General features: G+C 66.2%; 55 protein-coding genes (2 of these 55 cut by a window edge). 25 read left to right on the top strand and 30 right to left on the bottom strand.

Features of this window, described 5'->3' with window-relative positions:
- Nucleotides 1-552 carry the beginning of a WS/DGAT/MGAT family O-acyltransferase gene (locus tag ACZY0X_RS16165; RefSeq protein ID WP_463771829.1) on the bottom strand. Its footprint begins 858 nt before the window's first position, so the window shows 552 of its 1,410 coding nt (coding positions 1-552); its start codon is at nt 550-552; its stop codon lies beyond the left edge, outside the window.
- A 189-nt stretch (nt 553-741) separates the two neighbouring features.
- Here ACZY0X_RS16165 and ACZY0X_RS16160 point away from each other — a divergent pair, with 189 nt between their 5' ends.
- Nucleotides 742-1,239, top strand: coding sequence for an Rv3235 family protein (locus ACZY0X_RS16160; protein ID WP_463771827.1), 498 nt, complete (start codon nt 742-744; stop codon nt 1,237-1,239).
- Between the two features lies 1 nt (nt 1,240).
- Here the strand turns inward: ACZY0X_RS16160 and secA are convergent, their stop codons facing one another.
- From secA to ACZY0X_RS16145, 3 genes are all read right to left on the bottom strand, one after another.
- Complete coding sequence (gene secA, locus ACZY0X_RS16155; protein ID WP_463771825.1) at nt 1,241-4,072, bottom strand: preprotein translocase subunit SecA; 2,832 nt, start codon at nt 4,070-4,072, stop codon at nt 1,241-1,243.
- 164 nt (nt 4,073-4,236) lie between these two features.
- The gene (hpf, locus tag ACZY0X_RS16150; RefSeq protein ID WP_463772458.1) at nt 4,237-4,881 is read right to left on the bottom strand and encodes a ribosome hibernation-promoting factor, HPF/YfiA family; all 645 of its coding nucleotides are present in this window, start codon (nt 4,879-4,881) and stop codon (nt 4,237-4,239) included.
- Nucleotides 4,882-5,205: 324 nt separating this feature from the next.
- Nucleotides 5,206-5,841, bottom strand: a complete 636-nt coding sequence (locus tag ACZY0X_RS16145; protein WP_463772456.1) for a ComF family protein — start codon at nt 5,839-5,841, stop codon at nt 5,206-5,208.
- A 112-nt stretch (nt 5,842-5,953) separates the two neighbouring features.
- Here ACZY0X_RS16145 and ACZY0X_RS16140 point away from each other — a divergent pair, with 112 nt between their 5' ends.
- On the top strand, nt 5,954-6,727 hold the full coding sequence (locus ACZY0X_RS16140) for an SDR family NAD(P)-dependent oxidoreductase (RefSeq protein ID WP_463771824.1): 774 nt from the start codon (nt 5,954-5,956) through the stop codon (nt 6,725-6,727).
- Between the two features lie 110 nt (nt 6,728-6,837).
- Complete coding sequence (locus tag ACZY0X_RS16135) at nt 6,838-7,620, top strand: SDR family NAD(P)-dependent oxidoreductase (RefSeq protein WP_463771823.1); 783 nt, start codon at nt 6,838-6,840, stop codon at nt 7,618-7,620.
- A gap of 10 nt (nt 7,621-7,630) precedes the next feature.
- Here ACZY0X_RS16135 and lpqB read toward each other — a convergent pair whose 3' ends face one another.
- Genes lpqB through ACZY0X_RS16115 form a run of 4 tightly spaced genes read right to left on the bottom strand, consistent with a single transcriptional unit; the run spans nt 7,631 to nt 12,419 of the window.
- A complete protein-coding gene (lpqB, locus tag ACZY0X_RS16130; RefSeq protein ID WP_463772455.1) occupies nt 7,631-9,385 on the bottom strand; it encodes an MtrAB system accessory lipoprotein LpqB in 1,755 nt (584 codons plus the stop codon).
- A gap of 5 nt (nt 9,386-9,390) precedes the next feature.
- Complete coding sequence (gene mtrB, locus ACZY0X_RS16125) at nt 9,391-11,049, bottom strand: MtrAB system histidine kinase MtrB (RefSeq protein ID WP_463771821.1); 1,659 nt, start codon at nt 11,047-11,049, stop codon at nt 9,391-9,393.
- Nucleotides 11,046-11,732, bottom strand: a complete 687-nt coding sequence (gene mtrA, locus ACZY0X_RS16120; RefSeq protein WP_463771820.1) for a two-component system response regulator MtrA — start codon at nt 11,730-11,732, stop codon at nt 11,046-11,048. The genes mtrB and mtrA overlap by 4 nt, the downstream gene beginning before the upstream one ends.
- 57 nt (nt 11,733-11,789) lie before the next feature.
- On the bottom strand, nt 11,790-12,419 hold the full coding sequence (locus ACZY0X_RS16115) for a dTMP kinase (protein WP_463771818.1): 630 nt from the start codon (nt 12,417-12,419) through the stop codon (nt 11,790-11,792).
- An 88-nt stretch (nt 12,420-12,507) separates the two neighbouring features.
- Here ACZY0X_RS16115 and ACZY0X_RS16110 point away from each other — a divergent pair, with 88 nt between their 5' ends.
- Genes ACZY0X_RS16110 through ACZY0X_RS16095 form a run of 4 tightly spaced genes read left to right on the top strand, consistent with a single transcriptional unit; the run spans nt 12,508 to nt 16,970 of the window.
- Nucleotides 12,508-13,251: a WXG100 family type VII secretion target gene (locus ACZY0X_RS16110; RefSeq protein WP_463771817.1), complete on the top strand. Its 744-nt coding sequence runs from the start codon at nt 12,508-12,510 to the stop codon at nt 13,249-13,251.
- 6 nt (nt 13,252-13,257) lie between these two features.
- Nucleotides 13,258-13,545 carry a WXG100 family type VII secretion target gene (locus ACZY0X_RS16105; RefSeq protein WP_241400416.1) on the top strand — a complete coding sequence of 96 codons (288 nt, stop codon included), beginning with the start codon at nt 13,258-13,260 and terminating at the stop codon, nt 13,543-13,545.
- A complete protein-coding gene (locus tag ACZY0X_RS16100; protein ID WP_463771816.1) occupies nt 13,536-16,673 on the top strand; it encodes a WXG100-like domain-containing protein in 3,138 nt (1,045 codons plus the stop codon). The genes ACZY0X_RS16105 and ACZY0X_RS16100 overlap by 10 nt, the downstream gene beginning before the upstream one ends.
- Nucleotides 16,674-16,676: 3 nt before the next feature.
- The gene (locus ACZY0X_RS16095; protein WP_463771814.1) at nt 16,677-16,970 is read left to right on the top strand and encodes a hypothetical protein; all 294 of its coding nucleotides are present in this window, start codon (nt 16,677-16,679) and stop codon (nt 16,968-16,970) included.
- A gap of 43 nt (nt 16,971-17,013) precedes the next feature.
- Here the strand turns inward: ACZY0X_RS16095 and ACZY0X_RS16090 are convergent, their stop codons facing one another.
- From ACZY0X_RS16090 to ACZY0X_RS16080, 3 genes are all read right to left on the bottom strand, one after another.
- Nucleotides 17,014-17,508 (bottom strand): tetratricopeptide repeat protein, encoded by a 495-nt coding sequence (locus ACZY0X_RS16090; protein WP_463771813.1) that lies wholly within the window; start codon nt 17,506-17,508, stop codon nt 17,014-17,016.
- Entirely contained in the window at nt 17,508-17,717 is a 210-nt protein-coding gene (locus ACZY0X_RS16085) for a hypothetical protein (protein ID WP_463771811.1), read from the bottom strand. The genes ACZY0X_RS16090 and ACZY0X_RS16085 overlap by 1 nt, the downstream gene beginning before the upstream one ends.
- 312 nt (nt 17,718-18,029) lie before the next feature.
- Entirely contained in the window at nt 18,030-18,587 is a 558-nt protein-coding gene (locus ACZY0X_RS16080; RefSeq protein WP_463771809.1) for a TetR/AcrR family transcriptional regulator, read from the bottom strand.
- Between the two features lie 402 nt (nt 18,588-18,989).
- Between ACZY0X_RS16080 and ACZY0X_RS16075 the strand changes: the two genes are divergently transcribed.
- From ACZY0X_RS16075 to ACZY0X_RS16045, 7 genes are read left to right on the top strand one after another with little or no spacing between them, the layout of a single operon-like run.
- Nucleotides 18,990-20,237 (top strand): M24 family metallopeptidase, encoded by a 1,248-nt coding sequence (locus ACZY0X_RS16075; RefSeq protein WP_463771808.1) that lies wholly within the window; start codon nt 18,990-18,992, stop codon nt 20,235-20,237.
- On the top strand, nt 20,234-21,406 hold the full coding sequence (locus ACZY0X_RS16070) for an ABC transporter ATP-binding protein (protein WP_463771806.1): 1,173 nt from the start codon (nt 20,234-20,236) through the stop codon (nt 21,404-21,406). Before ACZY0X_RS16075 ends, ACZY0X_RS16070 begins: the two co-directional genes overlap by 4 nt.
- Nucleotides 21,403-22,572 carry an ABC transporter substrate-binding protein gene (locus tag ACZY0X_RS16065; RefSeq protein WP_463771805.1) on the top strand — a complete coding sequence of 390 codons (1,170 nt, stop codon included), beginning with the start codon at nt 21,403-21,405 and terminating at the stop codon, nt 22,570-22,572. Before ACZY0X_RS16070 ends, ACZY0X_RS16065 begins: the two co-directional genes overlap by 4 nt.
- A gap of 5 nt (nt 22,573-22,577) precedes the next feature.
- Entirely contained in the window at nt 22,578-23,477 is a 900-nt protein-coding gene (locus ACZY0X_RS16060; RefSeq protein WP_463771804.1) for an ABC transporter permease, read from the top strand.
- Nucleotides 23,474-24,301, top strand: a complete 828-nt coding sequence (locus tag ACZY0X_RS16055; protein ID WP_463771802.1) for an ABC transporter permease — start codon at nt 23,474-23,476, stop codon at nt 24,299-24,301. Before ACZY0X_RS16060 ends, ACZY0X_RS16055 begins: the two co-directional genes overlap by 4 nt.
- 56 nt (nt 24,302-24,357) lie before the next feature.
- Complete coding sequence (locus ACZY0X_RS16050) at nt 24,358-26,010, top strand: amidohydrolase (RefSeq protein ID WP_463771800.1); 1,653 nt, start codon at nt 24,358-24,360, stop codon at nt 26,008-26,010.
- Nucleotides 26,011-26,042: 32 nt separating this feature from the next.
- Nucleotides 26,043-26,969, top strand: coding sequence for an AEC family transporter (locus ACZY0X_RS16045; protein ID WP_463771799.1), 927 nt, complete (start codon nt 26,043-26,045; stop codon nt 26,967-26,969).
- A gap of 99 nt (nt 26,970-27,068) precedes the next feature.
- Here the strand turns inward: ACZY0X_RS16045 and ACZY0X_RS16040 are convergent, their stop codons facing one another.
- The 7 genes from ACZY0X_RS16040 to ACZY0X_RS16010 form a co-directional block, all read right to left on the bottom strand.
- Nucleotides 27,069-27,821, bottom strand: coding sequence for a sulfite exporter TauE/SafE family protein (locus ACZY0X_RS16040; protein WP_463771797.1), 753 nt, complete (start codon nt 27,819-27,821; stop codon nt 27,069-27,071).
- Nucleotides 27,818-29,590, bottom strand: a complete 1,773-nt coding sequence (locus tag ACZY0X_RS16035; RefSeq protein WP_463772453.1) for a CocE/NonD family hydrolase — start codon at nt 29,588-29,590, stop codon at nt 27,818-27,820. The genes ACZY0X_RS16040 and ACZY0X_RS16035 overlap by 4 nt, the downstream gene beginning before the upstream one ends.
- A gap of 144 nt (nt 29,591-29,734) precedes the next feature.
- Complete coding sequence (locus ACZY0X_RS16030; RefSeq protein ID WP_463771796.1) at nt 29,735-30,529, bottom strand: ABC transporter permease; 795 nt, start codon at nt 30,527-30,529, stop codon at nt 29,735-29,737.
- A complete protein-coding gene (locus tag ACZY0X_RS16025; protein ID WP_463771794.1) occupies nt 30,526-31,386 on the bottom strand; it encodes an ABC transporter permease in 861 nt (286 codons plus the stop codon). Before ACZY0X_RS16025 ends, ACZY0X_RS16030 begins: the two co-directional genes overlap by 4 nt.
- Nucleotides 31,383-32,486: an ABC transporter ATP-binding protein gene (locus ACZY0X_RS16020; RefSeq protein ID WP_463771792.1), complete on the bottom strand. Its 1,104-nt coding sequence runs from the start codon at nt 32,484-32,486 to the stop codon at nt 31,383-31,385. Before ACZY0X_RS16020 ends, ACZY0X_RS16025 begins: the two co-directional genes overlap by 4 nt.
- A 46-nt stretch (nt 32,487-32,532) precedes the next feature.
- Nucleotides 32,533-33,795, bottom strand: coding sequence for a M24 family metallopeptidase (locus tag ACZY0X_RS16015; protein ID WP_463771790.1), 1,263 nt, complete (start codon nt 33,793-33,795; stop codon nt 32,533-32,535).
- The gene (locus tag ACZY0X_RS16010; protein WP_463771789.1) at nt 33,792-34,793 is read right to left on the bottom strand and encodes a polyamine ABC transporter substrate-binding protein; all 1,002 of its coding nucleotides are present in this window, start codon (nt 34,791-34,793) and stop codon (nt 33,792-33,794) included. The genes ACZY0X_RS16015 and ACZY0X_RS16010 overlap by 4 nt, the downstream gene beginning before the upstream one ends.
- Before the next feature lie 286 nt (nt 34,794-35,079).
- On the opposite strand from ACZY0X_RS16010, the gene ACZY0X_RS16005 reads away from it, so the two are divergent.
- Nucleotides 35,080-35,778 (top strand): FadR/GntR family transcriptional regulator, encoded by a 699-nt coding sequence (locus ACZY0X_RS16005; RefSeq protein WP_463771787.1) that lies wholly within the window; start codon nt 35,080-35,082, stop codon nt 35,776-35,778.
- 170 nt (nt 35,779-35,948) lie between these two features.
- Here ACZY0X_RS16005 and ACZY0X_RS16000 read toward each other — a convergent pair whose 3' ends face one another.
- The 12 genes from ACZY0X_RS16000 to ACZY0X_RS15945 all read right to left on the bottom strand — a co-directional run bounded on the left by ACZY0X_RS16000 (nt 35,949) and on the right by ACZY0X_RS15945 (nt 47,713).
- Nucleotides 35,949-36,770 carry a class I SAM-dependent methyltransferase gene (locus ACZY0X_RS16000; protein ID WP_463771785.1) on the bottom strand — a complete coding sequence of 274 codons (822 nt, stop codon included), beginning with the start codon at nt 36,768-36,770 and terminating at the stop codon, nt 35,949-35,951.
- A 190-nt stretch (nt 36,771-36,960) separates the two neighbouring features.
- Nucleotides 36,961-38,289, bottom strand: coding sequence for a lipase family protein (locus tag ACZY0X_RS15995; RefSeq protein ID WP_463771784.1), 1,329 nt, complete (start codon nt 38,287-38,289; stop codon nt 36,961-36,963).
- A gap of 84 nt (nt 38,290-38,373) precedes the next feature.
- Nucleotides 38,374-38,646, bottom strand: a complete 273-nt coding sequence (locus ACZY0X_RS15990) for a hypothetical protein (RefSeq protein WP_463771783.1) — start codon at nt 38,644-38,646, stop codon at nt 38,374-38,376.
- Nucleotides 38,647-38,649: 3 nt separating this feature from the next.
- Nucleotides 38,650-39,537: an oxygenase MpaB family protein gene (locus ACZY0X_RS15985; protein WP_463771781.1), complete on the bottom strand. Its 888-nt coding sequence runs from the start codon at nt 39,535-39,537 to the stop codon at nt 38,650-38,652.
- Nucleotides 39,538-39,545: 8 nt separating this feature from the next.
- Nucleotides 39,546-39,776 carry a hypothetical protein gene (locus tag ACZY0X_RS15980; RefSeq protein WP_463771780.1) on the bottom strand — a complete coding sequence of 77 codons (231 nt, stop codon included), beginning with the start codon at nt 39,774-39,776 and terminating at the stop codon, nt 39,546-39,548.
- A gap of 220 nt (nt 39,777-39,996) precedes the next feature.
- Nucleotides 39,997-41,457 carry an adenosylhomocysteinase gene (ahcY, locus tag ACZY0X_RS15975; RefSeq protein WP_463771778.1) on the bottom strand — a complete coding sequence of 487 codons (1,461 nt, stop codon included), beginning with the start codon at nt 41,455-41,457 and terminating at the stop codon, nt 39,997-39,999.
- Between the two features lie 130 nt (nt 41,458-41,587).
- Nucleotides 41,588-42,220, bottom strand: coding sequence for a TetR family transcriptional regulator AlkX (gene alkX, locus ACZY0X_RS15970; RefSeq protein ID WP_463771777.1), 633 nt, complete (start codon nt 42,218-42,220; stop codon nt 41,588-41,590).
- Nucleotides 42,221-42,264: 44 nt separating this feature from the next.
- Nucleotides 42,265-42,447: a rubredoxin gene (locus tag ACZY0X_RS15965; RefSeq protein ID WP_241400431.1), complete on the bottom strand. Its 183-nt coding sequence runs from the start codon at nt 42,445-42,447 to the stop codon at nt 42,265-42,267.
- Complete coding sequence (locus ACZY0X_RS15960; RefSeq protein ID WP_463771775.1) at nt 42,444-42,617, bottom strand: rubredoxin; 174 nt, start codon at nt 42,615-42,617, stop codon at nt 42,444-42,446. The genes ACZY0X_RS15965 and ACZY0X_RS15960 overlap by 4 nt, the downstream gene beginning before the upstream one ends.
- A complete protein-coding gene (locus ACZY0X_RS15955; protein ID WP_463771773.1) occupies nt 42,614-43,897 on the bottom strand; it encodes an alkane 1-monooxygenase in 1,284 nt (427 codons plus the stop codon). The genes ACZY0X_RS15960 and ACZY0X_RS15955 overlap by 4 nt, the downstream gene beginning before the upstream one ends.
- Before the next feature lie 109 nt (nt 43,898-44,006).
- Nucleotides 44,007-45,653 carry a hydantoinase B/oxoprolinase family protein gene (locus tag ACZY0X_RS15950; protein ID WP_463771770.1) on the bottom strand — a complete coding sequence of 549 codons (1,647 nt, stop codon included), beginning with the start codon at nt 45,651-45,653 and terminating at the stop codon, nt 44,007-44,009.
- The gene (locus tag ACZY0X_RS15945; RefSeq protein ID WP_463771769.1) at nt 45,650-47,713 is read right to left on the bottom strand and encodes a hydantoinase/oxoprolinase family protein; all 2,064 of its coding nucleotides are present in this window, start codon (nt 47,711-47,713) and stop codon (nt 45,650-45,652) included. The genes ACZY0X_RS15950 and ACZY0X_RS15945 overlap by 4 nt, the downstream gene beginning before the upstream one ends.
- A gap of 158 nt (nt 47,714-47,871) precedes the next feature.
- On the opposite strand from ACZY0X_RS15945, the gene ACZY0X_RS15940 reads away from it, so the two are divergent.
- The 10 genes from ACZY0X_RS15940 to ACZY0X_RS15895 all read left to right on the top strand — a co-directional run.
- Nucleotides 47,872-48,669: a polysaccharide deacetylase family protein gene (locus tag ACZY0X_RS15940; RefSeq protein WP_463771768.1), complete on the top strand. Its 798-nt coding sequence runs from the start codon at nt 47,872-47,874 to the stop codon at nt 48,667-48,669.
- The gene (locus tag ACZY0X_RS15935; protein ID WP_463771767.1) at nt 48,666-49,442 is read left to right on the top strand and encodes an SDR family NAD(P)-dependent oxidoreductase; all 777 of its coding nucleotides are present in this window, start codon (nt 48,666-48,668) and stop codon (nt 49,440-49,442) included. The genes ACZY0X_RS15940 and ACZY0X_RS15935 overlap by 4 nt, the downstream gene beginning before the upstream one ends.
- Nucleotides 49,442-50,179, top strand: a complete 738-nt coding sequence (locus tag ACZY0X_RS15930; RefSeq protein WP_463771766.1) for an SDR family NAD(P)-dependent oxidoreductase — start codon at nt 49,442-49,444, stop codon at nt 50,177-50,179. Before ACZY0X_RS15935 ends, ACZY0X_RS15930 begins: the two co-directional genes overlap by 1 nt.
- Nucleotides 50,176-51,303, top strand: coding sequence for a C45 family autoproteolytic acyltransferase/hydolase (locus ACZY0X_RS15925; protein ID WP_463771765.1), 1,128 nt, complete (start codon nt 50,176-50,178; stop codon nt 51,301-51,303). Before ACZY0X_RS15930 ends, ACZY0X_RS15925 begins: the two co-directional genes overlap by 4 nt.
- Before the next feature lie 57 nt (nt 51,304-51,360).
- The gene (locus ACZY0X_RS15920; RefSeq protein ID WP_463771763.1) at nt 51,361-53,121 is read left to right on the top strand and encodes an ABC transporter substrate-binding protein; all 1,761 of its coding nucleotides are present in this window, start codon (nt 51,361-51,363) and stop codon (nt 53,119-53,121) included.
- Between the two features lie 180 nt (nt 53,122-53,301).
- Nucleotides 53,302-54,627: an ABC transporter substrate-binding protein gene (locus tag ACZY0X_RS15915; protein ID WP_463771762.1), complete on the top strand. Its 1,326-nt coding sequence runs from the start codon at nt 53,302-53,304 to the stop codon at nt 54,625-54,627.
- A 4-nt stretch (nt 54,628-54,631) separates the two neighbouring features.
- Nucleotides 54,632-55,423, top strand: coding sequence for an ABC transporter ATP-binding protein (locus tag ACZY0X_RS15910; protein WP_463771760.1), 792 nt, complete (start codon nt 54,632-54,634; stop codon nt 55,421-55,423).
- Nucleotides 55,416-56,141, top strand: a complete 726-nt coding sequence (locus tag ACZY0X_RS15905) for an ABC transporter ATP-binding protein (protein WP_463771758.1) — start codon at nt 55,416-55,418, stop codon at nt 56,139-56,141. Before ACZY0X_RS15910 ends, ACZY0X_RS15905 begins: the two co-directional genes overlap by 8 nt.
- Nucleotides 56,138-57,025, top strand: coding sequence for a branched-chain amino acid ABC transporter permease (locus tag ACZY0X_RS15900; protein WP_463771756.1), 888 nt, complete (start codon nt 56,138-56,140; stop codon nt 57,023-57,025). The genes ACZY0X_RS15905 and ACZY0X_RS15900 overlap by 4 nt, the downstream gene beginning before the upstream one ends.
- A protein-coding gene (locus tag ACZY0X_RS15895; protein ID WP_463771754.1) for a branched-chain amino acid ABC transporter permease crosses the window boundary here: on the top strand, nt 57,022-57,671 show its 5' portion. The gene runs 439 nt beyond the window's last position; the window shows 650 of its 1,089 coding nt (coding positions 1-650); its start codon is at nt 57,022-57,024; the stop codon falls past the right edge of the window. The genes ACZY0X_RS15900 and ACZY0X_RS15895 overlap by 4 nt, the downstream gene beginning before the upstream one ends.

Raw genomic sequence — 57,671 nt, 5'->3', positions numbered from 1 at the left:
GACCGCACCGAGGAGCAACTGCGTGTCGCCGGGTTCACGCCCCGGAATCCAGATGTCCTCGCCGAACTCCGGTGCCTTCTGGGCGCGGTCGGCGATGACGTGGCCGATCTCAAGTGCCGTCATGCCGTTGACGAGCGACTGATGGGACTTGGTGTAGATCGCGAGGCGGTTCTTGGCCAACCCCTCGACGAGGTACATCTCCCAGAGCGGTCGGGACTTGTCGAGCTGCCGTGACGCGAGTCGGGCGATGAGTTCGTGCAACTGCGCATCGCTGCCCGGAGTCGGCAGCGCCGACCGTCGAATGTGATAGGTGATGTCGAACTCGCGGTCGTCGACCCAGACCGGCCGCGCCAGGCCGAGCGACACCTCGCGCACCTTCTGCCGGTAGCGCGGGATCTGCGGCAGGCGCTTCTCGACGGTCTCGAGCAGCGTCTCGTAGCTCAGCCCGTTGCGGGGCTTGCGCAGGATCGAGAGCGTCCCGACGTACATGGGCGTCGACGTGTTCTCTAATTGGTAGAACGCCGCATCGGAGGCCGACAACCTGGTCACCATTGGCAGCGCCGACCTCCCCATTTCTGTCTCGCACGAACGGATCGGACGAACCTTCGCAACGGTAGCGGCCGAATCCCCCAGTGCGCAGCACAAAGGCGCGTCGGCGTGCCTGTCAACCGTGGGATCATAAGGGTATCTGCGACTCTCCAGCAGATGCCGTCCCGTTGCATCGACTGCTGGAGAGCTGCCGTGACCACATCGCGCATCCCGACCCGACGCACACCGTTGACGTCGCCCGTCATCGACTATGAGCCGCCACCGGTCGCGCCGGGCACCTGTCCCCAGCCGTCGCCGGCCGCTCTCCACCGACGCACGCCACGACACTTGCGGCCCGCACCTGTGCCCGCGCCCGACATCGGGCCGCCCAGGGCGGCCGCGGTTTTCGCCGCTGGCGCACTTCGCCGGGTCCTGGAGGTGGCCGACCGGCGCCGGCCCGTCACTCAGCTGCGCACGGTGCTCACGCCGTCGCTGATCGACACCGTGGCACTGCTGACCCGCACCCGCCCGGTCGACGGTGCTGCCGTGCTCCGGCGTGTTCGGCTGCAGGCAGTGGCCGTCTCTGCGGGTGAGACAACGGCGGCCGAGGTGTTCGCCACCTACACGCGCGGGGACCGGGTACGGGCCATCGCTGGTCGTGTCGAGGTGGTCGGCGGCCGGTGGGTCGTCGTCGCTCTTCAGATCGGCTGAATCAGCCCCGGCGGGCCTTGGGGCCACCGCGACCCTGCTTGCGGGCAGCTTCGCGACGCTCGCGCCGAGTGGAGCCGCCGGGAGCGGCGTGCTTGGGGCCGCCGCCCTGGCGCTGGACCTCAGCCGAACCGTCCTCGGACGGGCCCACGTAGGTCATGGGGCGCGAGTCGTCATCGTCGATCCCCTTGACGCGCAAGGCAGGTGGCGCCTCCTTGGTGGCCACGCCTCCCCCACTGGACTCCTGCGCCTTGGCCGCGGCGTCAGCCGCGAACTGGGCGAGGTTCGGCGGTGGCGCGACGGGCGCGACCTGGTTGGCCGGTTCGGCGACACCGGGCTGCACCTGGGCGTTGAACAGCAGGCCGACCGACTCCTCCTTGAGACCGTCAAGCATGGCCATGAACATGTCGTAGCCCTCGCGCTGGTACTCGACCAGCGGGTCGCGCTGGGCCATCGCGCGCAGCCCGATGCCCTCCTTGAGGTAGTCCATCTCGTAGAGGTGCTCGCGCCACTTGCGGTCGATGGTGCTCAGCAGCACGCTGCGCTCGAGGTAGCGCATCGCGGTCTCGCCGCCGATCTCGACCAACGCCGCCTCGCGCACCGCATAGGCGCGTTCGGCATCCTTGACGAGCGCGTCCAGCAGCTCCTCGCGGGTCAGCTCACCGGGTTCGCCGACGGCGCCGGAATCGATCAGATCGTGATGGTCGATGCCCACCGGGTAGAGCATCTTCAGCGCTGTCCACAACGCCTCGAGGTCCCAGTCCTCCGAGTACCCCTCCGCGGTGGCGCCGTCGACGTAGGCGGTGATGACGTCGACGAGCATCCGGTGGGCCTGCTCCTGCACGTCCTCACCCTCGAGGATCAACCGGCGCTCGGCATAGACGACCTTGCGCTGCTGGTTCATCACCTCGTCGTACTTGAGGACCTGCTTGCGGATCTCGAAGTTCTGCTGCTCGACCTGGGTCTGCGCGCTCTTGATCGCGCGGGTCACCATCTTCGCCTCGATCGGCACATCCTCGGGCAGGTTCAGCCGCGTCAGCAGCGACTCCAGCGTCGCGCCGTTGAAGCGCCGCATGAGTTCGTCACCCAGGGACAGGTAGAACCGCGACTCGCCCGGATCGCCCTGGCGTCCGGAGCGCCCACGCAGCTGGTTGTCGATACGCCGCGACTCGTGGCGCTCGGTGCCCAGCACGTAGAGGCCGCCGGCTTCGATGACCTCCTCGGCCTCCCGCTCGACCTCGGCCTTGACCTGCTTCAGCGCCTCGTCCCAGGCAGCCTCGTAGTCCTCGGGGGTCTCGACGGGGTCGAGGCCACGATCACGGAGCCGCTTGTCGGCCAGGAAGTCGGGGTTACCGCCGAGCACGATGTCGGTACCGCGACCCGCCATATTGGTCGCCACGGTGATCGCGGCGCGCCGGCCGGCCTCGGCGATGATCCCGGCCTCCTGCTCGTGGAACTTCGCGTTGAGGACGTTGTGCGGGATGCGCCGCTTGGTGAACTGCTTGGACAGGTACTCCGAGCGCTCCACGCTGGTGGTGCCGATCAGGACCGGCTGGCCCTTCTCGTAGCGCTCGCTCACATCGTCGACGACGGCGATGTACTTGGCTTCCTCGGTCTTGTAGATGAGGTCGGACTGGTCGGCGCGGATCATCGGCTTGTTGGTGGGAATCGACACCACGCCCAGGCCGTAGATCTCGTGGAGTTCCGCCGCCTCGGTCTGGGCGGTACCGGTCATGCCCGAGAGCCGCTCGTAGAGACGGAAGTAGTTCTGCAGCGTGATCGTGGCCAGCGTCTGGTTCTCGGCCTTGATCTCGACGTGCTCCTTGGCCTCGATGGCCTGGTGCATGCCCTCGTTGTAGCGGCGCCCCACCAGCACGCGGCCGGTGAACTCGTCGACGATGATGACCTCGCCGTTGCGGACGATGTAGTCCTTGTCGCGGGAGAAGAGCTCCTTGGCCTTGATGGCGTTGTTGAGGTAGCTCACCAGCGGCGAGTTGGCGGCCTCGTAGAGGTTCTCGATGCCGAGCTGATCCTCGACGAACTCCACACCCGCCTCGTGCACGCCAATGGTGCGCTTGCGGATGTCGACCTCGTAGTGCGTGTCCTTCTCCATCAGCGGAGCCAGCCGCGCGAACTCGAGGTACCAGTTCGACGCACCGTCGGCGGGACCGGAGATGATCAGCGGGGTCCGGGCCTCGTCGATGAGGATCGAGTCGACCTCGTCGACGACGGCGAAGTTGTGGCCGCGCTGCACCATGTCCTCAACGGAGTGCGCCATGTTGTCGCGCAGGTAGTCGAACCCGAACTCGTTGTTGGTGCCGTAGGTGATGTCGGCGGCGTAGGCGGCGCGCCGCTCGTCGGGTGTCATCTGCGACAGGATCACGCCGACCTCGAGCCCGAGGAACCGGTGGACACGGCCCATCATCTCGCGGTCGCGCTTGGCCAGGTAGTCGTTGACGGTCACGATGTGCACGCCCTTGCCGCCCAGTGCGTTGAGGTACGCGGGCAGCACTGAGGTCAGGGTCTTGCCCTCACCGGTCTTCATCTCCGAGACGTTGCCGTAGTGCAGCGCGGCAGCACCCATGACCTGCACGTCGAACGGGCGCTGGCCCAGCACGCGCCACGCCGCCTCACGGGCAACCGCGAAGGCCTCGGGCAGCAGCTCGTCGAGCTCGGCGCCGTCGGCGATGCGCTTCTTGAACTCGGCGGTCTTGGCCTGCAGCTCCGCGTCAGTCAGCTTCTCGATGTCATCAGACAACGAGTTGACGTAGTCGGCGACCTTCTTGAGACGCTTGACCATGCGGCCTTCGCCGATTCGGAGCAACTTCGTCAGCACAGCAATATCCCCTGCGGGTTCGGCGGCCTCCACGATGGACCACGTGTTTCGTCAAACGCCATCCATCGTAGGTGACTCGCCGCCGTCGGCGGTTTCACCGCGCGACCAGACACAAAAGTCCCGCGACACCTGGGGCGCCGGGGACCTTTGTGTCTGGTCGGGGATCAGGACAGGCGGATCAGCCCATAGTCGTAGGCGTGGCGGCGATACACCACCGTGGGCTTGTCACTCTGCTCGTCGTGGAACAGGAAGAAGTCGTGTCCGACGAGTTCCATCTCGTAGAGCGCATCATCAACGCTCATGGGCTTGGCGGGGTGCTCCTTGGTCCGCACGATGTGGCCGGGTTCGTGGTCGAAGGCGGCGCCGTCGCGCTCACTTGCCGACTCGGCGGACTCCGAGGGAAGGAAGGCCTCCGGCGCGATGACCTTGGTCGCCTCCGCGACCGAGACCGGCGTCTTGTCGCCGTAGTGAATCTTGCGCCGGTCCTTGCTGCGACGGAGTCGGTTCTCGAGTTTGGAGACTGCTGCCTCAAGGGCCGCGTAGAAGCTGTCCGCACATGCCTCGCCACGAACCACAGGACCTCTGCCCCGCGCCGTGACCTCCACGTGCTGGCAATTCTTCCGCTGACGTCGGTTGCGCTCGTGGTCGAGTTCGACGTCAAACAGGTAGATGGTGCGGTCGAAGCGCTCGAGTCGTGCCAACTTCTCGGCGACATAGGTGCGGAAGTGGTCGGGTATCTCGACGTTGCGTCCCTTGACCACGACCTCTGCGCTGGGCGCTACCACTGGCGGGTCATCGTCGACAACCATCGTCGATTGGCTGGATTGCACGGAATGTATTGACATACTTAGCAACTCGTTTCTCTTCGCATCGCACGCATGAGGGCGTGTGGGCTAGTCGGGAAACGCGCCGACGGGATCAGTAGGTCGTCGCCCACCGGCGCAAGGTGTCGAGTTCTCACCTCCTACCGCTGTGAGCGATGTGGCGCTGTATCTGCTCAACGCCGCCGTGAACACTCACGGTTGGTTGGCACCGACGGTAGTCCGAGTTCACCCATGTGTGCCACAAATTTCGCATACCCGTTTCGAGTTCTTCATGTGCGCTTGACGCCACCGTGACGGCACGGTCGACACTCAGGCATGGGCGATGGCGAGAACGGCCACGACGCGCGCGCCAATCGTTTGCAGGACACGGACACTCTCGGTCACGGTGGCACCCGTGGTGACGACGTCGTCAACGAGCACCACCTCACCCGAACCCTCACCCAGCGCCGACTTTCGCAACCGGATTCGACCGTCGACGTTGCGCTGCCGAGCACCCGCCGACAGGCCCACCGAGTCCTTGGTGAAGGCCCGCATCCGCAGGGCGTCGACGACCGTGACGCCCGGCGCGGCGGCGACCCGCGCCATCCGGGCCACCGGATCCCCGCCACGCCGGCGAGCCGCGGTCGCACGGGTGGGCGCGGGCACCGCGACCAGCGGCGTGGATACGACACCCCAGGTGAGTAGCCTTCCCAACCCGACACCCAGCGCGTCGCCTAGCGGGCCGAGGAGGTCGGTGCGCCCGTGCTCCTTGACGGCCAGGATGGCCTGGCGCCGCGTGCCCGCGTAGCGCCCGAGCGCGAAGACCGGCACGCCAGGGTCCAGTCGTGGGCTGACCAGAACGGGTTCGGCGGCCCTGGTCGCGATGGTGTGTGCACACGCCCGACACCACCGGGTCGACGGCGCGCCGCATCCGCCACACTCCAGGGGCAGGACCAGGTCGGCCAGCATGCGAGCAGTGTGGCGATCGCGTCTGACACATATCGGCGAGAACCGGTCCGCAGCCGATGCTGTACGACTTACAGTTGCGAATTCGTTAGATCGACTACATGGAGGCACAGTGGTGAACAAGGGCGGGCGCACCGCGCTAGTCATCGGCGGCGCGTCGGGCATCGGTTGGGCGTCGGCCAGGGCGCTGGCGGCCGAGGGCTACCGGATCGTGTTGGCCGACCTCAATGGCGACGGTGCCGCGGCGCGGGCGGAGGAACTCGGCGCCCCCCACACGTCGGCGACCGTCGACGTCACCGACGAGGACTCAGTCGCCGCGTTGTTCGAGGCGGCCGGACCGCTCGACGTCGCCGTCACCACGGCAGGGTTCTCCAACGTGAGCCTCATCGTCGACATGCCCGTCGACCAGTTCCGTTCGGTGATCGACGTGTGCCTGACCGGATCGCTGATCGTGGCCAAGTACGCAGGCCGACACCTGGTCGACAACGGTGCGCTGGTGTGGATCTCATCGCTCAACGGCCGCCAGGCGGCGGCGGGTATGAGCGCCTACTGTGCGGCCAAGGCGGGGCTGTCGATGCTGACGCAGGTGGCCGCGATGGAGTTGGCGGTGCGCGGGATTCGCGTCAACGCGGTCGCGCCCGGATTCGTGCACACCCCGCTGACCGAGGGAGCCGCCTTGGTGCCCGGCGTCGTCGACGAGTACATCGAGAACACCGTGCTGGGACGGGCGGGCCAGCCGGAGGACATCGCCGACGCGGTGGTCTTCCTGTGCTCGGAGAAGGCGTCCTGGATCACCGGCGAGGTGCTCGACATCAACGGCGGCGCCCACATGAAGCGCTACCCCGACGTGATGGGTCACGTGAATCGGTTGATGGGCACGGCGTGACGCGTTCGTTTCACGGCAAGCAGGCGGCGCGGACGCGAGGAGCAAAACAGGCGGCGCGGACGCGAGGAGCAAAACAGGCGGCGCGGACGCGAGGAGCAAAACAGGCAATCGTGACGGGTGCCGGATCCGGCATCGGTGCGGCCCTGTGCCGCGCGCTGGCCGGTGCGGGTGCGGAGGTGGTGTGCACCGATATCGACGGCGACGCCGCCGCCCGCACCGCCGAGCCGCTGGGCGCCCGGTCGGCGCGTCTGGACGTCACGGACCCGGTCGCGGTGCAGGCCGCCGTCGACGAGGTGGTGAGCCGGGCGGGGCGGCTGGACCTGATGTTCAACAACGCCGGGATCACGTTCGGCGGCGACACCGAGCTGCTGACCCTGGACCAGTGGAACGCCGTCATCGACGTGAACATCCGTGGAGTCGTGCACGGCGTGGCAGCGGCCTACCCGGTGATGGTCGCCCAGGGCCACGGTCACATCGTCAACACCGCCTCGATGGCGGGCCTGGCCGCCGCCGGTCAGATCACCAGCTACGTCATGAGCAAGCACGCCGTCGTGGGGCTGTCGCTGGCCCTGCGGTCGGAGGCGGCGGGCCGCGGCGTCGGCGTGCTGGCCATCTGCCCCACCGCGGTCGAGACCCCGATCCTGGACAAGGGTGCGATCGGCGGGTTCGTGGGCCGCGACTTCTATCGGATGGGGCAACGCAGCGCGACATTCGCCTCGGCCGACGATCTGGCGCGCGACACGTTGACGGCCATCGACCGCAACAAGGCGCTTCTGGTGTGGCCGCGGCAGGCCCGCACCGCATGGCGGGTGGCCCGCTTCGCACCGGGGTTCCTGCAGCGGATGTCGATCAAGTTCGTCGACAGGCAGCGGGCCGCGCAGGCCGCTCGGTGAACCGGCCGGGTCAGCCCGGCAGCACCGGTATCGCGCCGGGCGTCATCAGCGGTCGCACCTCGGCCCACGCCAGGTCACCCTCGGCGGCCGAACCCGAAAGGGCAAGCACACCACGCTGATCGGCGACATACACCGTCGACGGGTTGGCGGCCACGGTCGACACCGGGGCCAGCAGATTGCGGCTGGGGCCGTCGGAGTTCACCCCGTCGAGGTTGACGTAGGACACCGGGTGCTTGGGATCGGTGCGGCTGACGACGATGTCGTCGCCGGTGCGCCAGGCCAACGACACCGCAGTGGTGCCGAGCCCGAAGCCCAGCCGCCGCGGATAGGTCAGGGCGTACTGCCCGCCCTGGGTCTGCTCGACCCCGGCGAGGATCACCTGGCCCTCGATCACCATCGCCGCACGGGTGCCGTCGCGTGACAGCTGGAGTTCGTTGATCGGGCCGGGGAAGCGCGTGGCGACGGCGGCGGCGTCCACGGGGATGCGGGCGGGCTGGCCCGAGGCGGCCTCCTGAATGACGCGCACGACGTTGGCGCCGTCGATGACCACCCAGACCGCGAGGTCGAGTGACCAACTGGGCCGCGTCAGCATGCGTCCGTCGATGGCTTGGGCGGCATCGGATCCCACCGCGCCGACCCACAGCGACGACACCATGTCGGGGGCGCCCGGTCGCAGCGTCACCACCGACGCGACCTCCTGGCCGCTGCGCGACAGTGCTGCCGCCCTCTGGTCAGGTATCTGGCCGAACGACCCGGGCACTCGTGGCGCCCGCTGTCCGTCGAGTGACACCAGTGAGCCGCCCACCAGTGCGTGCAGACCGGCGGCGGCCCCCGGATCGGCGCCCGGGTCGGTGGCTGCCACGTCGGAGGTGCTCCAGCCCTCCGCGAAGCGGTCGTCAAGCGCCGCACCGTCGGCGTTGATGACGTAGGGCCCGTTGACACCCGCCCGTGACAGCGTCCAAATCACCTGGGCGGCAAGCAGTTGCCTACTGTGCGGGTCGGTGGTCGAGAGGTTCTCCAGGTCGACCCTGGCGCCGCCGTAACCGCGGCCAACGCCGGTCTTGCCGCCGTCGGCCCGGGTGACGGGACCGCGCAGTCGCAGCGGCGAGGCGAGCAGGTTGCGAACGGTGTTGTCCATCTCCGGGCGGGGCCCTGAGACCAGCTTGGTCACCAACTCGGTGGCCAACTGGTCGGGGTCGGACACCGCGACGTAGCGCGGGTCGGGCACGACGGTCTTGCCGGTCGGGTCGACGAAGTACAGGGTGTTGCGCTTGTAGGTCGCCTGGAACTGCTGCCAGTCCAGGAAGACCCCGTTGGGCAGCTTGTCGATGCGCCAGCCGCCGGGCGTCTTGATCAACTCGATCGGGCCGGGGTCTGGCAGCGCACCCTCTCCGGTCTCGAAAACCCCCATGTCCGACAGGGAGCCGAGAATGTCGGCGCGCATCGTCACCGTCACCTTCTCGGGCCCGCGGGTCTCTACGAACACGACGCGGTCGATCAGCAGCGCACTGCCCGCGTCGTCCCAGGATTGCGACGCCGACTCGGTGAGGAACTGGCGCGCGGCCAGGTGACGGTTCGCCGGATCCGCGGTGGCCTTGAGGAATTCGCGCAGCAGGACGTCGGGGTCCATGCCCGGGGTGGGCGTCGGCAGGCTCGGCGGGGCGGGTCGGTCGACCGTCCCGATCGCCTGCGGCGCAGAGGAACTCGGCACACCAGCGCAGCCCGCGAGCATTGTCGAGGCCAGCAGGAGGACCGCTGCCAGCAGCCGCGTCACGTGCGCTCCCCCACGTCCTGGTGTTCCCGGGCAGGTCGGCGCGGTGGACGGTCGGGGCCCGTGGGCTTGAGCGGAAGCGGGCTGGTGGTGACCTTGTGCCCGCGCACCAGCGGAAGGGTGAGCCGGAACAATGCGCCCTTGCCGGGCTCGCCCCACGCCTCCAGCCGGCCCTGGTGCAACCGGGCGTCCTCGATGCTGATGGCCAGGCCCAGCCCGGTGCCCCCGGAGCGGCGCACCCGGGACGGGTCGGATCGCCAGAATCGGCTGAACACCAGCTTCTCCTCGCCCGGGCGCAGCCCGACGCCATAGTCACGGACCGTGACGGCGACGGTGTCCTCGTCGGCGACCATCCGGATCCGCACCGGCTTGCGCTCGGCGTGATCGATGGCGTTGGCGATGAGGTTGCGCAGAATCCGTTCCACACGGCGCGCGTCGACCTCCGCGATGACCGCCTCGGCGGGCAGGTCGACGATGAGGTCGACGTCGGCGTCCTTGGCGAGGTGGCCGACGTTGTCCAGCGCGCCCTCCACCACCGACCGCAGATCCTCGGACTCGACCGACAGCTCGGCCACACCGGCATCGTGTCTGGAGATCTCGAGCAGGTCGGCCAACAGCGTCTCGAATCGGTCCAGCTCGCTGACCATCAACTCGGTGGCGCGGCGCAGGGCGGGCTCGAGGTCGTCGCTGTGATCGTGGATCAGGTCGGCGGCCATGCGCACCGTCGTCAACGGCGTGCGCAACTCATGGCTGACGTCAGATGTGAAGCGCCGCTGCAGATTTCCGAACTCCTCGAGCTGAGTGATCTGCCGCGACAGGCTCTCGGCCATATCGTTGAACGACACCGCCAATCGCGCCATGTCGTCCTCGCCACGCACCGGCATGCGCTCGGTCAGGTGCCCCTCGGCGAAGCGCTCGGCGATCCGCGACGCCGACCGCACCGGCAGCACGATCTGGCGGGCCACCAGCAGGGCGATGGCGGCCAGCAGGCCCAGCAGCACGACGCCACCGGTGGCCATGGTGCCGCGCACCAACGCGATGGTGTTCTCCTCGTTGTTCAACGGGAAGACCAGGTACAGCTCGAGATTGGTCACCGACGACGACGTCGGGCTGCCGACGATCAGGGCGGGACCCGAGAAGCCGTCGGCGCTCACGGTGGCGTACTGGTAACTGACCTGGCCGGCCTTGACGAAGTCGCGCAGCGGTTCGGGTATCTGGCTGATGGGGCCTGCAGCAGTCGCCGCGCGGGGGCCGTCGCCGGGCACCACGAGGACGGCGTCGAAGGCCCCGGCGAGACCGGCACCCGTGTCCGCCTTGCGGTCGATGAGCGTGTTGCGGGCCAACTGCAGGCTGCTGTCGAGCGAGCGGGCCTCCTCGCCACCGACGATCCCACTCACCGTGGTCCGGGCGCGGTCGATCTCCTCGGTCGCGGCACGGACCTTCACCTCGAGGATCCGGTCGGTGATCTGACTGGTCAGCACGAAACCCAGCACCAGGATGACCGCCAGCGACAGCCCGAGCGTCAGTGTCACCACCCGGAGTTGCAACGAGCGGCGCCATGCGAATCCAAGTGCCCGACTCAGCGCACCCATTCCGCGCAGAAGCGGGCCGGATGGCCCCCAACGGCCGCGGATGCGCCGCCTCGAGCCCCAGATCACGGGGGTCCGGCCTTGTATCCCACTCCTCGAACGGTCAGCACCACCTGCGGGTTCTCGGGATCCTGCTCGACCTTGGCCCGCAGACGCTGGACATGCACGTTCACCAGGCGCGTGTCAGCCGGGTGACGATAGCCCCACACCTGTTCGAGCAGCACATCCCGAGTAAACACCTGCCGTGGTTTGCGCGCCAACGCCACCAACAGGTCGAACTCCAGCGGGGTGAGCGAGATCTGCTCACCGGCCCGAGTCACCTTGTGCGCGGGCACGTCGATCTCGATATCGGCGATCGACAGCATCTCGGCGGGACCGTCGTCGTTGCGGCGCAGGCGTGCGCGCACCCGTGCGACGAGCTCCTTCTGCTTGAAGGGCTTCATCACGTAGTCGTCGGCACCGGACTCCAGGCCCAGCACGACGTCGACGGTGTCGGTCTTGGCCGTCAGCATCACGATCGGCACACCGGAGTCGGCGCGCAGCACGCGGCACACGTCGATGCCGTTCATGCCGGGCAGCATCAGATCCAGCAGCACCAGATCCGGCCTCAACTCACGGACCGCGGTGAGTGCCTGGGTGCCGTCGGCGACAACCGCGGTGTCGAATCCCTCACCGCGCAGAACGATCGTCAGCATCTCGGCCAGCGATGGATCGTCGTCGACGACCAGAATCCTTTGCCTCATGGTGTCCATCGTGTCACCAGATCGCGATAAACCTCGGTTACCACACCGGGCGTTTTGCCCGTTTGATCAGCGCGCGAGTTCGCGGGCGAGTTCGGCGGGGGTGGTATCGGGGCCCGCGACAGCCCACCGACCGCACCAGCCACCCTCGGCAAGCGCCGCGTACGCCTCGTTGGTGCGGCGCTGCAGACCGTCGTCGCGCTCGTAGGCGTCGCGGGCCCGGTCGGCCTCGAGTTCGGCCCGACGCTCAGCACGCTGGGCGGCGAGTTCGGTCGGCACCGCCAGCAGAACCTGCCAGTCCGGGGTCGGCAGCGCGAACCTGTCGAACTCGAGATTGCGCACCCACTCGACTACCTCGCCGTCGACGCCCTGGTGCAACCGGGCCGCGCTGTAGGCCGCATTGGAGGCCACGTAGCGGTCGAGGATAACGACGTCGTAGTCGGCGCGCAGCTGTGCGATCTGGTCACGGGCGTCGGCCCTGTCGAGGGCGAACAGCATCGCCATGGCGTACACCGACTCCGACAGGTCACCGTGCTGACCGTGCAGGGCCTCGGCGGCGACGTCGGCGTGGACCGACTGCTTGTAGCGCGGGAACGCCAGCGTCGCGACGGTCTTGCCGTCCGCCTCGAAGCTTGAGCGCAGTCCGTCAGTGAGCGTGCGCTTGCCGGCACCGTCGACGCCCTCGATCACGATGAGCACGCCGGGAAGCGTAACTGGTGCGTCCGACCCCCCTTCACCGCCGATAGGCTCGGATCAGCTGACCGTCAAGGGACTGGAGGTCTGTCGGGTGGGGCAGTCGGTCGAAGTAGTCGTCTCGGAGTTGAGTTCGGCATCAGCACGTCTGGAGGACGCCGCACAGCGGCTGCAGGACGGGTTGTCGAGCGTGGACGACGAGACGACGCAGTTGCTGGGTTCGGGGTGGAAGGGCGGGGCCGCGTCGGCATACGGGCCCGCGTGGGAGCAGTGGCACAGCGGCGCGGAGCAGGTCGTGGAGGGCTTGCAGCGGATGTCGGAGCTGTTGACGATCGCCGGCAGGGAGTACGCCAAGACCGATGAGTCGGGCGCCGAGGCGCTCAGCTCGACGATGCAGGGATCTGGTGGGTCGGCGGGCGGAAGTGGCGCCGCGGGCGGCCAGAGCGCTGGCGCAGCGAGCGGCCCGGGCGCAGCCCAGGGCATGGTTGGGCAGGGCGATGGCGCGAGCAGTGCCGGTGGCGCCAACCAGGCGGCGCAGTCCGGCGGTGGAGCGCAGCAGGCGATGTCGTCGGCCGCGCAGCTCGGTCAGGCCGCCTTCTCGCCGCTCTCACAGGCCGGGCAGGCCGTCGCCGGGCTGGCGCAGCAGGCCGCACAGTTGGCGACCGGATTGGCGCAGCAGGCCGCCCAGGATGCCGAGGACCAGCAGGACGACGAGCCCGAGCGCCCGGAGGACGCCGCGGCACCGTCCGGTGAACAGGCGACGGGAATCGCGCCAGTGGAGTCCGCACCCGTCAACCCCGGCGAGGCGATGCGTGCCGTCGAGCGGCCGGGCGAGTAGGAGTCGATGACGATGCTGGTGGTGGATTTCGCGCAGTTGCAGGCGGCCATCGATCACATGACGAGATTCGAGCAGGACGTCTCCGAGTGCCTCGACGACATTGACCACACCATGGCGGCATTGCGGGCGACATGGCATGGGGAGGCGTCGGATTCCCAAGCACAGGCACAGCAGCAGTGGGAGACGGGTGCCGAGCAGATGAAGACGGCGCTGGAGCAGTTGAGGAAGATCGCCCAGGCCGCGCACACGAACTACTCGGACGCGGTCAGCAAGAACGGGCAGATGTGGGAGTAGCCGGCGCGGGCGGCCGCATCGAGGTCGACCCGGAGGTCCTGCTTCATACCGGCCAGCAGATGGCGTCGATCGGAGCGCAACTGGGCATGCTGTCCGACGCGCTGGGCGCGGCGTTGGGCAGCGGGATCGCCTCCGGTATGGATCCGGCTGGCGCGAACTTCGGGATGAGTTACGGGCGTCAGGCGCAGGGCTTCGCCGACGCGTTGGCCGATGCCGCCAACTCCTTCAAGGCTGTCGGCTACATGTTGGAGGCGACGGGCTACAACTACAAGAACGCCGATGCCGCGTCGACCATCGGCGGATCGGGGCCCGCGGGTGGCGTGGGTTCCGAGCCCAGCAAGACCACGGCGGGGAGCGCCCCCATGGGGCCGAGTTCGGCCAACGTCTCCCCGCCGACCAAATGGACACTGATTCAACCGTTTCTGCGGATGATTCCCGGGTTCGGACTGTTCGCGAGCGCGGCGATGACGTGGCCGTCCGGCGATCCGTCCCTGTTGCGTCTGACCGCCGCGCAGTGGCGCAACCTCGCGACCGGTCTGTCGGCGTTCGACGACGACATCGCAGCCATCAAGGCCGCAACGTCGGCGCAGGACATCCCCGAGGGTGGGGGTATCGCTCAGGCCCTCGCCGACCTCGGTGACTACGTGTCGTCAATGTCAGAATCTGCGTCGACGATCGCGACGTCGGTCGACGATTTCGCCGCCGGCGTGCAGAACACCCAGGACGCCGTCCGCCGACTACTGGACCGGATTTCGCTCGACGGTCTGTGGGACACGGTGACGGGCTTCCTCACCGGCGACGGTGACGACATCCTTCGCGAGGTCGCCCGCAACGTCGGCGATGTGCTGGAGAACTTCCAGGACCAGGTCAAGGGCGTGGTCGGACTCCTGGGAGAGCTGGCGACCCTCATCGGCGAGGCAGCGACCGCATTCCAGAAGTGGATACGGCCAATCCTGGTCGAGACTTTCGGCGACGACGTGGGGAACGCGCTGGCCGACACCGTCACGCTGTACACCGACTTCCAGGTCGGCGTGGCCACCGGTCTGATCAACACCGTCTCGGGTGTGGTGTCGATGGCCGACCCCGACACGTGGAAGGGCATGGCCGACGTAGCCCTGTCGGTGGCCCAGGATCCCTCGTCGCTGCCCGGCGTGCTGGCGAACATGGGCAAGGAGTTCGTGGCCTGGGACAAGTGGTCTGGTGACCACCCGGGCAGGGCCGCGGGAGAGGCGGCCTTCAACATCGGGTCGCTGTTCGTCCCCGGCGGCGCGCTGTCGAAGACGGGCACCGTGGCCAAGGGTCTGCGGTACACCAACCGCCTGCTCGAGGAGGGTCGACTCCCCCGACTCGGGGATCTGCCCGGTGTCGGGGGCGGCAACCGCAGCCTGCCCGGATTGGACGACCTACCCGGAGCGGGCCCGGGACTTCCGGGTGTCCCGGAGTTCAGGCCCGGGGCAGTCCCCGACTCGATCGTCGGCCCGTCCATGCCCAATGGTGTTGACGCGCCGACAAACCCATCCGGTCCCGGTAGCGGTGTCCCGACCGGGCCGTCTGATCCGCCGGGACCGTCCGGCACCCCCGTTGGCGGCAATGGTCATGGATCCGGGCCCGGTGGTGGCGATGGTCCGCCGCCTGATTCGCCGGGGCAGCCCGTCAGTCCGTCGGGGGCGGGGCCGGGATCCGTGGACTCTCCGACCAGCCCGGCGTCGTCGGGTCCTGTTGACTCGCCGCACATCTCGGAGCCGTCAGCGCCGTCTACGCCGAGCCACACGCCGGAGACATCTAGTTCCGCGGGCATGCAGGATTCCAGCCGACCGTCATCCGAAACCGGTACATCCCCGGCCAGTCACACGCCGACGACTCCGGAGGCATCCGGAAACGGGCACGCAACTGGGCAACAGAGCGGTGGCGGTGGCGGTGGCGGTGGCGGTGGCGGCAGCGAGACGCCGAGTGCGCCGAGTGAGAGTCACCGGCCCAGTTCCGATGGCTATAACGGACGTTCGGATGGACCCACGCACGCGCCCGCCGACCACCAGCCCGCTCACACACCCGCAGAACAACCCAACGGACATGAGCGATCCGGAACCGACGGCAGCCAAACGCGCGAGCACCCCCAGCCTGTCGGTGATGGCAACCGGCAGCACCAGGAGTCCACTGGAACGACACCGGGCGGGATGGCCGGGGGCGGCATGCCCATGGCGCCACACGCCCCGGGCGGGAGTCACAGCTCGGCCGACGGTCAATCCGCTGCCGGAAGGACACAAGGCGCCGATGCCCCCGCCCGCACGCCCGACGCCAAGGCTCCGCAGCCAGGTTCTCCGGAAAGCCCACGGGCACAAGGGCCTGCCGCTGGGCCAGTCGCGGCCAATGGGCCTGGAGCACCGGTCAATTCCGCGGCGGGGCATCCGACGACGGGCGAAGCGGGCCAGCCGTCGCGTCCGGGAACCGAGGCACCGTCCTCGCGCGATCCGGCGAGCGACGCGCCGGCGGACGGGCCTCGCTCATCGTCACAAGGTGGCGATCAGTCGCAAGCTGATCTCGATTCTCGGGGTCTGTCCACTGACCCAGTAGATCGCGAACTAGCCGATGCATCCGATTCGTCTGCAGACGAACATGTCCGCGACCATCAGGACGATCGCGACCGACCTGAACACGAATACAAGCCGATTCTGGATGAGAATGGCCATTACGTGCCAGGCAGCCTGCCGCCATACGACCAACTACTCCACCTGACACGAACTGACCCCGACTCGGCCCACTACTGGTCCGGCCGCGATGCGAACGGGATGGGAGTGGGTCCCGACGGCTCTGGGATCGCCGAGCGCATTGCGGAGGGGGCCAACGGAACCACTCTGGAGATGACCCTTGAGCGGAATGGCGTCAACCCTCTACCTGCGTGGAATCGCCACGACCCCGAATCGGTGCGGTTCTGGGAAGAAGCATCTGCGGCATACGCGGAGAACGCAAGCGGCGATGTCACGGCGATCGTTGGCAGCGACCTACGACCCGGCAACATATGGCAGACGGTCGAGATTCCACGACTGATGGATAATCCAGACGTCATCCGCATCACCCAAATTGACCCCGACACCGGCGAAGCCACCGAAATACACTCGAGGAAGAGATAAGCGATGACAGACAATAGCTTCGACATTAGTGAAGCGCTGGCGCTGTACCTCAAGCACTATCCGGGTAAGAACGACACCGAGTTTGATGCGCACTACGGCGTAGACGTCGCGCCCGCGGCGAGGGCAGCAGTACGCCAGATGCTCGACGAAACCATGAGTTTGCAGCCCGACTGGTCTCAGATGTCCCTAAACGATGCGGGGGACTTCGTTGAGACCGAAATGCACTCGCGACATCCCGATCTCACAAGCAAGGCGCTCGAGTGCATCGGCAATTACTACACCTACTTGATGCGCTGATCAAGTAGTTCGCACTTCATTGTTCGTGGGGTTCATCGGGGCGCTAGGAGTACACCGCGAGAAGCATTTTGGGTCCTTTCGGTTCACACGACCTAGACCGCCGCCTGGCTGAGGGCATTCCTCGCCCGTCCGGCATTGCGCCGCTGATCGCTCGCCTAGCCGGGCGTCCTGTGTCCGCCAGCAGGCGCGCGTAGTTGTGGTGGGCCAGATGGCTGTGTGGATGGGTGGTCGCCGTCCGCCATGCCATCCAGAGCGCGTCGGGAATCCGGCCCAGCAATTCGAGCGCTCGACTGTAGACGCGCATCGCGTGCTCATTGTCCGGGGCGACCGAGAGAGCCGCGTGCGCGCTGCTCGCGGCCGCCGCGTAGTCGGACTGCGCCAGCTTGGCGCGGGCGTGGGCCGTCAACAGCCGCGGGTGATTCGGGTTGATGGCCAGCGCCGCCCCGACCGCCTCCTCGGCCTGCCGGTGATTGCCTGCCGCGATGTGGGTTTCGGCGATGTGAACCACCGCATCGACGTCGTTGGGCGCTGCCGTCATCACAATCTTCTACCCAAAGCGCATCTCGCCAGATCGCGGTGATCCACTTGATCCTCGGCAGCTGCCAACGCCGCGGTGCGGCGCCCCGTTGGTTCGGCGAAATTCTCACGGGCAGAACCTGTTTCGGCCATATCCAGATTCCGTTCGATGACGACGAGCCCGTGTTCGGAGTCAGACACAATCCCCCGGATCACCGGATCGTGGGCCACAACCAACTCCTCTCGCCGCTTCGTGTGAATCCTAGGTGAACGGGCGATCGCTTCGCGGGACTGCTCGAAGTATCTTCAGAGGAAGACGCCCGGGTACAGCAGTCGATCTCGTCGCGGGCGTCGGCCGTTCGACTCGGTCGAGGGCGAACAGCACTACGGTCCGCTTCGAAGGTCATGCGTAGCCCCGTCAGCGTGCACTCCGCCCGCACCGTCGACGCCCTCCATCACGATGAGCACGCCGCGTGCGGAGCAACTTGATGCCGAATCGAACGACCGAATGTAATCGGAGTCGACCGGCTAGCAGGACACTGTTCAATCTGCGGCGCGGTGTTCACCTCTTGGCGGTAGGCCTTCAGCGGGAAGGTGTGTGCAATTCAACTCACCGAGAGCGGCCCGCGCGTAGCTCAGTAGCTGTGTCGCCGCCGCCGACACCCCCATCTCCGGATGACCTGCCAGGATGCGGTAGCCGATACCGTCCTCAAGGCTGACCAGATTCCGAGCGATTGCTGTCGCGTCAACCGCCGCATCGTTGACGATCTCGTTGATGATGTGTTCGTACATCTGGACCTGGCGGTCGTAGAAGGCATTGAGCAGAGCCGAGAATTCGGCGTCCTGTCCTGCAGACGAGTTGAGAACAGCCAACAGTGATGCTTCGACATCCTCCTCCGATCGAGGAAGACCTGCGGCGATCGCGACATGCAGCTTGCACACCGGATCCGCCAAAGACTGCGTCGTCCGGATGCGCTGCTCGGTAAAACGGTCGAGGATGTCGACATAGGCAGCCACGATCAGTTCATGTATATCCGGATAGTGGTACAGGATGGTGCCGGGTGATACCTCCGCCTCGGCCGCGATCTGAATCAGCTGCACATGCAGCCCGTACTTGAGCAACGCGCCTCGCGTCGCGTCGACGAGCGATCGACGGCGATTCGTTCCGCGGTCTGACTTCGGTGGCCGGTTACTGGTCATAGTTCCTGATCGATCTTGACGCATTCTCGACTTCCTGGCGACATGTCCGGATCTCCGTGCTGACACCTCCACTCCTTAAACCCCAAACCCCACGCAAAAAACCCCAAACCCCACGCAAAACCGGCAAACCCTTGCGGGCCTCTGGGGGCCCTGGTAGAACACATCCATCTTGAAATTGAATTCAGATGCAAATTCTACGCACCTCGTTCGAACGGAAGTTTGACGCCAGCGTTGTGATTTCACCCACCGCCCATCGGGGCACTCCCCGGCACCCTCGCAAACAAGTGAAAGGCAAGGTCACCAATGGTGTTGACTCCGGAGGACATCGAGTTCGTCAAGGCGGATCTCGCAAGGCTCGATGATCTGCCCCGCGAACTCGCCTTTCCCGAAGAGGAGTACCGCGCCCGACATGAGCTCGTGCGGTCGCGCATGCAGGAGCAGGGCATGGACCTGCTTCTCATCAGCTCACCCGAAGGAATTGCGTGGATGTGCGGACACGCGCTTCGCTGGAACAAGGGCCAAGGTCCGACGGCTTGGCCGGCGCTGCAATGCCTCGCGGTGCGTGCCGACTCCGAGCGCCTGATCCTGTTCGAGACCGCCGACCACGACCATTTGATCCCAACGTATTCCGTGATCGACGACTACCGCACATCGGTCGAGGAGGATCTCGACCGCGTGCTCGCGCATATCATTCGCGAACTCACCGCCGAGAAATGGATCTCGGGCGTGGTCGGCCAGGAGTGGTGGAGCTACATCCCCAACAGAGTCGTCAGCGAGGCTGTGGAGCAGGCATTGCGCGACAACGGCGCCAGCGATGTCATCGACGCCAGCCTGCTCATGCGCAGGGTGCGGTCAGTCAAATCGCCGCGCGAGCTGGTCTACATCGAGCAGGCCACGACCGCGTGCGACGCGGGGCTCCTGGCGATGGAGGCCGCGATCAGGCCGGGTGTTCGCGAGATCGAGCTTTGGATCGAACTCATGCGAGGGATGATCGCCGCGGGCGGCGAACCCGCAGCTCTGCACGAGCTGGTGACATTCACGGCGAAGTCTGGACATTCGTTCTCCGGCGACCGGCGGCTCAACGTCGGCGACTGGATTCGTGCCGATCCCTGCGGTGTGGTCCACCACTACCACTCCAACGTGGCCGTCACGTATCACGTTGGGCCGATCCCCGATGAGGCACACCGCATCAGCGAAGTGGCCGGCGGCGCATTTGAAGTGCTCTGCTCGACCGCAAAGACGGGGGCAACCGTCGGTGAAGTCTGCCGCACCCTTCGGGAGTACTACGAGGCCGAGGGAAGCTGGGGAACCGGAATCCACGGCTGGACCGGCGGATACGAACTCGGGTTGAGCTTCCCCCCGGACTGGGTCGGCGAAGTCACCTTCACCGTCGGCGACGACGACGAGTCGGACCTGGTGCTCGAGGAGAACATGGTGTTCAACTACGAGAGCATCCTGCACTTCGCGATGATCGACACGGTGGTGATCGGCGCCGAGCGCAGCAGGACCCTCTCGCGGCTGCCGCACAGCGTCCGGGAAGTCTTGGTATGACGTACTCGGCGACCGCCGATACGCAGGCCGCGATCACTGTCGAGGGTGTCACGAAACGCTTTCCCCACGGGAAAGCCGACACGCTCCGCGGAATCGACCTGGAGATTCTTGACGGCGAGTTCTTCTCGATCCTTGGTCCCTCGGGATGCGGTAAGAGCACGCTGTTGCGAACCCTCGCCGGCTTCGAGTCCCCGACAACTGGAACGGTGCGACTGCACGGCGTCGATGTCACAAGCACGCCGCCCAACCGGCGCGACGTCAACCTCGTCTTCCAGAGTTACGCGCTGTTTCCGCACCTTTCGGTCGCCGGGAACATCGCGTTCGGCCTAAAGCGAAAACGACTGCACCGCAACGAGGTCGATTCACGGGTACGCGACGCCATCGAACTGGTACAGCTGAACGGGCGCGAGAACGCACGCCCCCGGGAACTCTCCGGCGGCCAGCAGCAGCGGGTGGCGCTCGCGCGGGCGCTCGTCAACCGACCTCGCGCCTTGCTCCTGGACGAACCGCTCGCTGCCTTGGACCTGAAACTGCGCCAGATCATGCAGGAGGAGCTCAAGCGCATCCAGCGCGAAGTCGGAATCACCTTCGTCTACGTAACCCACGATCAGGGCGAGGCGCTGGCGCTCTCCGATCGATTGGCGGTCATGGACGGCGGTCAACTCCGTCAGGTCGGTACGCCCGCAGAACTCTACGAACGCCCAGCCGACCGATTCGTGGCCGGGTTCATCGGCAGTTCAACGCTACTCGAGGCGGTCGTCGAGCGCAGCGCAGCCCCGGCGGTCCTGCGCTTGCGCTCCGGCGAGGCGATTCAGGTTCGCACTCACGTCGACCACACGGTCGGCACCAGCGTGGGCCTGGTGATCCGGCCCGAGCGCGTTCACCTCTACGGGCCGGAATGCGCCACGCCAGACGAGGCATTCGCGATTGACGGCACAGTCGACGACGCCGATTTCCTCGGCCGGTCCCACGACTACCGCATCCGTATCGGTGACGACACGCTGCTGCGTGCATCGACTCCGAACAACGGTCCCGACACCACAGCCTACGCACCAGGCGACCGAGTTCGTCTCGCGTGGAGCGTGACTGCCGACACGATCGTCGTCCTCGACTCGGATCCGGCCACGGTCGTGATCGCCACGGACTCAACAACAGGAGACCAGCCATGACATCCCCCACGCCCCGATCTCGGTTTGATCTGAGCCGACGCAGCTTCGTCCTCGGTGGAACGGGGGCTGCAATGCTCCTTCTCTCCAGTTGTGCGTCCGGCGGCAGCTCCGGTGGCGACGCACTGAGAGACGCCCCAGTTGCGGACAAGGCCGTCGTCGACGGCGACCTCAACCTGCTCACGTACGCCGACTACTTCGATGAAGAAGTGCTCCACGGATTCGAGGAGAACTACGGCGTCAAGATCAACTACACGTATTTTGCGTCGGGCGATGAGGGCCTGACGAAGCTGACTTCCGGCCTGCCCGTGGATGTCTCAACGATGGGATCCGAGAGGATTCTGCACGCCGCACAGAGCGGTCTGCTCAAGCGAGTCGACCACAGCGTTCTCAAGAACTACGGAGAAGTCCTGCCCGCATTCGTCGTCCCACCCTTCAACGGCCCGGACCAGCAGGCCAACGAAGCCACTGCCCCGTTTGTGGCGGCACCCTACGCGACGGGGTCGGTCGGACTGACGTGGAACTCCGACCACGTTCGGAACATGACCGGCAGCTTCAACGACCTCTGGACACATCCGGAGGCCGCCGGGCACATCTATCTCTGGGACGCAATGCAACTCACCATTGCGATGTTCCTGCGGCGCCTCGGATTCGCTCCCGAGCAGGCGGGTCAGCACGAGATGGACACGGTGCTCGAGGCGATGAGAGAACTCCGTCCGCAACTCGGCGGGTTCACCGGCATGGACACAACCCTCATCCAAAGTGGCCAGGCGTGGCTCATGCCTGTGTACGCGGGCGACCTCTTCACCGCGATGCACAACATGACCCCAGAGAAACAAGCCCTTTGGAAGTACCAGACCAACCGAGAGGGTGCGCTGTTCAACACCGATGCCTTCGTGATCCCCGCGGCGTCTCAGCATTCCGGCACCGCGTTGCTGTTCGTCGACTGGATGCTGGCGCCCGACAACATGAAGAAGACAGCCGCCTATATCGGATATCCCGTTCCGACCAAGACCGGCATGGCGGTCTACAACGAGATGACTCAGGAGTTCCCCTGGCTGCAGATCGACGAGTCGATCTTCGCCGACACCGGCCAGTGGTTGACGCCGATCGTGCCGGACAAGCGACGCCTCTGGCAGCAGACCTGGAACACGATGAAGGCCACCTGAAATCGATGACCACCATCATCAAACTGTCGGAGCCACCAACCGCGCGTCGTCGGACGTCGGGAACGACATTCTGGCGAGCTATCACGATCCCCGGGTCGGCCTGGCTCATCGCGCTCTACATCGTCCCGATCGGCCTGCTTGTCGCGGTCGCAGTCACCACATCTGATCTCGTCGGGCGGCCCGAATGGGGTTCGTTCACGCCCTCGGCGTTCGCTGAGCTGTTCAACCCGATCTATCTACCCGCTGCGGGCAGGACATTTCTGTTTGCCCTAGTCGTCAGTTTGATCTGCCTCTGCGCCGGCTACTGGGTGGCGTTCACCATCTCGCGCTACGGCGGCCGATGGAAGACCCTACTGATCCTGCTCGTTCTGCTGCCGTGGCTGATTGACTACCTGATCAGAATCTACTCCTGGCTACAGATCCTCGGCTCGGACGGGCTGTTGTCCCGCGGCCTCAACGCGATCGGCCTGACGGATGCGTCGATCAATCTCATTGGCACCGACGTCGCCGTCATCGTCGGCCTCGTCTATAGCGCTCTGCCCTTTATGATTCTGCCCGTCTTCGTCGCCATCGAAGCGCAGGATCCGCGCCTGAACGAGGCCTGCCGCGACCTGTACGGATCGGCCTGGGATGCATTCATTCACGTCACCGTGCCCGCATCGCTATCGGGGGTCATCTCCGGGTTCACAATCGTATTCCTGCTCACCTTCGGTGATTTCGCGAATGCCCGACTACTGGGAGGACCTGATCAGTACATGATCGGAAACCTCATCCAAGACCAGTTCGCGGGGGTCGGCGCCAGGCCGTTCGGCTCGGCGATCACGGTCTCCGTGCTGATCGCCATCCTCGTAGTCCTCGGAATCTTCACGCGGCTGAGCCGCACGGTGGAACGGCGATTGACATGAACCTCCCCTCCACCAGAACGCGCACCGCGCGAGTCGGCAAGTACATCCTGATCACCGGCACGACGCTGATCTTCATCTACCAATTCGCCCCCGTCGCCGTGGTCATGCTGTTCTCGTTCAACGACTCCCGCTCGGTGAACTCATTCACCGGTTTCAGCCTGACGTGGTACGCCGAGTTCCTGCAGAACACGACGATTCTGCGGGCCGCGGCGGTGAGCATCGTTATCGCGTTCGCCTGCGCCACAGTCGCGGTCACAGTTGGTTCGCTGCTCGCGCTGGGCCTGCAGCGGCTCAGTCGACGAGAAGCCGCTGCCGCCAACGTGGTGATCGGGCTCGTCTTCACCACACCCGAGATCGCCATGGGTGTCTCGTTGCTACTGCTGTTCACCTCGGTGGGGATTGGCTTGTCGCCACTGACCATCCTGCTGGGGCATGTGACGTTCTCGCTGTCCTATGTCGTGCTGCTCGTGCGCGCGCGCCTCAGCTCGCTGCGGCCCGACATCGAAGAGGCCGCCGCCGACCTCGGCGCAGGACGTCTGCAGACCTTGGTCTACGTCATCCTCCCCCAGCTGTGGCCGACTCTGCTGGTGTCATTCATGCTCGTATTCCTGTTGTCGTTCGACGATTTCGTCACCTCCTTCTTCACCAGCGGCCTCGATAGCCCGACGTTGCCGGTCTACATCTACGGAATGCTCCGCCGGGGCCTGACGCCCGAGATCAACGTCGCGGGAACACTGATGGCGGTCGGCGCGCTGCTGCTAGTCGGCATCGGCTACCTCGTCGCGGCACGACGGGAGCGATCGGTGCTCAAAGCACTGCAATGACAGTCACTGATCAGAACCCATCACCTTCGTCCAGTCTCAAGGGAGAGTCCGCAAGAATGAACTCGAAGTCGCTGCTGATCGAGAATGGCCGGGTATGGCTTCCGAGCGGCCATGTAGACGATGCCACTGTCCTCGTCGAGCAAGGGCGGATCACCGCGATCGGCGAAGCGGCGAGCGGTCGCGCGCGGCCCGGCATACCGGCGATCGACGCGAACGGCGGTCTGGTCGCCCCAGGATTCCAGGACTCCCATGTACACCCCTTCCACTGGGCCTCGCTGCAGATGAACTGCAACCTCGAGGGGGTGACGACCCAGGAGCAAGCCCTCGACGAGATCGGCCGATTCGCCCGTGCGAATCCCGACGCCGCGTGGGTCACCGGCGGCGGTTGGATGCTGTCGATCTTCGGCGGAAAGCTACCCACCCGCGAGATGCTCGATGCAGTGGTGCCCGATCGGCCCGCGTATCTTCCCTACACCGACGGGCATGGCGCGTGGGTGAACTCGAGGGCACTCGAGATCGCCGGAATCGACGCTGCCACAACAGATCCCTTCAAGGGCCGGATTGGACGCCACACCGACGGCACTCCCAACGGGATGCTGGAGGAACTCGCGATGAATCTCGTCGCCCGTCACATTCCAGTGTGCTCCGATGAGGAGATCGACCGCGCCTTTGCCCACGCGCACCACCAGATGCTCGCCTGGGGCGTGGTTGCCTGGCAGGACGCGATGGTCGGGGCCACGAAGAACCGCCCCGACAACCATCGCGGCTATCTGCGTGCGGAGGCGTCCGGTGTCCTGCAGGCCAAGGTCGTCGGTGCACTGTACTGGGACCCGCACCGCGGGCTCGACCAGCTGCCCGAGATGATCGAACGCCGACGCGAGAGCCTTTCGGCCGGTTCGCGGTACACCGCGAGCGCCGTCAAGATATTCCAGGACGGGGTCGCCGAGAACTTCACCGCGGGAATGCTCGAGCCTTACTTCAACGGGTGTGGCCACCTCACGGACAACTCAGGGGAGAGTTTCGTCGAACCCGAGCAACTGAACGAGATCGTCGCGGAACTGAGCCAGAACGGATTCCAAGTTCATTTCCACGCCCTAGGCGACCGGGCCGTCCGCGAGGCCCTCGACGCACTACAGTATGCCGTCGATAGGCACGGCGACCGAGATCTCAGGCACACCATCGCCCACATCCAGATCATCGATCCGGCCGACATCCCGCGTTTTGCGGCGTTGCGAGTCGTGGCCAACTGCCAGCCCCTCTGGGCGTGCCACGAGCCCGAAATGGACGTCATGACAGTGCCCTATCTCGGCGAGCATCGAACACGGCTGCAGTATCCGTTCGGTGCGCTGCGCCACGCAGGTGCCGTTCTGGCTTCCGGTAGTGATTGGCCAGTGTCGACCGCCGACCCGCTGGAGATCATGCACACGTCTGTGACGCGCTCAGCGAGCGGAGCACAGGGCGACGACCTGAAGCCGTTCCTCGGCGAGCAGGCATTGTCACTATCGGACACGTTGCGGGCGCATACATCCGGCGTGGCCTACCTCAACCATGACGAGCAGCGATCCGGTTCTATCGAGTCAGGCAAGGATGCCGACCTGGTGATCCTGGATCGCGACATCTTCGATCGCCCGATCTCCGAGATCGCGGCCGCATCGGTCACCCACACGATCATCGGCGGTGACGTGGTGTACGAGGCCACGGCGCCATGAGCGTCACCTGGGCGTAGCGCCCGGGCGGACTGATGCTCAATGCCCTGACCGGATTCTCGGTCATTCTGTTCTCCACCGCTACGGGCTACACCCTCGCCCGTGCGGGATTGCTCGGTGCGCACGCGGCACCGCTACTCGGGCGCCTGACATATCTCGTACTGGCTCCGTGTCTAATACTCGACACCATGGCGGGCGCGGACATCGGCGCCCTGGTGTCGGACACACTGCCCACTGCCGCGCTGGCCGCGATGCTGTCGTTCGCGGCATTCGCCGCCGTCGCGGTGCTGCTCTGGCGGCGTGACCCTGGCGAGGCAATAGTGGGCGCGTTGTCGGCGGGTTACGTGAACGCCTACTACGTCGGCCTACCGATCGCGACCTATGTGCTCGACGACCCCGCCCTCGTAGTGCCTATCATCCTGCTCCAGCTGATGGTGTTCGCTCCGATCGCCCTGCCGCTGCTGGACGCGACGGCTAGTCGGGGCGCCGGCGGTCTCCGGACGGCCTTGACGACGTTCGGCAACCCGCTGTTGATCGCATCGTTGGTCGGGATCGTCATCGCAGCAGCCGAATTCGACGTGCCACCGCTCATCGCCGAACCCATTGGAGCAATCGGCCATGCTGCCGTTCCGGTCATTCTGATCAGCTTCGGCATGTCGTTACACGGCCAACGAATTCTCGCCACACCTGGCCGGCGCCGTGACGCGGTGCTCGCGTCAACGCTGAAGATCGTCGTCATGCCGGTGACAGCGTGGCTGCTCGGGGCATTCGCGTTCCAGCTCGACACCAGCGCACTTGCAGGCGTCGTGATTCTCGCCGCGCTGCCGACCGCTCAGAACATCCTCATCTTCGCGGACAGGGTCCCAGCCGCAACGGTGCTGGCACGGGACGTCATCGCGATCACCACCATCGGCTCGATTCCGGTGATCATGCTGCTCAGCGTCGTGTTCGGTAACTCCTAGAAGAGACGAAACCCTAAGATTCAGGCGGATTACCGGTTCTCAACACCCCATCGTGGGCGAAGGCTGGAGGAGCCTGCACGAACTCTGACTGCGACACGCTCACAGCATTAGCCTGGCCACTGCAGCCAGACCGACCACAACGATGATTATCCGCAGGACCCGCGGCGACAGCCGACGGCCGACTCGGGTCCCCACCCAGCCACCAACCAATGAGCCAGCGGCGATGGTGAGGCCGGCGGGCCACGCGACGTGGCTGATCAGCACGTACACAAGTGCCGCGGTGGCGTTCGCAAGGCCGGCTAGAACGTTCTTCAATCCGTTTATCCGCTGCAGGTCGTCGTCGAGGGATATCCCCAGCAGCGCCAGCAGTATCACGCCTTGAGCCGCCCCGAAGTAGCCTCCGTACACCCCGCTCGCCAGCACGCCACCGGCCAGAACCCTGCCTCCGTGCCCTGTCCGGCCACCATCGCGTTTTGCCAGCCGGCGTGCCAACCAGGGCTGCACCACCACGAGGACGCATGCAACGAGGATGAGTACCGGCACAACAACGTCGAACGCCGAGGACGGCAGCCGCAGCAGCAGCACGCAACCGATCAGAGATCCGATCACGGTGACGATTCCAAACCTGACGATACGACGCCCCTGCCCCCGCAGTTCGCGTCGGTAACCGTAAACACCGACGAACGAGCCAGGGAAGACGCCAATATTGTTGGTTACGTTGGCAAGCACCGGTGGATAGCCGAATGCGAGGAGCGTCGGAAACGTCACCAGGGAACCTGAGCCAACAACGACGTTGATGCACCCGGCACACACGCCGGCCAGCAGCAGACAGGTGAACTCCAGCAGGCTCAATACAGCTTCCGATCCTGCGGCACCACTGGAAGTTTCACGAGGCTGGCCCTGGTCGCGTCATGGTGAATGGTGTTCTCCGCGACGATGTGACGTCCCGGAGTGCCGAGCGGATCACCCGTGTTCGGATTGACGTCAAAGCGCGGGAAGTTGCTGCTCGAGACGTCCACGCGGATACGGTGCCCGCGTACGAACAGATTGCTGGTCGGGTACAACTCGATGGCGATCGGATAGGTCTCGCCGGGTTCCATGAACACCGCGTGGCGGCGGTCTTCGCGGAAACGCGTACGAATGATGCTGTCCTGCAGGTTCAGCGCATATCCGTCCGGATAGTCGACGCTGGGCGGATGGACGTCGATGAGCTTGGCCGTGAAGTCGGTGTCGATGGCCGACGAGGACACCCACAGGTGGACGACGACGCTGCCGGTGACCTCGATGTCCTCGGTGAGCGGCTCGGTCTGGAAGGTGAGGACATCCTGGCGGACGTTCAACGGTAGATCATGTTCACAGCCCCACAGCCCCGGCCGGTGGCGCTGGTCGAAGCCGCCAGGGGGTAGCACGATGTCGGCCGCGGAAATGCTGCCACCGATCGTCGGTACCGGGTCGGCGGGGTCGAAACGGTAGGTCGTCGCGTTGGTATCGACAGTCGGAGCGGAAGAGCGAAGTGTTCCGTCGCCGTGAAGATAGAGGGCGTGTTCCTGGACACCCGGGGGCGGCCACGAGGTCTCGTCGCGCCATTTGCCGCCGTGGTCGAGACAACCCGACAGTAAGCGGCGGCCGCTACCCCCTCCCATCACGAAGATCCGCACCGGCGTCTGGCGCCGCAGACCGGTTTCGAGACCCTTGAGCGTCTCATCGAAGAATCGCAATCTCAGCGCGTCGTAGTCCAGAGGAGCATCGATGCCGAAATCGACGTCGCCCGAGTGGGTATGGCGCATAGGCTCGATATCGTGTAGCCAGGGGCCAATGATCAACCATTGCGGATTGGACTTGCGCTCAGACAGAGCCAGATAGTTGTCGGTAGTGGCTCGCGGGTAGGTGTCGTACCAGCCGCTGAGATGATAGATCGGCACATCGCTGTGCTCGTCGTAGTACTCCTCGACGTTGTAGCCGCGCTGCTTCCAGTATTCGTCGTACTCGCCATGGGTTAAGACGTCGAGCACCCACTGCTCGATCAACGGGAAATGGCGCAACACAGTGCTTCCACGCTTGAGCGGCACTCGATCGAGCAGTTCGTGCAGATGCTCCATCTGGTGCTCGACAGCCGCCCGCAACTCGCTGTCGGCGAGTGCCTGCGGGGCGTCGCGAGCCATGATGAACGCGTAGATGAGGAAGCGCAGTTCCATCGCGCCGCCCTGTCGCATCGCACAGGTGTGGTAGTTCGACACCCCCTCGGCGACGAACATCGCCGCCAGATGCGGTGGTGCGAGCGATGCCAGCGCGTGCTGATCGCTGCCCGCATACGACAGGCCCATCGTGCCGACCCGACCGTTCGACCACAGTTGCGTTCCTAGCCATTCGACTGTGTCATACCCGTCGGTGGCCTCCAGCGCGAACGGATACCAGTCCCCCTCCGACGCGAACCGGCCGCGGACGTCTTGTATCGCGGTCACATAGCCGTGACGGGCGAAGCGTTTGGCGGTGGCCACCAGGTCGGCGTCGCGCTTGTCGTAGGGCGTGCGCTCAAGCACGACAGGGTGTGTGCCAATGGCGATTTGGCTACCGTTAGCAGGAAGGTACAGATCGGTTGCAAGGCGAACACCGTCGCGCATCTCGATCATCACATCACGTTGGGCGATGACCTCGTGCACCGCAGCGGACGCAGAGCACGGCGATTCGGACGCAGGCGTGGTTGACGCGGGCATAGTGATTGAACCTCCAGAATTAGGGTCTAGCGGAGTTGGACCGGGTAGCGGCTAATGACGCGATACGGAGCGTCGACCTCGTAGCACGACTGCTGCGGCGGCACCCAGCCCGATGGTCAGCGTGATAACCGTCATGAGCGTGCCGAGAGCGTTGATCTCGGGGGTGATTCCGTGCCGCAGCATCGAGTAAATCCGTACCGGCAGCGGAGATGTGCCGACCCCCGATGTGAACAACGAGGTGACGAAATCATCGAATGAGAGCAGAAAGACCAGACACGCCGACGCCCCGATCGCCGGCCACATCTGCGGCAGGATCACCAGCCAGATGGTCTGCAGTTGGCTGGCGCCCAGATCCGTTGCCGCCTCCTCGACCTCGCGGTTGAGGGTGGCCAGGCGAGTCCGCGTCACCAGCACGACATAGGCGATGCAAAACGACACATGGCTCACCACCACTGTGGTCGTCGACAGAGTCACACCGACCGTCGAGAACAACACCAGAAGCGCAGCTGCCGTGGCGATCTCCGGGGTGATGAACGTCAGTGTGATGAGCGTTTGCGGCAGCGCACTCTCCCGCTGGCGCAGACGAACCAATCCCAGCGACAGCAGGAACCCGATCACCACCGCCACCACCGTGACGACTGCAGCGATCCGCAGGCTCGTCCACAACGAGGCGAGCAGCGCATCGTTGGCCAACAGCGAGCGATACCAACGCAGGCTCGGACTACCGAATGCCGCGATCGAGTCCTTTGAATTGAAGGAGTAGACGATCACCACGGCGATCGGGACAAACATGAACGCGAAGACCCCGATGGTGATCGCGATCAACGCGCGGCCACGTTCCATCATCCGAGCACCTCGTCACCGAAGCGGCGCGCCAGTCGCCCGAACACCAGCAGCATGATCAGGACGAGTATCAGCATGCACACAGTCACCGCCGCCCCAAACGGCAACGCGCCCACACCCGTGAACTGGTCCTGAATCAGGTTTCCCACCATGTACTGATCGGTGCCGCCGAGCAGCCTCGGCGTGGCGAAATCACTGAAGCTGAACAGGAAGACGACCGTCGAACCGGACACCACCGCGGCACCAGTGAGCGGCAAGGTGACGTGAAAGAATGTCTGGCGGGCGGTCGCGTAGAGGTCCCGACCGGCTTCAACGAACCTCGGATCCTGTCGCTCGAGCACCACGTAGATCGGCAGGATCATGAAAGGCAGTCCGTTATAGACCAGTCCGACGAGCACCGCGAACGGCGTGCCGAGCAGCCGAAAATCCTCGCCTGTGCCGAGCCCGACTCCGTGCAGCAGACTCATCACAATGCCCTCGTCGCCGAGGAGTTGCATCCAGGCGTAGATGCGGACCAAATAGTCGATGAGCCACGGCACCAGAACGCCGAGCGCCAGCAGGTTGCGGTAACGGCCGCCGCGGCGCGCGATTGTATAGGCGACTATGTAGCCGAGAACCAGGCAGATCAGCGTGGCGACAAGCGCGTACACGATCGAGCGCACGATCACCGGCAGGTACAGCGGGGAGAGCACCTGACGGAAGTTCTCGACGCTCCAGTCTCCGTACACAGGCCGTCCGACGAGGTCCACCTGCGCGAACGCGGTCGCTGCGAGGATGCCGAGCGGCACGATGTAGAGCGCTACCAGCCATGCCAGGCCGGGAAGCGTGCTCAGCCGCCAAAGCCAAGCTGAGCGACTCATGACCCGTGCACCTCAACTCCCGGCTCATCGGCCGCGAACGCCGTTCCGTGCACAGGTTCCCAGCTGAGCCACGCCTGATCGCCGACGCGTGGAATCTCGGAGTGCTCGCGGCCGTTCTGACGGAATACGAGCAGGCGCGACCCGTCCGCTGTGACGACGGTGAAACTCGTTGCTGTTCCGAGGTATTCCGTCCCCACCACCGTTCCGCGCAATCGGCACAGCGTGGGAGGCGGTGTATCGGTTAAAGTGATCTTCTCGGGACGAATCGAGACCTCGAGCAGTCGCCCGGGTGCCGTTGCCGCGAGTTGCTCAGGCAACACCACCACAACCGACTCCTCACCGCCACACCGGCCCAAGGCGTGCCCGTCCACAATCCGATCGACACGCACTGGAAGCAGGTTCGACGTACCGATGAACCCGGCCACAAACCGGGACGACGGCCGCTCGTAGAGCGTTGCCGGGTCCCCCAATTGCTCGATCCGGCCGCGGTGCATGACGGCAATCCGGTCCGACAGCGCCAGAGCTTCCCCCTGGTCGTGGGTGACGTAGACGAAGGTTATGCCGACCTCGCGCTGGATGCGTTTGAGCTCGGTTTGCATCGTCTGGCGCAGCTTCAGGTCCAGCGCGGCAAGCGGTTCGTCGAGCAGCAGTGCGCGCGGGCGGTTGACCAGCGCCCGAGCTAGCGCGACACGCTGCTGCTGACCTCCGGACAGTTCCTTCGGGCGGCGGCGAGCCTTACCTGCGAGTTCGACGAGCTCGAGCGCCTCGCCCACGCGCCGCTTGATCTCCGAACGGGCAACACCATTGCGGCGCAGTCCGAATGCGACGTTGGCCGCCACATCGAGGTGCGGGAACAGTGCGTAGCTCTGGAACACGAGGTTCACGTCGCGACGGTTGGGCGGCACATGGGTGACATCGCGACCATGCAGCAGAATGCGCCCGGAGCTGGCTTGCTCGAACCCACCGATCATCCGCAAAGTAGTGGTCTTGCCGCACCCGGACGGTCCGAGCATCGAAAAGAACTCACGCTCACCGATTTCCAGATCAATGGCGTCGACTGCGGCAGCGTCGCCGGCATACAGCTTTGTGACCGCCTGCAATGCGATCGCCGGACCTTCAGCGGACCCGTCCGGTGCACTCGGTTCACTAAACAACGATCAACCCGCTGTCGTCCGTGGCCAGCAGTTCCGCTCGGTCGTCTTCGACCACAATGGTATTGATCAGCATCGCGCGTCCCGCGCGGTCGGGCAGGACAACGTTGCTCTCGATGTTGATCACCAGGCCTGGTTCGAACACCGCATCGCCGTGGTCACGTCCGCACTCCCACAACCACTCCCCCACCCAGTCGGGAGGAAAACCGATGCCCAGCTCGTATCCGCCGAAATACCAGCGGTCGTCCCAGATTCCGACATCGCGGTAGTGCGCCTCGAGCGCGGCGACGAAGGTGTTCACAGTGAGGCCGGGACGAATCACCTCGGCAGCGACGGTGAATGCGTCCGCCGCCGCCTGCACGTGACGCTGAACCGCTTCGGAGGGCTCGCCAACCGCGAACGTGCGGGCCAGATTCGCGTGGTAGCGGTGCAGGACGCCGCAGATGTCCACCGCGACGAGTTCGCCGGGCATGATCACCTTGCGTGAGGCCAGAGCGTGGCCGCACAGTGTCTTGGCACCGGAAAGGACGGGAAGCGTGATGCCGGCTACCTCGCCACCGGCCCGCGCCATCGCGGCGACCAGTTCGGCGTACACCTCGAGTTCGGTCATCCCCGCCGTGAGCGTGTCGTGGACCGCGCGTAGACCGATCTCGCCAATCCGATGGGCCGCGCGCACGGCGTCGCGTTCCGCCGGCGACTTCAGCCGGCGTACCTCACGCGTGACAGCCGTTGCGTCGACGACATGCGCCCCCGCACTTTCCAGTGCGGCGCGAAACCTTGCGCTGACATTGGGATTCGGCCGGTAGCTACCGAGTTCCAGGCCGACGCTGCCCTTCAGCCAGCCGCGGGCACCCAGGACTGAGACGATGTGATCGAGCAGATCGCCGCTCTCGTCGGCGGCCACATCAGGGACCGAACAGACCTCGGTTGACACGCTGGTGTAGGCCAACCGTGGCAGGTGATCCTCGGTTTCGAAGTGAATCGGCTCATCGTGGTCGACATGCAGAGCCACACCACTGGCCGGCGGCCACTCAGATGACGACTGGGCTTGGTACCACTCGGCTTGATCACCCGTGAGCCAGCAGATTGCCTCTGGTGACGACAGGAAGACCATCTGCACACCGGCGTCGCACAGCGCGGTCCGTAGTTTGTCGCACCGACGTGCGTACTCGGCCAGAGGGAACGGCACTTCCATCGGAGGCGCGAGGGTCAACGCGAGCTGGCGGCGGTTGATGATTAAGCTGGCTTCGATGGTCATGCGGCCTTCACCCGGCTCCACTCGCGCGACCACAGCGCCAGCCGGTCACCCTCCAGCGACTGCAGCCACATGTCGGGCGTCGACATCATCTTCTCGTCGCTGGCGAGGAACGGGTAGTCGGTGACTAGGTTGGCGAAGGCCTCCATACCTGCTTGTGTCGGCATCGGGTACCCGATGTAGTTGACGTTGGTAGCTGCATTCTCTGGGCGAAGGATCCAGTCGATGAACATCAGTGCGGTGCCGGGTGACTGAGCTGCGGCCGGAATGACCATGTTGTCAGCATTGAACAACTGGCCTTCACGGCAACTCTGGAAGCCGATCGTGCTCGGATCGTCCACCTTGTTGAGCGCCTGGTAGGTACTGCCGGTGTAGGCCTGGGTCAACCACGCCTGCCCATTGGTGAGATTCGTCAGGTCATCCGAGGAGAAGCCGGCGAGTCGTGGCTTGAGTTCGATCAGCGCGTCGGCAGCCTTGCCCACCTCGTCCGGAGAATCCGAGTTCACCGAATAACCCAGGCGCACAAGCGACATGCCCAGACCCATTTGCAATGCGTCGAAGACATACGTGTGTTTGGCCGCCTCGGGGTGCTCCCACAGATCGTTCCACGAACCGGTGAATGCTCCGTCTACCTTGTCCGCTCGCCATGCCAGGCCGTTGGAGCCGACATCGTAGGGCACTGAGAACTTCGCACCGGGGTCATAGGGCGGGTCTTCGAAGAACGGCAGCACCGTTCCCCAGTTCTCCAACTTGTCGTGGTCGAATGGGAGGAGCAGGTCCGATTGGGCGAGTTTGGGCACTGAATGCGAACCCGCTATCGCCAGGTCAAACGGCGCCTTGGAGGCCAGCTTGGCAACCAGTTCGTCCTGCCCTGCGAAGTTCGCCACGGTGATCTTCACGCCATGCGCGTCCTCGAAACTCTTGATGAGCCCCGGGTCCATATAGTCCGACCAATTCAGGATGTTGAGGTCGCCGTCAATCTTCGGGGCGACGCTCTGCATCGCTCCGCTAGAGGATCCCTGCGATGACGAACCGCCACCGCAGGCGGCTACGGCAATCCCCGCAGCGCCAAGCGCAACGCCACCGAGAAACCGCCGTCGGTCCATCCCACCGCCAATAGGCAAACCTGACACGTCCCCTACCTTTCGTGATGCCTGCGCAAGTACGCTGTGATTTGTCTGACAATGACCGGTTCATGTGACGCTAGTCATTGTCAGACAATCAGTCAATAGTATGGTGGCGGGTGCCGAACGTGCCGCTGAATCGGGCGGGTGAGAGGAGCGGTCTGTGGGGGCCTTCGAGTCGGTCGCTCGCCAGTCGGTAAGCGAGCAGGTCGCAATGCAACTGCGGGATGCGGTTTACCGGGGCGACTACGGAGCGGGCGACTCACTGCCCACCGAACGCGAACTTTGCGACGCCTTCGACGTCAGCCGGGCGACAATCCGGGAAGCTCTGCGCGAGTTGGAGGCGCAGGGGCTCATCGCCTCGGTGGGACGACCTGCGTCGCGGATTGTGACACCGCAGGGCCTCAGCGCCCCTCTGCGCCAAGCACTCGACAGCCTCGTCAAGCTCCGCCAGGTGTCGGTCGACGATCTGCTCGAGTTGAGGTTGGCGCTGGAAACCACAGCGATCCGCTCGGCTGCGCGGCGACAGGATGAAGCGGCGTTCGAACGTGCAGAGCAAGCATTGACTCAAATGCGAGAGAACCAGGGCGATCTCGATCTGTTCGAGCAGTTCGACGCCGCGTTCCACCTCGCCCTCGTCGAAGCGTCCGGCAACGAAGCGATCCGCCTGACGATGGTGGCTGCGCGTGACAGCATGACGGCATTCATCCTGGTGGCACTGTCCGCCAAACCCGAGCAGCCCACAGCCCGTCTCGTGAGCGAACATGAGCACATCCTGGCCGCTGCTCGGGCTGGTGACGCCGATCGCGCGGCAATCCTGCTGGCCAGGCACATCACTAACGTCCACAACAGCGATGGTTGAGAGTTGCGCCCGCGCACAGCGCGAGCGGGATAGACGGGCGACTACCGCTCTCGACGATCCGCACTGCATCGAGAGTGACATCCACCAAAACCCTGGTTTACCTCAAACTCCTGAGACTGCCGTGCAATTGGGCAGCAGATGACACTTTCCGGTTCGGAGAGCGGCGCCGTCTAGAACCGGTAGTGGAGCACCACATTTCCCCTTCGAGACACGGCTGCGCTCGGCGCGGTGAGGCGGTTCATCAGACGCAGACCGAGGGGAAACTCGGCAACCTCCGGCTCGCGGGTGCAGAGGATCTCCTTGACCAGCTTCAGCTTCGGATTCCAGCGTTCGGGGTATTGGGGGTCGTCGAATCCGGGGAACTTGGTGATATCCCTGATGGATTCGGCACCGCCAAAGCGCTTTTGGGCCCAGACGGCGAACTTGCTGTAGCCGTTGAAGGCGATCTCCCCGCTGGGGAAGTGGTCGATGATCCGATTCACCAGGGAGATCATCTCCTCCTCGGAGAGGAACGCGATCAGACCGTCGGCCACGGCCACGGCGGGCCGGTCGGTGGGCAGGGCGTCTAGCCAGGTGGGGTCGGTCAGGTCGGCGCTGACGTCATGCGGAGTGGCGCGATCGGGCAGCAGCTGCCGTCGGGCGGCGATGACCTCCGCAAAGTCGATGTCATACCAGTCCGCGGTGGGTGGCAGGGCGACGCGGAGCGCCCGACTGTCCAGCCCGGCGCCGAGGTCGAGGCCGACCGCGTTCGGGTGGCGGTCGACGAACTGCTGGGCGATCTCGTCGAGCTTCTTGGCCCGATGCGCGATGTAAATCGCGCTGCTGGTGGGAATGCTGAGTTTCTTGTAGTCGTAGTCGACTTTCCGCACGATCTCGTCGGCCATCTCGTCGCCCAGGACGGGGTGGGGCAAGTGGTTGTCGAGCGCTCTCCCGCACAGCGTCAGCCACAGGCTCGCCTGCAGCGGCGTGAAGTTCGGAACTGTCATCGCCATGGAGTCATCCATTCCTCGACGGGGGCTGAACGTGTGTTTAGCATATTAAACCTGCGTTCAGCGTCGTGTCGAGGGCGAGGTCGAACCACACCGTTGAGGTAGCGCTCACGGTGCGAAAGTTCGAGTGGACATGGCGCTCAGCGCTATCTCAACGCCCAAGTCGTCGGCGCGCCTCAACGCCCAACGAGCGCTAGTACGTCCCGCAGTTCGGCGTGGTGGGCAGGCCGTTGAACCGGTCGGCGATCCACTGCATCGCCGGCTCCCCGTCGACCAGCATCGGTAGGGCGTGGTTGACCACCAGCTTGTTCAGGAACGGCGGCTGCTCGTTGGTGCGGAACTCGACGTCCGCACCCTGGGCGCACCAGTCGCGGCCGAGTTGGTTGGCGCCGGTCCACGGCACCAGCGGGTCGTAGCGGTTGATGTTGATCAGCACCGGCGAAGTCGGCTTGAGCTTGCCGATGCGTTGCATGTCGAACAACGTCGCGAACGGCTCCCGGTTGACCACCTCGAAGATGTCCTCGGTGAAGTAGGGCTGCAGATGCCGGAACATGAACTTGGTGATGGTCTCGGCGATGCACTGGTCCTGCACCTTCTGCAGCAGATCGACACCGCGCGGAGTCAGCTTCGCCCGGATGACGTCCTCGAACTCGGGATAGGTGGTGATCACGGAGTTCAGCGCATAGGCCACCACTCCGACCAGGGCGCTGCCGTCGGCGTAGGGGAACAGTTCCTTCAGATCCGCCGGCGGCGCCCCCGCGTAGGAACCCACCACCTTGAGCTCGGGCGCGTAGGACGGCGCCAGCTCGGCTGCAGCCGCCGCGGCACCCCCGCCCTGCGAGTAACCCCAGAAGGCCAGCGGGCCATCGGGATCCAGACTGGTGTCCGGCAGTCGCATGGCGGCCCGGCCGGCGTCGAGCATGGCGTTGCCCTGGGCCACCCGGTTGACGTAGGTGTGCAAACCGGGCGTGCCGAGACCCTGATAGTCGGTCATCACGATGGCGAACCCGCGCGCCACCATCGTCGCGACGAACAGCTCCTCGTAGTTGAACGCGATGTCGAGATAGGGCGAGAAGTGAATGCCCTGGTTGAACTGCCGCGACGGCGCGCACTGGTCCCCCTGCCCCTGCGTGCCTGGGCCGTAGACGATCAGGGGCCGCGGCCCCCGACCCGGCCAGTCGTTGTAGGGCTCGAAGTAGGTTCCCGTGACGGCCATCGGGTTCCCGCGAGCATCGATGCTGCGGTACATGATTCGCGTACCCGTGGCCATGATCGCGCCGAGCTGACCGGACGGCTCGAGTACCAGACGGGACGGTTCGGTGCGGATCAGGTCGCCGGGCTGCCCTGGCCCGAGCGGCTCGGGTGGCGTGTAGAACGCGACGTACTCGTCCTCGTTGTACTTCGGGTCGCGGACGTCATTGGTCGGGTCGGGTTCGGCGAGGGCCATGGGTGCCGGCGGCGCGAAAAGCGTTGCCAGAGCGAGTAGAACGAGCACAGCGAGCGACCGCATCCCCCGACCCATTTGCGAACAGTAACAAATGGGCCACGGTATGTGGTCGGTTCGATGACAACCTCGGAGATCGCCTGCGCGGCCGAGGTCTTCGCCTCACACTCCGCACAACCCCGAGGTGAGAAGCAGCAGCGGCCACAGCCCCGTGGTCAAGCCGAACGCGATCAGGTCCGCGCCTGCGGGCAACACGGGCGCCAGCTGCTTCTCGATCGCAGTCACCGTCTCGTAGTTCAAGAAGCTCCACACCACGCCGATCAGGATGTGCGGGATCGCCATCCACAGCCCGAACTCGATCATCGCCTCGATGCTGACCTTGCGACCAAGCAGCCGGCGCACGCGCGCCCGAACGGGTTGATGACGGGTCACCATGTCTCACACCAGACTTCGGTCGGTACGGACCCGCCGCCGCACGTCGGCGAGCAGCACGTAGCTACCGCCCTGTCGCACGAAGACGGGTAGGAATCTGTTCACGAAGGCGACGAACAGGAACAGCTGCTCGAACCACCACTGCCGACCCCTCCCCCAGGAGAGCCCGAGTGCATCGCGGAAGACGGGGGCCAGGAAGCCCGCGGTGAGGAACTTCAGCAATGGCCGAAATGGTAGCCGCAGAATCGGATTGATCATCCTGAGACCGATCAGATCCATCAGGTAGCCGCGCACGGTCGCATCGATGGTGACGCGGCGGCACGCGGCAGTCCAGTAGGTGTCGAAATCCGCCCGGGTCGCCGGCCACTGATCCTCGGTGACTTGCAGGGTGGTGCCCAGTGGCCACGCCGAGCGGTAGAACTGCTCGGACTGCTCGGCGGTCATCTCACCCCGCAGGAGCTGGTAGGTGTCCTCGAGGCCGACGAAAAGACATGCCGCCACCCACATCTGCAGGTCGCGATCAAAGGCGTTGTAGCGCACCGGACTGTCGGCCGTCGACTTCACGTGGCGGTGAGCGCCGTCGACCGCGGCCCGGAACGCGGTGCGGTCGTCGTCCGACCCGATGACGGCCACCGCGAGGTACTGGAACGTCGTCCGAGCGCGCTTCCACGGATGCTTCAGCAGATTTCCCGAGTCGACCTTGCTCTCGACTACGCCGTATCCCACCTGCGGCAACGACAGTTGCATGATGACGTTGGCCGCTCCCCCGGCGAACGCCCAGAAGTCCATCGCGTCCGACGCGGCGACGTCATCGTCGGTCCAGCGGGCGGTGCGTCGCCGCGCCGTGATGCGGCAATCCTGCAGTGACAGTTCACCGTGCGGGTTGACCGACACGTCGCCCCCTAGACCGCACACGCGTCGACGAACAGCAGCAGCGGCCAGGCGAGCACGCTTCCGGTCACCGACACCACGAGGTGCAGCCCGTCCAGCCCGCTGAAACGGCTGACGTGGGTGGCGGCGTATGCGACACCGAGGACCAGATACGGGGCGGCGAGCATCGCGGCCGTCCCGATCCACTCGGCAATCGTCAACTCGACCCGCAACAGTCTGCGCAGACTCTCGATCACGTCCATGGCGACTCCCCGGCTCGCACGCCAACCTGCTGAAACACTGACCCAGGGCTTTATGTTAATCGCCGTTCGGCCGCGAGGCACGCGTTCGGCGCAATCGGTTGAATCCCGACTGTGCGGATTTCTCCGTGCTACGCGTCGCGTCGCGTGTCCTCGCCACCAGACACAAAATCGCCCAAATCCATACGGAAATGGGCGATTCTGTGACTGCTCGGGTAAAGCTCTAGTAGCGGTAGTGCTCCGGCTTGTACGGGCCGTCGACGTCCACACCGATGTACTCGGCCTGCTCCTTGGTGAGCCTGGTCAGCGAACCACCGAGCGCCTCGACGTGGATCTTGGCGACCTTCTCGTCGAGGTGCTTGGCCAGGCGGTAGACCTCGTTGTCGTACTCGTCGTTCTTGGTCCACAGTTCGATCTGTGCGATGACCTGGTTCGAGAAGCTGTTGCTCATCACGAACGACGGGTGGCCGGTGGCGTTGCCCAGGTTCAGCAGGCGTCCCTCGGACAGCACGATGATCGAGTGGCCGTCGGGGAAGACGAACTCGTCGACCTGCGGCTTGATGTTGATCCGGCGAATGTCGCCGTCGCGCTCGAGCCGCGCCATCTCGATCTCATCGTCGAAGTGGCCGATGTTGCCCAGGATCGCCTGGTGCTTCATCGACTTCATGTGCTCGAGGGTGATGATGCCCTGGTTGCCGGTCGCCGTGATGACGATGTCCGCCCAGCCGATGGCCTCCTCGACGGTCTTGACCTCGAAGCCGTCCATCAGCGCCTGCAGCGCGTTGATCGGGTCGATCTCGGTGACCGCGACGCGGGCACCCTGAGCCTTGAGCGCCTCGGCGCAGCCCTTGCCGACGTCGCCGTAACCGCAGACCAGCGCGGCCTTTCCACCGATCAGGACATCGGTGCCGCGGTTGATGCCGTCGATCAGGGAGTGCCTGGTGCCGTACTTGTTGTCGAACTTGCTCTTGGTGACCGAGTCGTTGACGTTGATGGCCGGGAAGGCCAACTCGCCCGCGGCGGCGAACTGGTACAGGCGCAGCACGCCGGTGGTGGTCTCCTCGGTGACACCCTGGACCGACTCGGCGATCTTGCCCCACTTGGTCTTGTCGGTCTCGAAGCGCTCACGGATCAGCGCGAGGAACACCTTGTACTCGTCGGAGTCGTCGTCCTCGCCGGGAGGCACGACACCGGCCTTCTCGAACTGCGCGCCGCGCAGCACCAGCATGGTGGCGTCACCGCCGTCGTCGAGAATCATGTTGGCCGGCTCGCCGGGCCAGGTCAGCATCTGCTCGGCGGCCCACCAGTACTCCTCGAGGCTCTCGCCCTTCCACGCGAACACCGGGACGCCCTTGGGCTCCTCGACGGTGCCGTGCGGGCCGACGACAGTCGCGGCCGCGGCGTGATCCTGGGTGGAGAAGATGTTGCACGACGCCCAGCGGACCTCGGCACCGAGGACCACGAGGGTCTCGATGAGCACCGCGGTCTGAATCGTCATGTGCAGCGAGCCCGAGACACGCGCACCCTTGAGCGGCAGCACCTCGGAGTACTCCCGGCGCAGTGCCATCAGACCCGGCATCTCGTGCTCGGCCAGCCGGATCTCCTTGCGGCCGAACTCCGCGAGGGACAGATCGGCAACCTTGTAGTCGATGCCGTTGCGGACGTCCGCCTTCAGCTCAGTCATGTAGAGCCCCTTTTCATTCGTCATTTGCCTGTGAGGGCACGGATACGCGCGTAGCGACGCCAGTGCAGGTACCCATGCAGATACCCATAGCCTGCGGGCTCGCGGGACAGGCGCTCAGGCGCTCTGACAGCTACGGGGTATCGATAACACCGTAGCGCTCGGCGAACGGCGTCATGAGCCGGGCCAGGTCACGGGCCACATCGTGGTCGGCTTCCGGGGGCATCGACACATAACTCATCGCCAGCCGGACGATCGCCCGGGCCAGCACGCCGGAGTCCTCCTCACTGGCCCGCACCCAGCTGTTCATCAAGGTCGCGGTCAGGCGCTCGGAGCAGCGAGAGATGATCGGGGCGCTGTCTGTGGTGATGATTTGAAGCAGATCGGGCTTGGCCACACCGGTCAGCAGCGATATCACCAGCGGATCGGACGCCGACTCGGCGAAGAACGCCCGGAAACCCTCCAGGAACGCCGCGTGGATGTTGCCGACGTTCCCGACGATCGCGTCGGCCACCGCGTCGACCAGGCGATCGGCGAGTCGCAGGGCATACCCCTGGGCGAGGCCCTGCCGGGAGCCGAACTCGTTGTAGATGGTCTGCCTGCTGATGCCTGCGGCGCGGGCGACGTCGGACAGCGTGATCGACGACCAGTCCCTGGCCAGCAGCATGTCGCGCATACCGTCCAGGATCGAGTCACGCAGGAGCACCCGCGAGGCCTCGGCATAGGACACTCGCGATGCCGAACGCCTCTCACTCGGGTTGCTCACACGCGCGAGACTAGCTCGTCGCACCGCCGAGGGCGCCCAGGCCGTCACGACCTGGCGACCTCGATCATCTCGAAATCCGCCTTGGCCGCGCCACAGTCCGGGCAACTCCAGTCCTCGGGGATGTCGTCCCACCGGGTGCCCGGGGCGATGCCGTCCTCCGGCCAGCCCTTCTCCTCGTCGTACTCGAATCCGCACTGCACGCACACGAACAACTTGTAGTCAGTCATCTCTTGACTCCCATCTCCTCGAAATCGACCTTCTCGCGCACCGCGCAGTCCGGGCAGCACCATTCCTCGGGAATCTGGTCCCACGTGGTGCCCGCCGGAAACCCCTCCCGCGGAGCGCCTTTCGCCTCGTCGTAGGTGTAGTCACAGCCCGGGCAGCGGTAGGCGCTCACTTGGCTGCGCCTGTCTGCTCCTCGCGCGAGCGCTCGTCGGCGCCTGTCTGCTCCTCGCGCGCGTCGGTCCCGTACTTGGCCAGCACCCGCTCGCGCATCCGCGGATGGATGTTCACCCGGCTGATGTCACCGTCGTAGTGCGCCAGCACCCGGTGGTCCATCACCTTGCGCCACAGCGGCGGAAAGTAGGTCAGGCCGATCATCGACGCGTAGCCGCTGGGCAGGTTCGGTGCCCCCGCCATGCTGCGCAGCGTCTGATAACGCCGCGTCGGATTGGCGTGGTGATCGCTGTGCCGCTGAAGGTGGTACAGGAACAGGTTGGTCACGATGTGGTCGGAGTTCCAGCTGTGCTCGGGCGCGCAGCGCTCGTAGCGTCCGCTGGCGGTCTTCTGCCGAAGCAGGCCGTAGTGCTCGAGGTAGTTGACGGTCTCCAACAGCGCGAATCCGAACACCGCGGAGATGACCACGTACGGAATCAGCGCGACACCGAATATCGCGATGAGTGCGCCGTAGAGCACCACCGACATCGCCCAGGCGTTGAGCACGTCGTTGGACCAGTGCCACGGCGACTTGCCGGCCCTGCGCAGTCGCGCTGCCTCCAGCTCCCACGACGACTTGAGACTCCCCCAGACACTGCGCGGCAGGAACTCCCAGAACGTCTCGCCGAAGCGCGCCGACGCGGGATCCTCCGGCGTGGCAACCCGGACGTGGTGACCGCGGTTGTGCTCGATGAAGAAGTGGCCGTAGCAGGTCTGGGCCAACGTGATCTTGGCCAGCCAGCGTTCCAGCTCGTCCTTCTTGTGCCCCATCTCGTGAGCGGTGTTGATGCCCACCCCGCCGAGCATGCCGACCGACAGCGCGAGGCCGATCTTGGCCGGCCAGCTCAGACCGCCGTCGAATCCGAGCCAGCTCAGGTCCGACGCGGTGAACAGGTAGGCGCCGAGTATCACGCTGGCGTACTGGAACGGGATGTAGATGTAAGTGCAGTAGCGGTAGTACTTGTCGTTCTCCAGCCGCTCCATCACCTCATCGGGCGGGTTCTGCCCGTCGGGCCCGAACCGCATGTCCAACGCCGGCAACACGATGTAGAGCAGGATCGGGCCGATCCACAGCGGCACCTGGGCCGCGGCGTGCCAACCCCAGTGGTTGAACGCCCACACCACCGGCAGCATCACGAACAGCGCCGTCGGCGCGATCAGCCCCATCAACCACAGGTAGCGCTTCTTGTCGCGCCACTGTTCAACCGGGACGCCTGCGTCGACGTCGACCTGTGCGGTCATGTTCGAGTCACCTCCACGTGAGTGCGATCACTATCTGGAGTTGACTATAGAGCCGACTTTGTACGGTGTCTAGACATCAAGGCAGGTTTTGTAAAGGCGCGAGGTGGCGTCACACCCTCCCGTTGCGGTCGTCGTAGCCGCGGGCCTGCGCCGAGCGCCCCGCGGGATCGCCGTAGCCACCGCCGCCTGCGGTCTCGACCCGCACCACCGTGCCCGGTTGCAGCGTCAGCGACGCCTTGTCCGGCAGGCCGGTCAGCTCGGTGCCGTCCGGCGCGATGACCGTTACGCGGGTCGCGACGGCGTCGCCACCACCGTGCGCCCCGCACGGCGCGAAGTCCTCGTGCGTCTGCTCGGAATAGAAGGTGACCCGCTGCGGGACGCCGATGATCTGATACTCGCGGCGCAATCCGAGACCGCCGTTGAAGGTGCCAAGACCCTGCGAGCCGGGGATGAACTCGGTCTTGAGCACCCGCACGCTGTAGTTGGTCTCAACCACCTCGGTCGGCATCACCCCGACGTTGGACATGTAGGTGTCAACCCCGTCCACCCCGTCGGAGAACGGCGTCGCACCGGTACCGCCGCCCACCACGTCGGCCATCACCGACGGGCGACCGGTCACCGGACTGACCGATCCGACGTTGATGCAGAAGAAGCTGACGGTGCTGCTGGCCACGCTCTTGTCCGGCCAGATGGCTGCCATCGCCCGGATGAGGGTGTCGGCGAAACGCTGACAGGTGTTGTGCCGCACCGACACCGCGGCCGGCGACTCCGGATTGAGCACGATACCCAGAGGTGCGGTGACGTCCACGGCGCGCAGCAGCCCGTCGTTGGCGCCGAGGTCGGGAGCCACGACCGCGCGCACCGCGTACACGATGCCCGCCCGCGCGCTGGCCCACGGCACGTTCATCGCACCGGCCACCTGACGATCGCACCCGGACAGGTCGATCGCGAGCTGGTCACCAGTCTTGGTGACCCGCACGTGCACCCTGGTCGGCGCTCCGCCGCGTCCGTCGTCGTCGAGGAAGCCCTCGGCCTCGCCGGTCCCGTCGGGCAGTTCCCGCAGGGCGATGCGCACCCCGCGCTCGACCGAGTCCAGCATCCGCTGCATCACCTCGAGCACCGCCGGCGCGCCGTACAGCGCCGCGAGTTCTGCCACCCGCGCGTCACCGAGGGTGCACGCCGCACGCTGGGCGCGAAGATCGCTGACCGTACTGCGCGGGTCGCGGATGTTCTGCGTGATGACGGCGATCAGGTCCTCGTTCTCCACCCCGGCGATCGACAGCCGGACCGGCGGCAGCACCAGACCCTCACCGAACAGGTCCTCCAGTTCGGGGCCCTCGCTGCCCGGGTTCACCCCACCGACGTCGATGTGGTGGGCCGCGGTGCCCGACCACGCGACCAGCACATCGCCCAGGAAGATCGGCGCGATCACGTTGACGTCGGGCAGATGCATCGCCCCCATGTAGGGGTGATTCGAGATGTAGGCGTCACCGGGCCGAATACGCCCCTGCCAGCGGTCGAGGGTCGCCTTGACCACCAGCGACATCGCGCCCAGCTGAGCCGGGATGTAGTCGGCCTGAGCGACCAGGTCACCGGTCGCGGTGAACAGCGCGCAGGAGAAGTCGTCCATATCCCGGATGATCGGGCTGTAGCTGGACCGCTTCAGCACACTGCCCATCTCCTCGGCAGCCGAATGCAGTGCGGCGGCAACAACTTCGAAGGTGACGGTGTCGACGTCAAAGGTTGCGGGGTTCATGCCACTTCGCTTTCCGTGATGAGGAGATCGCCGCCGGCGACGACCTCGGCGCGCTGACCGGCGCACAGCACCGTCGTGGAATCCATCTGCGCGACGATCGCCGGACCGTCGAAGACATCGCCGAACCGCAGCGACGACCGCTGGTAGACGGGCACCTCCTGGGGACTGAAACCTGGGATCCGCACCGTCCGGCGGGCCAGCACGGCGTCGCTACGCTCTCCGCCACCGTGCTCGCCGGCGGCGGACTCAGGACCGCGTTGCGCGCCGACCGCGGCGACGCGCAGGGTCACGACCTCGACCGGTTCGTCGCGGTTGGCGTGACCGTACAGCTGCTCGTGCGCTGCATGGAATCGATCCGGAATGGCTTGCAGGGCAGCGTCATCCCAGTCGTCGAGTGCCACATTGAGTTCGTATCCCTGGCCGAGGTAGCGGCAGTCCACCGAGGCGCTGACGGAAACGTCGGCGCTCGGTACGCCGTCGTCGACGATCTGTTTGGTCGCCGCGCCCGCAGCGTCACGGAACCAGTCGGCGATGCCCGGCACCGCGTCCGGCCCGAACGGAGTCAGCACCGTCTGGGCGTGGTCGAGGCGCAGCCCGGCGACCAGCAGGCCGTCCGCGGAGAACAACCCCGGCCGGCTCGGCACCAGCACGCTGCGCAGGCCCAGGTGGCGCAACAGCAGTCCGGCGTGCAGTGGGCCCGCCCCGCCGAACGGCACCAGGGTGAACTCCCGGGGGTCCAAGCCCCGCTCGACGCTGACCTTGCGGACCGCCCGCACCATGTGTGCAAGGCCGATCGCCAGGATCGCCTCCGCCGCATCGTCGGTCGACATGCCGAGCACCGCGCCGACGCGATCCACCGCGGCCGCCGCGGCGGGGCGGTCGAGCACCAGGTCGCCTGCGAGTTCGCCGGTGCCCAGTGTGCCGAGCACCACGTGCGCGTCGGTGATGGTGGGTTCGGTGCCGCCGCGCAGGTAACACGCCGGGCCGGGCACCGCCCGGGCTGACTGCGGGCCGACCCGCAGGCGCCCGGTCTGGTCGGTCCAGGCGATGCTGCCGCCGCCCGCCCCAATGGTGTGAATGTCCACGGCCGGGGCAAGCAGTACGTGGTCGCGCACCTCCTGAGTGGTGGTGAACGGAATCCGTTGTTCCCGCACCAGACACACGTCGGTCGAGGTCCCACCCATGTCCAGGCTGATGACGTTGTCGAGCCCGTGCTGCGCGGCGATGGCCACCAACCCCGCGACACCACCCGCCGGACCGGACAGCACCAGCCGGTGGGCGTGCTCCTCGGCCCGGCCCGCGGGCACACTGCCGCCGTTGGACTGCATCACCAAAAACGGCGCCCGCAGGCCCGTCGCGGCCACCGCGTCGGCGGCCCGGTGCGTGTAGCCGCCGATGACGGGGCGCAGGGCGGCGTTGATGACCGTGGTCGCCGTACGCAGATACTCCCGGAACTCGCGGGCCACCTCGCTGGACAGGGTGACCGGCGTGCCCGGCAGCGCGCGCCGCAGCGCCGCACCGAGCCGTCGTTCGTGGGTGTCATCGAGGTAGCTGAACAACAGACTGACCGCGATGGCCTCCGCCTCCAACGCGGCGACTTCGGCGACCACCCGGTCGATCTCACGGTCGTCGAGGGCCACCACCACCTCGCCCGTGCTGGTGAGGCGTTCTTCGACCTCGATGCGGGCATGCCGCTGCACGAGGTCGTCCGGGCGCTCGGGGGTCAGGCTGTAGACGTTGGGCCGACTCGACTGCCGGTACCCCATGACGTCGCGAAACCCGCGGGTGGTGACCAAACCCACCCGCGCGAGATTGCCGGTGAGAATGGCGTTGGTGGCGACCGTCGTCCCGTGGCACAGCAGCGAGACGTCGCCGACCGGCATCCCCTGCGCTGCCAGGGCGGCGACCGCATTCGCCAGACCTCGCGACGGATCATCCGGCGTAGACGCCACTTTGGCGACCAGCACCCGGCTGTCATCGGCCCGCGCGACGGCGTCCGTGAACGTCCCGCCGGCGTCGATACTCACCGTCCACTGGGCTTGCTGCTGTGTTCGATTCACCTGCGCCACCTCTCGGTTGCAGCGGCCGGATCGCCGCTGTCCCCAGTACAGCCGAGCGGTAGCTGGATCGTCATGCGTCATTCGACGGAGCCGCCGACCGCGACCGGCTACGTCGAATGACGCATGACCGCCTGCGGGCTGCCGACGACAATCGCGGGATGTCAGCACGACCGTTGCCGCAATGGCCCGACGGCGCCCCCTATGGCGCCAGCATCACGTTCGACTTCGACGCCGAGGAGGTGTGGATCGGCGAGGATCCGGCGAACGCGAACCGGCCCGGTGTGCTCTCGCAGGGCACCTACGGGCCGAAGGTGGCGATCCCGTTGCTGCTCGATCTGCTCGAACGGCACCAGGTCACCGCGACGTTCTACGTTCCCGGCGGCGACGCCGAGCGCCACGGTGACCGGGTCAGGGAGATCATCGCCGCCGGCCACGAGATCGGCCATCACGGTTACACCCACCGCTCCCCGACCGCGCTGACCCGCGACGAGGAGGAGACCGAGCTGATCCGCGGTCTCGAGGTGCTGCGCGGGCTCGGCGCCGACGTGGTCGGCTACCGGTCGCCATCCTGGGACTTCAGCCCGCACACCCTGAATCTGCTGGCGGCGCACGGATTCGAGTACTCGTCGAACCTGATGGACGACATCCGCCCGTACCGCCATCCGGCTGGCATCGTCGAGGTTCCGGTGTCCTGGCTGCTCGATGACGCGCCGCACTTCTGGTTCGCCGGGGACACCTGGAACAAGACCATCCGCACCGTCGGCGAGGTCTATGAGCTGTGGAAGGACGAGCTCGACGGCATCGCCGCACTCGGCGCGCACTACATGCTCACGATGCATCCGCAGTTCATCGGCCGTCCGTCACGGCTGGCCCTGCTCGACCGGCTGCTGACCGATATGCGCAACTCCGGGGCGTGGATCGCGCCCACCCGCGACGTCGCGCGGTTGGTCCCGTGACCGGCGCCGCGCACCGTTGCGCCATCGTCACCGGCGCCGCCGACGGTCTCGGCCGTGACATCGCGGAGCGCCTGCTCACCGACGGGTGGTGTGTCGTGGCCGCTGACATCAGCCCTGCCGTCGGCGACATCTTCACGGCCGGCGCGTTCGACGGCCGGGTACGCGCCACCGTCGCCGACATCGCCGCCCCCGACACCGGCGACGCGCTGATCCGTACGGCGATGGCCTCCTACGGCAGGATCGACGCCGTGGTCAACAACGCCGGTGTCGGCGGACCGAGCGGGGATCTGGATGCCATCGAGATGGCCGATGTCGAGCGCACCCTCGAGGTGAATCTGCTTGGGCCGATACGACTGTGCCGCGCCGCCATCCCGCTCCTCAAGGAGCAGGGGTCGGGCCGCATCGTCAACGTCGGGTCACTGTTCGCCGACCAGCCAGTGGTCGGCGGCAGCCCCTACATCATGTCGAAGGCGGCGCTGCGCAGCCTGTCGCAATGTCTGGCTCTGGAACTCGGCCCCAGCGGTATCACGGTCAACACCGTGGCACCCGGCTACATGATGACCAAGATGCACGAGGAGGAAGTGGCCGCGCAGGCGCGAGCGGCCGGGGTAGACACTGACGAGCGACTGCTGGCACTGCGGGCCGAGGTTCCGCTACGCAGGCACGGCAACGGCGCCGACGTGGCCGGTGCGGTGGTCTGGCTGCTGTCCGACGACGCCGCGTATGTCACCGGTCAGACGATCGGCGTCAACGGCGGGGTACAGGTGAACTGATGCGCAGAATCGTAGTCACTGGAGCAAGCTCGGGGATCGGCCTCGCGGTGGCCCGCCGAGCCCACGAACTGGGTTGGACGGTCGCCGGGATCGACCGGACACCCAACGCCGACAACACCTTTGCAGGCGACGCCTTTGCAGACGGCGCCGGCCACATCGCCGACGTCACCGACGCTGCCCAGGTGTCTTCAGCGGTGGACGCGATCACCTCGGCCTGGGGCGGTGCACCGGATGCGCTGGTGCACTGCGCGGGGATCTACCGAGTTGCGCCCACCGTCACGCTGGCCCCCGCCGACTGGGACGACACCATGAGCGTCAACGCCCGTGGCACGTTCCTGGTGGCGCAGGCCGTCGCCGCACGGATGATCGCCGCGGGCAACCCCGGGTCGATCGTGGTGCTTGGCTCGGTCGGCGCCGGGCGCGGCGACCTGACCGAACCCGGTGCCGCCTACGCCGCCAGCAAGGGCGCGGTGTCCGCGCTGGTCCGCCAGCTCGCCGTCGAGTGGGGCCCGGCGGGCATCCGCGTCAACAGTGTCGTGCCCGGCGTGATCGACACCGCCATGACCACGCTGACGTCGAACCCGGACGCGGCGAACGCACTGCTGAGTCGGTTGCCACTGGGCCGGTTGGGCACCGCCGATGAGGTCGCGGCGGCCTGCCTGTTCCTGGCCGGATCCGACAGCAGCTACATCACCGGAACCGAAATCACCGTCGACGGAGGCTATCTCGCGTCATGAGTAATCAGGCTGACCTTCCCATCGTCACCGTGACGGGCGGTGCACGCGAACGCGGCGCCCAGTACGGCGAACAGGCGGCGACGCGGGTGCGCCGCACCCGGGACGCCTATGCCGAGGTCTACGCCCACTACGCCACGTGGGATTGGGACCGGGTGCGCGACGAGGCGCAGGCGTTCGTCGCACCGATAGAGAGTTTCCATCCCGCCTCGCTCGAGGAGATGCGCGGTATCGCCGACGGTAGCGGGCTGGAGTTCGCCGACGTGTTGGCGATGAACCTGCGCACCGAGATCCTGTTCGCCGCCAAGGTGCGCGCTGCGGGCGCCCAGTTACCGCCGGTGCTGGAGTGCACGTCGTTCTCGGCGGTGTCCGATGACGGCACGCGACTGTTCGGCCAGAACTGGGACTGGCTGACGTTCTCGGCCGACACCGTCGTGCTGGTCGAGGCCACACCTGATGACGGCCCGAGTTTCATGACGGTCGTCGAGGCCGGGCTGCTCGCCAAGTTCGGCATGAACTCGGCTGGCCTGGTGATCGCCACCAACGCACTGGTGTCCGCGAACGACACCGGCGCACCCGGGGTGCCCTATCACGTCATGTTGCGGGCACTGCTGGACTGCCGTACCCCGACTGCCGCGGCCACGCTCCTGCAGTCGGTGCCGCGCTCATCGTCGGCGAACTACCTCATCGGCAGCGGTGACGGCCTGGCCGTGGACGCCGAGACCCGGCCCGGCGAGTTCGACGCGATCTCCTGGCAGCTGCCAGACGACAACGGCCTGCTGCTGCACACCAACCACTTCTCGGTGGCGCCGCTACGCGACCTGGGCGGCACCGATATGGGGCTGAAGCTGATGGCCGACTCGTTGTTCCGGCTGCAGCGGATACGGGATCTGGTGCACGCCAGCCCGAACGGCGGGGTGGCCGACTGGCAGCGCATCCTGGCCGACCACGCCGGTGATCCAGCGGGCATTTGCTGTCATCCCGATCCCGACGCCGACCCCATCGACCGGTGGACAACGGCAACCGGGGTGATCTTCGACCCCGCACACCGCCGGGCACACATCTCGGTCGGCAATCCGTGCCAGGGCCGCTGGCTGCTCCGCGACTACACCGAGGCGTGGGCGTAAACTCCGGCTACCAGGGACTTTGCGTCTGCCCTGGAATTAACCGCTGGATGGAGACCGATGTCGCGGGTCGTCGCTGAGCTCACGCTCGAGCCGGGATCACGCGTGCCTGTCGCCGACGGCGCGGTGCCGCCGGACGTGATCCGGTACGGGCGGGCGTTCTTCCTGAGCACCCGCGAGTCGTTGCGCTTCCTGTACCGCCACGACGACACCTGGCTGGCCGTTCACCTCGTCCGCCAGCGGTGCGCCACCGATTCCAGCTCCGGGGCTCGCGGGTCGCCTGGCGCGGCGGCGGGCGAGCGGGTGTCGTTGCGCGTCGCCGAGGTCGAGATGCCACGCGGTATCACCGTCCGCGAGGTGGACGTGCTGACGCTGCTGGCGCTCGGTCTGACCAACTCGGGGATCGCCGAGCGGCTGGGCACCAGCGCCCGGACCGTCTCCACACAGATCGAGCGACTGCTCACCAAACTCGACCAGGACACCCGCGGCGGGCTGGCAGCGCTGGCCGTCGACTCCGGTCTGCTGCGGTTGCCGATACCCGGCGGTGTGGACGGCAGGCCCGGCATCGGCGTGGTCGAGCTGGAGTCGATAGCCAATGCGGTGCCGCGCACCGAGGTGGCACCGCTGCGGCCCGCCTATCCACGGAAACGGCCGTTCCTGGTCGGGACATTGATTCCCACCGGGGCGGCGCGCGCCGACGGTGTCGAGGTGCTGCACGGAGCCACCCTGGCGGTGGAGGAACTGAACGCCACCGGCGGTGTCTCCGGCCGCCGGGTTGAGCTCGTCACCGCCGACGTCGACGTGTTCAGCTGGGACAGCGTGGAACGCGGTATGGACCGACTGTTCGCCGGTGAGGTCGACGCAATCACCACCAGCTACGCCAGCGCGGAACACTCCGCGGTCATCGACCTCGCCGCCGATTACGGAAAGCCGTTCCTGCACACCGCCACGTTCGCCGAGCAGGTCGAGCAGACCGAGGCCGACCCCACCCGGTTCGGCGCGGTACTGCAGACCTGCGCCTCGGAGACGGCCTACGGCGTGGGGCTGATGCGGCTGCTCACCGACCTCGAGACCCGTGGGCTGTGGCAGCCGCGCACCCGCCGGATCGTCAGCATCGAGGCGGCGACGTCGAGTACCCGGGTGACCAACGAGCACTTCCTGGCCATCGCGGGAAGCGCCCAGTGGTCGGTCGACGACCTGATCCGGGTGCCGATCGGCACCACCGACTGGTCCGGTGTCGCGGCGCGGGTGGCGAGGCTGGAACCCGAGGTGGTGATGGTGACCCACTTCCTCGACCAGGAGGTCGCCGCCTTCCAGCGCGAGTTCGTCACCCTGGGCCTGCCCGCCCTCGTCTACTGCGTGTACGGCCCGTCGATCCCGCAGTTCCAGACCACACTCGGCAGCATTGCCGACGGGGTGATCTGGTCCACCACCACCGGGACCTACGACGACGTGTTGGGACAGCGGTTCCGCAGCCAGTACTCGGCCCGCTTCGGCCGGCCACCGGGCTGGTCGCAGGCCGGTGCCGCCTACGACCAGGTCAACCTGCTGGCCGCGGCGTGGTCAGCGACCGCGACCCGCGGCACCGAGGACGTCGTCCGCTACCTGCGGCGCTGGCCGCACCGCGGGGTCAACGGGGTGTACTACTTCGGCGAGCGCAACCACGCCACGCTGTCCTATCCCGACGCCACCCCGGACCCGTCGATGGGACAGGCGCACATGATCTACCAGATCCAGGACGGCAGCCACCGCGCGCTGTCTCCGGAACCATTCGGGTCGTTGGCACGGTTTCGCATGCCGTCGTGGTGCGTCGCCGAGTAGCGGCGTCGTCCGCTCTCTTCCGCCCCGGCAGGGTTGTCCGTCTTCCGCCGCGGCAGCGGCTGTCCGTCAGCCGCGGCAGCGGCTATCCGTCAGATGACGGATGCACGAATCGCACCCGTTCGCTGTACTGACAGCCGCTGTTAGCACTGCGGCGATGCCCTGTATACGAAGGAGACCAACATGTCGGACACGCCCGTTCCCGGCCGGCCGCGCGGAGTCTCCAGACGCAACTTCGTCCGGGGGTTGACGGCGGCGGGCGCCGGTGGCGTCGTCGTCGGCGGGGCCGCCTCATGGGTGATGAAGCCCCAAGGCAGTGCCAGCATGTCGGCGGGCGGATCCGGCGAGACCGTCAGAATCGGCAGCGTCGCCCCCATCACCGGGCCGTACTCCGGTGACGGCCTGGAGATGGTGCGCGGCGCCCAGTTGGCGATCGAGGACATCAACGCCGCGGGCGGGTTGGCCGGCCGGCCGGTCGAGCTGGTCACCGCGGACATCTCCGATCAGGCACCCGAGAACTTCATCCAGGCCGCGCAGCGCCTGATCTCGCAGGAACGGGTGGCCGCGGCGTTCGCCGGCTACACCTCCACCACCTCGGCCGAGTACAGCATCTACGCGAATGCCGGTGTGCCACTGCTGCACACCAACACCCTGCAGGCCAATACCGACTTCGTCGTCGACAAGGGCATCACCAACATCTTCCAGTGCTGCCCCACCGAGGTCTGGTACGCCGAGGGATTCATCCAGCTCATGCAGGAGTGGATCCGCACCAAGGCATGGACGCCGCACTCCAACACCGCCGCGGTCATCTCCAGCAATGACTCCTACAGCGTCTCGATCGCCCGGGTCTTCCAGGACGGCATCAAGAAGCTCGGCTGGGACGTCACGCTGTACGACGAGGTCACCGCGCCGAACGCCGACTGGGGTCCCCAGTTGGCCCGCATCCGCGCCAATCCGCCAGCACTGATCTTCATCACCGACTACCTCGCCGGTGACCTGGCCAGCTTCGCCACCCAGTTCGCCAGCGGCCCAACCCCGTCACTGCTGTATCAGCAGTACGGTCCGAGCGTGCCCGAGTACCTCGACCTGGCCAAGGGCGCGGCCAACGGGGTGCTGTGGTCGACGACCATCGGCACGCTGCCCGACGCCATGGGTGATGACTTCCGCGGCCGCTACGAGCGGACCTTCGACGCCGTTCCTGGCATGAGCCAGTCGGGCGCGCAGTACGACACCGTGCGACTGTGGGCCCGCGCCGCCGCCCAAGCCGGCGATCCCTACGACTTCGCGAAGGTCACGGAGTTCCTGAAGGCCAGCATCTTCCGCGGCGTCGTCGGCACCTACCGGTTCGACCAGAAGGAACTCACCGCGCTCCCCTACCCAGACAAGGTGGACGACCCCAGCCTGGCCATGCCGCACCTGACCTACCAGATTCAGGACGGCAAGCAGGTGCTGTTGTCTCCGCAGCCCTACAGCAAGGGCACCTTCGCCCTGCCGACGTGGGTCCGCTGAGCACATGACCGCACCCATCTTCGAAACCGTCTCGGTCACAAAACGATACGGTGGCCTGACCGCGGTGGACGGTGTGTCGGTCACGGTGAACGCCGGTGAGGTCTTCGGCATCGCCGGGCCCAACGGCGCAGGCAAGACCACGTTCTTCGACGTCGTCACGGGCATGACGAAGGGCACCTCGGGTGAGGTCCGGTTCCGCGGCGAGTCGGTCACCCACGCCAGCGTCACCCAGATCTGCCATCGCGGCATCGCCCGCACGTTCCAGCATCCCTCCGTCTTCGACACGCAGACGGTGCTCGCCAACGCCGTCGTCGGCGCGCAGTTCGGCGACGGCAGACGCTGGTGGTCAGCGCTGCGCAAGGATCCGAAGACGCTGCAGCGCGCCTGGAGCGAACTGGAGTTCGTCGGGCTTGCCGACAAGGCGGACCGCCTGGCCGGACCGCTGCCGGTGTTCGACAAGAAGAAGTTGATGATCGCCTCGGCGCTGGCCACCGAGCCCGAGATGCTGTTCCTGGATGAACCTTTCGGCGGTCTGAGCCTTGCCGAGATCGACGAGTTGATCGCCTTGCTCACCGCCATCAGGGAGCGCTCGGTGACGATCGTGCTCATCGAGCACGTCATGCGCGCGCTGATGACGCTGTCCGACCGGGTGCTCATCATGAACCAGGGCAAGACCCTCTTCGAAGGCACACCCGCCGAGGTCGTCGCGCACGAGGAGGTCGTCCGGGTCTATCTCGGCGAGGCTCCCGCGGATGCCGCGGCCCCCACCGCCGAGGACGGTACCGCCGATGCCTGACGCACTGCTCGATATCGCCGGCCTGCACGCCGGCTACGACGCGACGACGGTCGTGCACGGGGTGGACCTGCGCGTGGACACCGGCGAGTTCTCGGTCCTGATCGGGCCGAACGGTCACGGCAAGACGACGATCCTGCGCGCCGTGAGTGGGCTCATCACACCCGTGTCGGGCAAGATAAGCCTTGCCGGACAGGACATCACGCGCCTGCGCACCGAGCACATCGCCGCGCGCGGCCTGGTGCACATCCCGCAGGGCGACCTGCTCTTCCCGGATATGACGGTGCTGGAGAACCTGACGCTCGGCGCGTTCCTGCGCAAGGGCGGGCGGGCCGAACGCATGCAGCACCTCGACCGGGTGTACGACATCTTCCCGCGGCTGGCCGAACGGTCCAGCCAGCGCGCCCGCACCCTGTCCGGCGGCGAACGCCGGATGCTGGCGATCGGGCGTGGCCTGATGGCCGACGCCCGGATGCTGATGATCGATGAACCCAGCCTCGGACTGGCACCGGTTCTGGTGGACGAGGTGTACCGGCAGATCGCCGCGATTCACCGGTCCGGTATGACGATTCTGCTTGTCGAGGAGAACTTTTCGCGTGTCCGCGAGCTGGCCGACCGGCTGACCCTCGTCGAGAACGGCGCGGTGCGCGCCACCGGGACCGTCAAAGAGGTGCTGTCCGACCCGGCCGTAGCGGCCACATACCTCGGAGTGGACTCGTGAATCTGCTGCTTCAGACCCTGGTCAGCACCATCGTGCAGGGGTCCATGCTCGCGCTCATCACCATCGGCATGAGCCTGGTCTACGGCACCCTACGGGTGCTCAACATGGCCCAGGGCGTCATGGTCATGGTCGGCGGTATGGCCGCCTACGTGTTCGTCGCCCAGTTGGGGCTGCCGGTGTGGGCGGCACTGGTGTTGGCGGCGTTCGTCGCCTTCCTGCTCGGTGTGCTCACGTTCTACAGCGCGGTGCGTCCACTGCTGGGGCGCGCCGGGGTGGATTTCGAGATGACCGCGTTCATCTCGACTTTCGCGATCGCCACCATCGTCCAGAGCGTCGTGCTGGCGATCTTCGGTCCGCGGCAGAAGCCGTTCCCGGAACTCATCACCGGCCGCCTCGACCTGTTCGCCGGCGTGTCGATCACCTACCACTCGCTGCTGATGGCGGTACTTGCCATCGTGATGCTGCTGGGCCTCGGGCTCTTCCTGACCCGCTCGCGCTACGGCCTCGCGATCACGGCCGTCGCGCAGAACATCGACGCCGCACGTCTGATGGGCATTCCGGCCCGCCGGGTCTATGTCATCGCCATGGGGCTGGCCGCCGCGCTGGCCGGCATCGCCGGGGTGCTGCTCGCGCCGATCTACTTCGTCTACCCCAACTCCGGTGACCTGCCACTGCTGCAGGCCCTGATCGTGGCGATCTTCGCGGGCCTGGGCAGTGTGCGCGGCACCATCATCGCCGCCTACATCATCGGGTTCGTACAGGCAGCCGTCTCCATCTACTGGAGTTCAACCTATGCGCTGCCCGTGTTGTATGCGGTGATCCTCGTCGTCCTCGTCTTCCGCCCCTGGGGTATCGACGGCAAACCCCAGGAGGCACGGCTGTGAGCACGGAGACCACCCCCGCCACCACCAACCCCACCGCCAAGGCCCGCACGTGGTCCGCCACCACGATGGGATGGCCACGGCCACAACGAATCGCACTTGCCGTCGGCTTGGTGGCCGCGGTCGCGTTGCCGTTCATCGTGCCCAACAGCAGCTGGCTGGTGGTCGCCACGCTCGGGGCGATCTGGTTGACGCTGAACCAGAGCTGGAACCTGGTGCTCGGATTCTCCGGCGTGTGGCACTTCGGCCAACTCGCCATCTATGCCATCGGCGCCTACGTCGCGGCGGTGCTGAGCCTGCACACCTCACTTCCCGCGGTGGCCTCGATACTCCTGGGCGGTTTCGCGGCCCTTGCTGTTTCGGTGCTGCTCTCGCTGCCGGCTCTGCGCCTTCGCGGCATCTATGTATCGCTGATGACCTTCGGCTTCGCCGAAGTGGTACGCCTGCTGATCATTTCCGACCAGAGCGGGGTCACCGGCGGTTCGTATGGGTTGTCCGGCTACCCCGGATTCGGCCTGCAGGGTCTCGACAGCGTCGCAGGAGAACGGGCGTCGTACTGGATCGCCCTCGGCGTGGCGGTGCTCACCGGCATCGCGCTGTACTTCGTGGTGCGCTCCCCGCTGGGGAGCGGTTTGGTCGCCCTGCGCGA

It is taken from the genome of Mycobacterium sp. IDUB_39, assembly GCF_055419205.1.
This window is presented reverse-complemented; position numbering and strand designations above follow the sequence as displayed.

Excerpts from the sequence above, each read along its gene's own strand:
- ACZY0X_RS15925 (WP_463771765.1), top strand. The coding sequence starts at position 50,176 with ATGAGTAATCAGGCTGACCTTCCCATCGTCACCGTGACGGGCGGTGCA.
- ACZY0X_RS15920 (WP_463771763.1), top strand. The coding sequence starts at position 51,361 with ATGTCGCGGGTCGTCGCTGAGCTCACGCTCGAGCCGGGATCACGCGTG.
- ahcY (WP_463771778.1), bottom strand. The coding sequence starts at position 41,457 with ATGACTGAGCTGAAGGCGGACGTCCGCAACGGCATCGACTACAAGGTT.
- ACZY0X_RS15965 (WP_241400431.1), bottom strand. The coding sequence starts at position 42,447 with ATGACTGACTACAAGTTGTTCGTGTGCGTGCAGTGCGGATTCGAGTAC.
- ACZY0X_RS16095 (WP_463771814.1), top strand. The coding sequence starts at position 16,677 with ATGACAGACAATAGCTTCGACATTAGTGAAGCGCTGGCGCTGTACCTC.
- ACZY0X_RS16075 (WP_463771808.1), top strand. The coding sequence starts at position 18,990 with ATGGTGTTGACTCCGGAGGACATCGAGTTCGTCAAGGCGGATCTCGCA.
- ACZY0X_RS15990 (WP_463771783.1), bottom strand. The coding sequence starts at position 38,646 with ATGGTGACCCGTCATCAACCCGTTCGGGCGCGCGTGCGCCGGCTGCTT.
- ACZY0X_RS15905 (WP_463771758.1), top strand. The coding sequence starts at position 55,416 with ATGCCTGACGCACTGCTCGATATCGCCGGCCTGCACGCCGGCTACGAC.
- ACZY0X_RS16060 (WP_463771804.1), top strand. The coding sequence starts at position 22,578 with ATGACCACCATCATCAAACTGTCGGAGCCACCAACCGCGCGTCGTCGG.
- ACZY0X_RS15980 (WP_463771780.1), bottom strand. The coding sequence starts at position 39,776 with ATGGACGTGATCGAGAGTCTGCGCAGACTGTTGCGGGTCGAGTTGACG.
- ACZY0X_RS16105 (WP_241400416.1), top strand. The coding sequence starts at position 13,258 with ATGACGATGCTGGTGGTGGATTTCGCGCAGTTGCAGGCGGCCATCGAT.
- ACZY0X_RS15940 (WP_463771768.1), top strand. The coding sequence starts at position 47,872 with ATGTCAGCACGACCGTTGCCGCAATGGCCCGACGGCGCCCCCTATGGC.
- ACZY0X_RS16015 (WP_463771790.1), bottom strand. The coding sequence starts at position 33,795 with ATGACCATCGAAGCCAGCTTAATCATCAACCGCCGCCAGCTCGCGTTG.
- ACZY0X_RS16065 (WP_463771805.1), top strand. The coding sequence starts at position 21,403 with ATGACATCCCCCACGCCCCGATCTCGGTTTGATCTGAGCCGACGCAGC.
- ACZY0X_RS15915 (WP_463771762.1), top strand. The coding sequence starts at position 53,302 with ATGTCGGACACGCCCGTTCCCGGCCGGCCGCGCGGAGTCTCCAGACGC.
- mtrA (WP_463771820.1), bottom strand. The coding sequence starts at position 11,732 with ATGGACACCATGAGGCAAAGGATTCTGGTCGTCGACGACGATCCATCG.
- ACZY0X_RS15950 (WP_463771770.1), bottom strand. The coding sequence starts at position 45,653 with ATGAACCCCGCAACCTTTGACGTCGACACCGTCACCTTCGAAGTTGTT.
- ACZY0X_RS16000 (WP_463771785.1), bottom strand. The coding sequence starts at position 36,770 with ATGGCGATGACAGTTCCGAACTTCACGCCGCTGCAGGCGAGCCTGTGG.
- ACZY0X_RS16030 (WP_463771796.1), bottom strand. The coding sequence starts at position 30,529 with ATGATGGAACGTGGCCGCGCGTTGATCGCGATCACCATCGGGGTCTTC.
- ACZY0X_RS15910 (WP_463771760.1), top strand. The coding sequence starts at position 54,632 with ATGACCGCACCCATCTTCGAAACCGTCTCGGTCACAAAACGATACGGT.
- ACZY0X_RS16045 (WP_463771799.1), top strand. The coding sequence starts at position 26,043 with ATGCTCAATGCCCTGACCGGATTCTCGGTCATTCTGTTCTCCACCGCT.
- ACZY0X_RS15930 (WP_463771766.1), top strand. The coding sequence starts at position 49,442 with ATGCGCAGAATCGTAGTCACTGGAGCAAGCTCGGGGATCGGCCTCGCG.
- ACZY0X_RS16035 (WP_463772453.1), bottom strand. The coding sequence starts at position 29,590 with ATGCGCGACGGTGTTCGCCTTGCAACCGATCTGTACCTTCCTGCTAAC.
- ACZY0X_RS16050 (WP_463771800.1), top strand. The coding sequence starts at position 24,358 with ATGAACTCGAAGTCGCTGCTGATCGAGAATGGCCGGGTATGGCTTCCG.
- ACZY0X_RS16025 (WP_463771794.1), bottom strand. The coding sequence starts at position 31,386 with ATGAGTCGCTCAGCTTGGCTTTGGCGGCTGAGCACGCTTCCCGGCCTG.
- ACZY0X_RS16055 (WP_463771802.1), top strand. The coding sequence starts at position 23,474 with ATGAACCTCCCCTCCACCAGAACGCGCACCGCGCGAGTCGGCAAGTAC.
- ACZY0X_RS16010 (WP_463771789.1), bottom strand. The coding sequence starts at position 34,793 with ATGCAGAGCGTCGCCCCGAAGATTGACGGCGACCTCAACATCCTGAAT.
- ACZY0X_RS16090 (WP_463771813.1), bottom strand. The coding sequence starts at position 17,508 with ATGACGGCAGCGCCCAACGACGTCGATGCGGTGGTTCACATCGCCGAA.
- ACZY0X_RS15995 (WP_463771784.1), bottom strand. The coding sequence starts at position 38,289 with ATGGGTCGGGGGATGCGGTCGCTCGCTGTGCTCGTTCTACTCGCTCTG.
- ACZY0X_RS16070 (WP_463771806.1), top strand. The coding sequence starts at position 20,234 with ATGACGTACTCGGCGACCGCCGATACGCAGGCCGCGATCACTGTCGAG.
- ACZY0X_RS15955 (WP_463771773.1), bottom strand. The coding sequence starts at position 43,897 with ATGACCGCACAGGTCGACGTCGACGCAGGCGTCCCGGTTGAACAGTGG.
- hpf (WP_463772458.1), bottom strand. The coding sequence starts at position 4,881 with ATGGTTGTCGACGATGACCCGCCAGTGGTAGCGCCCAGCGCAGAGGTC.